The organism is Saccharopolyspora sp. NPDC050389 (genome assembly GCF_040655595.1).
In the GTDB taxonomy this organism is placed as follows: domain Bacteria; phylum Actinomycetota; class Actinomycetes; order Mycobacteriales; family Pseudonocardiaceae; genus Saccharopolyspora.
Map to the genome: position 1 here is coordinate 1 of NZ_JBFAKG010000069.1, position 56,315 is coordinate 56,315.

Consider the following 56,315-nt stretch of genomic DNA (forward strand, 5'->3'; position numbering starts at 1 on the left):
GGAGGGGTGGGCACCGTGAACCCGCGGCGGTGCCGGTTGCGTAGGTGGGCTAAGCGGCTGCCCCGCTTCAAATACAAAACGCCCGCGTTACCACATCCAAAACAGCCTCCATAGCAGCACGAAGTACGCACGGGCTCCTCCACCACGTCGACCGGCAGTTCGATTCCGCTCGACTTTCGAGGTGCCATCGGACGTGCTGGACTGGATCCGACGGGTGACGCGCAGCGGTGGCAGCTCCGGCCGGATGAGGAGGCGCTTTCCGTCATGGCCTCGATCTTCCTCTTCGTCGCCGGAGCGGTGCTGTTGATAGGCAGCGCCGAGAAGCTCATCGGATACCTCGCCGGTGCCGCCGGCCGCCTCAGCATCTCGGTGTTCTTCCTCGCCGTCGTCTTCACCGGCATCGAGTTCGACGACATCGTTCTCGGCGTCGCGCTGAACCTCGAAGACCTCGAAGACGTTTCGCTCGGCCTCGTGCTCGGGACCGCGATCTCGTTCACCGGAATCGTGCTCGCGCTAGCCGCGATCATCACTCCCGCCGAAGTCCACGTCCCGCGCGACTACCTCGCCATCTTCGCGGCCGCGCCGCTCGTGATGGCAGCGTTCGCGCTGACCGCTCCGCTCACCGCCGTCCACGGGGTGCTGCTGCTCGCGCTTTTCGCGCTGTTCCTCGGCTACATCCTCGTGCAGGAACTCCGGCGGGAAACACCGACATTCCGGAACGCGGAGGTTTGCGGCGAAATAGCGGAAGCGGGTGCCCGGCCGGGCGGAACGAACGGGCAATCCTTCTCCGCCGAAATCCCGTTCGCCGCAGCGCGCAGGCGGCCCGGGTGGGCCAACCTCGGGCTGGCGGTGCTCGCGCTCGCCGGGCTCGTCGTCGGCGCCGCGACGATGAGCACCGGCACCAAGGACATCCTCCAGAACTACGGAATCGCGGGCACCGTGTTCGGCGCGACCATCGTCACCGTCGTGCTGACCATCGAAGACGTTTTCCTCACCGTGGAGCCGATTCGCAAGGGCGTGCCGGCGATCGGGATCGGGAACGTCATCGGAAGCCTCGTCTTCTCCGTCACGGCGAAGCTCGGTGTCATCGTGCTCTCGGGCGGCAGCATCACGATCGGCCCGGACGTGCTCAGGTGGCATCTGCCGGTGCTCGTCGCCATGACCGTGCTCGCCGCGTACTTCCTGCACACCGGCCGGTTGAAGCGATGGCACGGTTTCGCGCTGCTCGGTTGCTACGTCGCCTACTGGTGCGTCAGCTTCGTCGTGTTCGGTGGTGTTCCGGTCGAGGCGTGACCGTCAGTCCGGGTAGGCGTGGTCGATGGCATCGAGGATGCTCCAGAGCACATCGCATTTGAACGAAAGCGCCGCCACGGCGCGCGCCTGCGCGTCGGCCGACCGGCAGCGGTCGGCCACCACCTGCAGGGCGTGTTCGGCGTCGCGGGGAGCCTGGGTCAGGCGGTTGCGGAAGTAGCCGAGGCCGTTGCGGTCGATCCAGGGATAGAAGCGCTCGAACGCGGCGAGGCGCTCGGACATCAGATCCGGCGCGAAGAGTTCGGTCAGCGAGGACGCCACCGCCTCGATCCACGGCCGCGTGCGGGCGAAGGTGACGTAGGCGTCGACGGCGAACCGCACTCCGGGGACGAGGTAGCGCTCGGCGCGCACTTCCTCGCGGGTCAGCCCGACCGCCTCGGCCAGGCGCAGCCACGCCTCGATGCCGCCTTCCTCGCCTGCCGTGCCGTCGTGGTCGAGGATGCGCCGGATCCAGCGGCGACGGACGTCGCGGTCGGGGCAGTTGGCGAGGATGGCCGCGTCCTTGCGGGGGATGTTCTCCTGGTAGTAGAAGCGGTTCGCCACCCAGCCCTGGATCTGCCTGCGCCCCAGCAGGCCCGCGTTCATCCTGATGTGGAACGGGTGCTGGTCGTGGTAGCGCTGCGCCTGGGCGCGCAACGCGGCGACGAAACCGTCGGTATCCGCTGTCACGGCGCTTCCATCCCGGGCGGGCGCCGGATCTCGGTTCCGGCGCCCGGTACCGCTGGTCCGCCGGCCGCGCGACGTACATCGTCGCCTCGGCCGCGCACCCGATCTCCTCGAACTGCGGTGCCTCCCATTCCTGGAACGACTAGTCCTGCGGCAGCGCGAAGGCGAAGAGGGCGTCCCCGTGCGGTGCTCCCAGCATCCCCGGCAGGAATCCCTCGACCCAGGCGCCCCAGCCGACCGGCACCGCGATGTACTGCTTGCCGTCGATGCTGTAGGTCGTCGGGTTGCTGTGGTGGCCGCTGCCCGTCTGGAACTGCCACAGCAGCTCACCGCTGCGCGCGTCGAACGCGTCGAACTCCCCGGTCGGTTCCCCGGCGAACACCAGGTCGCCGCCGGTGGCCAGCACGGAGGCGCACATCGGCACATCGTTGCGCCAGCGCCACACCTCTCCGCCCGTGGCCGGGTCGAAGGCCGACACCGATCCGGCCATGTCGCCGGAGTCGACCGTGACGCTCGCGCCCCAGTAGGGAATGCTCTCCTTGAACTCCCGGCGCCGCCGCGTGACCAGGGCACCGACGTCCTGCACCGGCGCGTAGAACAGCTTCGTCCGCGGGCTGTACGCCGCGTGCGTCCACTCCTTGCCGCCGGCCGGCCCCGGCCAGAAGCGGACCTCCACCCCCTCCGCGTCCGGGAACACCTTCGGGGTCACCTTGCCGTTGGGATCGATCTCCCCCCAGGTGATCCGGTCGACGAACGGGGCCACCCTGACCAGTTCGCCGTTCGTGCGGTCGAGGACGAAGAAGTACCCGTTCTTGTCGAAGTGGGCCAGCAGCTTCTGACCGTCCAGCTCGAACAGGATGTTCTCCATCGTGCTGTCGTAGTCCCACAGGTCGTGCGGGTTGTACTGGTAGTGCCAGCGGATTTCGCCGTTGTCCGGGTTCACCGCGATGACGCTGTCGGTGTAGAGGTTGTCGCCCTCGCGGACGGCGCCGTCGAAGTCGGGCGCCGGGTTGCCGGTCCCCCAGTACATGAGGTTCAGCTCCGGGTCGTAGGTGCCGGTGACCCAGCAGTTCCCGCCGCCCCGCGTCCAGGCCGGGCCGTCCGGCCAGGTCTCGGAGCCCGGCTCGCCCGGCTTCGGCACCGTGTAGGTCCGCCAGACGCGCCGCCCGGTGTCCAGGTCGAAGGCGTCGAGGTGGCCGCGCACGCCGAACTCGCCGCCGGAGCTGCCGACGATGACCAGGTCCTTCACCACCAGCGGAGCGACCGTCGCGCTCTCGCCCGCCCGCACGTCGCCGTAGATCGCGTCCCAGACGCACTTGCCGGTGACCGCGTCGAGCGCGAGCAGGTGGGCGTTCGGGGTAACGAAGAAGACCTTCCCCTTGGCCACCGCGACCCCCCGGTTCACGTTGCCGCAGCACAGCGACGTGTCGTACGGGACCTCGTGCTTGTAGCGCCACACTTCCTGCCCGGTCCGGGCGTCCAGGGCCCAGGCCCAGCCGTCCCAGCCCGAGACGAACATGATGCCGTCCACGACGATCGGGGCGGCCTCGAAGGAGTACGTCGAAGCGCCCGCGTGCATCCCGGCCGAACCGGACTGGAAGACCCAGGCCGGCACGAGGCGCCGGACGTTCTCCGTGTTGATCTGGTCAAGCGGGCTGTACCGCTGGCCGTCGTAGGCACCGTAGTAGGTGAGCCAGTTCTGCGGTTCCGAGCGGGCCTCGAGAATGCGTTCGTACGTGACGTTCTGGATCACCGGCGGCGCATTCCCGGCCAGGCCGCTCAGCGACGCCTGGCTCACGGCATGCCCTGCCTGCACGTATTCAGCCATCACCCGCTCCTTCCTAGGGTCGTGGCTGGGCCGGGCGGTCGAGGCGGGCGTCCTCCGGAACGTCGCCGAGGACGGCGATCACGCCGACCAGGCCGCGGCCTTCGTCATTGCCGATGGGGGACGTGAACCAGTAGTAGCCCGGGCCGTCGAGGTTGAGGCTCGCCGTGCCGCGCGACTGGACCGGCAACCAGATGAACTGCCGGTCTCCGTTGCTCGGCAGGAGCGCGCAGTGCGTGTTCTGGTCGTCGTTGACGAGCTCCAGTTCGAGGTCCCCGCCGTGCGGCAGGACGAGGATCGAGGGATCCCAGACCAGTTCGTCGAGCGGGATCCGAACCGTCGCGTGCATGCGGCCGTCGGCGCCGTCCTCGGCGTGCCCGAGGCCGCCGTGGGCGACCAGCCGCCCCAGCGACGCCTTGTTCTGCTTGTCCAGCCCGAGTTCGCTCACCAGTGCCGACAGCTCCCCTGAGGTGGTCGCCATCGCATTCACCTCCTAGTCCCGAACCCTTCGCCTGCGCACCCGGAGGAAGTGGTGGGCGATCTTCTCGCCCGAGCCCGGTGACTCGTTCACGAACCGGAATGCCGGTGAAAGACCTTCAGCGCAGGATCGACCGCCGTCGAGAAATTCCCGGAAGGCGCGAAGGTGCGCCGCACGAACGGCGTGGCCGGGAAATGCCACCGGGACTCCGACACCGGTTGCCTCACGCAACCGGTGCACGCCGACCTCGCCTGGGCCACCCGACACCTCCCCGCCGCGTGGATCCCATTGCAGGTGAAGGATAACTCCGCCGCAGCGGCTTTAGTAAGCCGAACCGAAGAGAGGAACGCATTGCCACGCAAGGAGAAAAGATCAGCCGCACGGCCGTGACGGATGCGACGGGCGAGGCGAACGCCGGTGCGATCCAGCATTTGCGAAGCTTGTCAAGTGCGCAGATGATGAAAACGCCATTCCGCGGAGCTTCGACGAGCCCTGGGGACGATGCTCGAAGGCCCGGAACCGGTGCGTCAACCGCTGGACGACCCGGGCATCGACGGCCGGCGCCATCGTCCACAATGCACAATCGCGCCGCCGCAAGGAGAACCACGATGACCACCACCGCGATCCCAGGCCTGGATCAAGCGCCGACCACCCACCGGGCCCTCGTGGCGTGGGTGCGGGAAGTGGCCGAACTGACGACTCCGCGGCGAGTGGTGTGGTGCGACGGCGGCGACGAGGAGTGGCGACAGCTGACCACCGAGCTCGTCGCGGCGGGCACCCTGGTGCGGCTGTCGGCGAAGCCGAACTCCTTCTGGGCCGCCTCCGACCCCGGCGACGTCGCGCGCGTGGAGGACCGCACCTTCATCTGCTCCCGGCGCGAGGAGGACGCCGGGCCCACCAACAACTGGATGGCCCCGGCGAAGATGAAGGCCATCATGACCGAGCACTACCGGGGCAGCATGACCGGCCGGACCATGTACGTCATCCCGTTCTGCATGGGCCCGCTGGACGACGAGAACCCCAAGCTGGGCGTGGAGATCACCGACTCCGCCTACGTGGTGCTCTCGATGCGCGTGATGACCCGGATGGGCGCCGGGGCGCTGGAGAAGTTCATCGGCCGCGACGGAGGCGAACGCGAGTTCGTCAAGGCCCTGCACTCCGTCGGATCGCCGCTGGAGCCCGGCCGGGCCGACGTGCCGTGGCCCTGCAACCCGACGAAGTACATCAGCCACTTCCCCGAGGAGCGGACGATCTGGAGCTTCGGTTCCGGCTACGGCGGGAACTCGCTGCTGGGCAAGAAGTGCTACTCGCTGCGCATCGCCTCGGCGATGGCCCGCGACGAGGGCTGGCTGGCCGAGCACATGCTCATCCTCAAGCTGACCTCGCCGCACGGCACCGTCCACTACATCGCCGCGGCGTTCCCGAGCGCGTGCGGCAAGACGAACCTGGCGATGCTGCAACCCACCGTGCCCGGTTGGAAGGCCGAAACGCTCGGCGACGACATCGCCTGGATGCGCTTCGGCGACGACGGGCGCCTCCGTGCGGTCAACCCCGAGTTCGGGTTCTTCGGTGTCGCCCCGGGCACCGGCTACCACACCAATCCGGTGGCCATGCGGACCATCGAGCAGGGCAACACCATCTTCACCAACGTCGCGCTCACCGACGACGGCGACGTCTGGTGGGAAGGCATGACCGAGCGGCCGCCTGAGCACCTGACCGACTGGCGGCGCCGCGACTGGACGCCCGGTGCCGGCGAGCCGGCCGCCCACCCCAACTCCCGGTTCTGCACCCCCATCGAGCAGTGCCCGATCGTCGCCCCGGAGTGGAACGATCCGGAGGGCGTGCCGATCTCGGCGATCCTCTTCGGCGGCCGCCGGGCCACCACGATTCCGCTGGTCACCGAGTCACGCGACTGGAAGCACGGCGTGTTCATGGGCGCCACCCTGTCCTCGGAGACCACCGCCGCGGCCACCGGCGAGGTCGGCGTCGTCCGCCGCGACCCGATGGCGATGCTGCCGTTCATGGGCTACCACGCCGGCGACTACTTCGGGCACTGGCTGAACATCGGCGAGCGCGCCGACGCCGCGAAGCTGCCAAAGATCTTCCACGTCAACTGGTTCCGCCGCGGCGAGGACCGCCGCTTCCTGTGGCCGGGATTCCGGGAGAACTCGCGCGTCCTCAAGTGGATCGTCGGCCGCATCGAAGGCACCGCGAACGCCGCGGAGACCCCGATCGGCCTGGTGCCCGCCGCGACCGACCTCGACCTGACCGACCTCGCCACCGACCGGGCCGACGTCGAGGAGGCGCTCGCGGTCGACGCGGCGGAGTGGCGAGCCGAACTCCCGCTGATCGAAGAATGGCTCGCCACCATCGGCGAAAAGCTCCCCACCGCCGTCCGGAACCAACTGGCCGACCTCCGCGAACGCCTGACCAGGAGCTGAACCGGCGAGGCGCCACCGTCAGTCCACTGAGGACATTCGCGCGGATCTCGCACCGCCGGCGCGGCTCAAGCGGGCGGCGCCCTCCCGAAGCGGATCGCAACGAGTCAGATACGGGCCTTCGGCGTACTTGACAGCCCGGGAACGGGATTGCAGGCTTTCGTTCCAAAGTTGGTTAAGTGGCTTAGCCAATGGAGGCTGCCATGCCGAACGGCACCGATTCCCATCGGACGCACCGCCGACGCGCCGTCATCGCCAGCACGGTCGGCACGACCATCGAGTGGTACGACTTCTTCCTCTACGGCACCGTGGCCGCCCTGGTGTTCCCCAAGATCTTCTTCCCCGGCAGCTCGCCGAGCGCCGGCGTCCTCGAATCCTTCAGCACCTTGTTCGTGGGCTTCGCCGCGCGCCCGGTCGGCGCCGCGATCTTCGGGCACTACGGCGACCGGATCGGCCGCAAGGCCACCCTGGTCACCACGCTGCTGCTCATGGGCATCGCCACGGTGCTCATCGGCGCGCTGCCCGGGTACGCCACGCTGGGCTTCGTCGCGCCCGTCCTGCTGGTCGTGCTGCGCATCGCGCAGGGCATCGGCGTCGGCGGCGAGTGGGGCGGCTCGGTGCTGATGTCCATGGAATGGGGCTCCGCGTCCCGCCGCGGCCTGATGGCGAGCCTGCCGCACCTCGGCGTGCCGCTCGGCCTGCTGCTGTCCACCGCCGCGGTGGGCGTGTCCAGCGCGGTGAGCGGCGACGCGTTCGAGACCTGGGGCTGGCGGGTGCCGTTCCTGCTCAGCGTGGCCCTGATCGCGATCGGCCTGTGGGTGCGGATGCGGGTGCTGGAAAGCCCCGACTTCGCCGAGGTCAAGCGGCAGCAGGCGGTCGAGCGGCAGCCGGTCTGGGCCGCGATCCGCAACTACCCGAGGGAGATCCTCACCTGCGCGTTCGTGCGGCTGGCCGAGCAGGCGCCGTTCTACCTGTTCATCACGTTCGTGCTGACCTACGGCACGAAGCATCTGGACATGCCGCGCAGCGAGCTGCTCAACGCCACGCTGGTCGCCGCCGCGGTCGGCCTGATCAGCGTGCCGCTGTTCGGCCACCTGTCGGACCGCTTCGGCCGCCGGCTCGTCTACGGCATCGGCATCGTGTGCACCGGGCTGTACGCCTTCCCGTACTTCGCCCTGCTGGACACCAGGTCCTCGGGCATGGTGCTGCTGGCCATCGTCGTGTCGCTGATCGTGCACGACGTCATGTACGGCCCGCAGGCGGCGCTGATCGCGGAGAGCTTCGGCACCAACATCCGCTACAGCGGCGCCGGGCTCGGCTACCAGCTCGCGTCGGTCATCGCCGGCGGCCCCGCGCCGCTGATCGCCGCGGCCCTCCTGCAGTCCACCGGCTCCAGCGCGGGAATCAGCTGGTACATCGTGCTCTGCTCGGTCATCTCGCTGATCGCCCTGGTGCTGATGCCCCGCCGCCAGGCGCCTCCCGCCGCGCCCGCGCAGCCCGACTCGCAACGCATGGAGGCATGACCGGCATCCGGATCAGCGTTTCCCCAGGCCCGGTCCCGTGTGTGTTTTGTGTTGCTATAGCAGCACAAAACACACACGGGATCTTGACGTCCATACAGGACTGGTGCATTCGAACGCGCTGTTGTCGCGACTCGACGGAGTTCTCGCCGGAGCTCGCCGACGCACCGGGCGGCTCGGTCGTCTACTGGCACGTCGACGACGTGGCGGCCGCGCTGGAGCGGCTGGTGTCGCGCGGAGCCAAGGTGCTCGAGCCGCGCACCGAGCGCGGCCCGGGATTCGTCACCGCCTCGGTCGTCGACCCGTTCGGCAACGTCCTGGGCATCATGTACAACCAGCACTACCTCGACGTCCTAGCCTCCCGGGCCGGATTCCAGTGACCGGCCGGAGTGCCAGGCGGTGCTCACCGGTGGACCGATCCGCGCGCGCGGTGAGATGGTAGGCGTCATGCCCGTTCACCACCCCATCTTCGCACGGCTGTACCGCCGGCTGAGCCAGGTCATGGAGCGCGGCGGCATGGCCGAGCACCGCCGGGCACTCCTCGAAGGCCTCACTGGAACCGTGATCGACATCGGTGCGGGCAACGGGCTCAACTTCGCGCACTACCCGGCGTCCGTGGGCCGCGTCGTGGCCGTGGAGCCCGAACCGCACCTGCGTCAGGTCGCCCAACAGGCCGCCGATTCGGCTCCGGTACCGGTAGAAGTCGTCGACGGCCTCGCCGAACGGCTGCCCGCCGAGGACGGCAGCGCCGACGCCGCTGTCGTGTCCCTGGTGCTCTGCTCGGTACGCGATCAGGCGGCGGTCCTGCGGGAGATCCAGCGCGTGCTCAAACCAGGCGGGCAGCTGCGCTTCCTCGAACACGTCCGAGCCGACTCCCCCGGCTTGGCGCGCGTCCAGCGCGCTCTCGACGCGACCGTCTGGCCCAGGCTCGCCGGCGGCTGCCACGCCGCACGCGACACCGCCACCGCGATCGAGCACGCCAGCTTCACGACCACCCGGATCGACCGGTTCCTGTTCCCCGGCGGCCGCACACCGCTTTCCTTCTACATCAGCGGAATCGCCGAAAAGAAATCCCACTGACCGGCGAGGTTTACCTCAACAGTCCGAAGAGGACGATCACGCGAGCGGGAAGAAGATCGTGTCCTGCCAGTACCAGTCGCTGCCCTGGGAGTCGGCCCACTCATGGTGCTCGTGCTCCAGGTTCTAGCGCTCCGGCTTCCGCTTCACTTGATCTCGATGCGACGGGAAGTGCTCTCCTCGCTCTTGGGCACCTTCACCGAGAGCACGCCGTCCACGAGGTTCGCTTCGATCTTGTCCGAGTCGACCTCACCGGGCAGGGTGCCGCGGAAGGAGAAGCTCCCGGTGCGTCGCATCTTGCGCCGCAGCACCCCGGTGCGCTCCTTCTCCTTCAGCTCGCCCGTGATCCACAGGTCCTGGCCGCGGACCTCGACGGTGATGTCGTCCCGCGCCACGCCGGGCAGGTCGACCTCGAACAGGTAGGCGTTCTCGGTCTCCTCCACGTCGACCATCGGCTGCCACGCGACGCCGGTCCGCGTCGTGGCCCACCCGGGATCGAAGAGCTGCCCCATGCGATCCCAGATCTCCTCCAGCTCGCGGAACGGCTCCTGCCACATATCCGGCGACCCGGCCCATTCCCGGTGTTCGCCGCGACGGGCGGGCATCCGCTCAGCCATACCGATCCCTCCCCACAACACGTGCGTTCCGACTTGGGCCTACCCGCCACCGCAGCCGCACCAAACCGGCCGCCTACGTCCTCGTCGCAACGCGCCCTCGCCTAACGTGGGCGGGAGTTGTGCGCGTCGCGGTTCGCGCCTGAGGGCAACGGTGCCCCGTCTTCGATCTAGAAGCGAGGAGTGCCTATGTCTTCGAAGCAGGGTGCGGTGTTCCATCCCGCTTAGCCTTCCGCCCGCAACCAGTCCCCACGGGCCGCGTCGTCGCGGCAGTCTTCGCGCCGTGAACGGCGCCCCAAGCAAGTCAGGTTCCTCGTGCCGAATTCCTCATCGCCGTCCTTCGCGCGCCTGCGGCCGTCGTGGCTGTCGCCCCGGGTCGCCCGCACCGAGATCCTCGCCGGGCTGGTCGTCGGGCTGGCGTTGATCCCCGAAACCATCTCCTTCTCCATCATCGCGGGCGTCGACCCGAGCGTCGGCCTGTTCGCCTCCTTCACAATGGCCGTGGTTATCTCGATCGTCGGCGGCCGCCCCGCGATGATCTCCGCCGCCACCGGGGCCATCGCGCTGGTCGTCGCGCCCATCGCCCGCGAGCACGGGCTGAGCTACCTGGTCGCCACCGTCATCCTCGGCGGCCTGTTCCAGATCGTCCTCGGTTGCCTCGGCGTGGCGCGGCTGATGCGGTTCGTGCCGCGCAGCGTCATGGTCGGCTTCGTCAACTCCCTGGCCATTCTCGTCTTCCTGGCACAGGTCCCCGAGCTGATCGACGTGCCGTGGGCCGTCTACCCGCTGTTCGCTGGCGGCCTGGTGCTCACGGTGCTGTTCCCGAAGCTGACCAAGGCCGTCCCGGCGCCGCTGGTGTCCATCGTGGCGCTCACCGCGCTCACCATCGCCGCCGGAATCGCCGTGCCCACCGTCGGCGACAAGGGCGCGCTACCGTCCTCGCTGCCGGTGCCCGGTATCCCGGACGTGCCGCTCACGACGGACACCCTCGCGCTCATCGCCCCCTACGCCCTCGCGCTCGCCCTGGTCGGCCTGATGGAATCGCTGATGACCGCCAAGCTGGTCGACGACATCACCGACACCCGCTCGAACAAGACCCGCGAATCCATCGGCCAGGGCATCGCCAACATCGTCACCGGGTTCTTCGGCGGCATGGGCGGCTGCGCGATGATCGGCCAGACCATGATCAACGTCAAGACCTCCGGCGCCCGCACCCGGCTGTCGACCTTCCTGGCCGGCGCGTTCCTCATGGTCCTGTGCATCGTCTTCGGGCCGCTGGTCTCGCAGATCCCGATGGCCGCGCTCGTCGCGGTGATGGTGCTCGTCTCGGTCGGCACCTTCGACTGGCACAGCATCGCGCCCGCCACGCTCAAGCGGATGCCGGCCGGCGAGATCATCGTGATGCTGGTGACCGTGGCCGTCGTCGTCGCCACCCACAACCTCGCCATCGGCGTGGTCGTCGGCACCATCACCGCCGTGCTGATCTTCGCTCGCCGCGTCGCCCGCCGCGTCGACGTCACCGCGATCACCGATCCCGACGGCACCCAGGTCGTCTACGCCGTCACCGGCGAACTGTTCTTCGCCTCCAGCAACGAACTCGTTCACCGATTCGACTACGCCGGCGACCCGGGCGAGGTCGTCATCGACCTCACCGGCGCCCACGTCTGGGACGCCTCCACCGTCGCCGCCCTCGACGCCATCACCACCAAGTACGAGGCCCGCGGCAAGACCGTCGAGATCGTCGGCCTCGACGGGCACAGCGCCACGATCCACCACCGGCTCACCGGCGAGCTCACCGGCGGCCACTGACGCCGGGCGTCAACGCTGGATCGTCGTGGTTTCCTCGGCATCGGGTTCGGCATCGGGTTCGGCATCGGCGTCCGGCTCGGCGGGCTGCGCGCCGCGGGCGCGCTTGTGCGGCAGAGCGACGTTGCCGACGTCGGAGAGCCGCTCGTGCCAGCCGTGGTGCTTGGGGTTGCGCCAGAGGGCCACGAAGAACACGACGGGCAGCAGCCAGATCAGCCCGAACACCGCGAGGATCACCAGCAGTTCCGGCAGGTGGTCCCCGCTGAGCAGGCTCAGCACCAGCGACGGCACCTCGGACACACCGCCCAGGCCGGCCCCGAGCACGTGGGACGCCCCGGCCAAGGCGGCCAGCGCCGTCATGCCCAGGATCATCGGGATCGGCAGCAGCGGAATGGCCAGCACCGCGGCCCGCAACAGCAGCCGCCACAGCTCGGGCCGTTTCCCGTCCGGGCCGACCAGCTTGAGCAGCAGCACCTTCTTGCCCGGCGTGGCGCCCAGCCACCAGGGCAGCAGCACGAACCAGAGCACCACGGCGAGCACCATGCCGAGCAGCCAGCGGGACGAGCCGAAGACCACCACGCAGAGCAGGGTCGTGAACAGCATCACGAACGGCAGCGCGCACAGGTCGATCAGCAGCGCCAGGAACCGCCTGCCCAGCGGCACCGGACGCCGCTCCAGCGCCGCGGCGTCCAGGTTGTTCAGGGTCGGCAGCCAGCGGGTCAGCGGCCCGGCGATCGCCCAGCCGATCATGGCGCCGCCGGTGTTGGCGATGAGATCGTCCACATCGAACAGCCGGTACGGGCACTCGTAGACGCCCCACAGGCCGGACAGCTGGGTGAACTCGAAGAACAACGATGCGCCCAGGCCGATCGCCGAGGCGGCGACGAAGTTCAGGCGGAAGTGGAAGCGCAGGTAGACGCCCAGCGGCAGCAGCAGGAGCAGGTTCAGCAGGGTTTCCAGCACCGCCGGGTTGTGGATCACCAGCGCGCCCAGGCTGACCCGTCCCTCCGCCTCCTTCCAGATGTCGGCGAAGGTGTTGCCGGGCATCAGCTGCGGATGCGCGAGCCTGGGGTACTTCGCGCACACGTCGACCGACGGGCCGGGCAGCGGCACGATCGTCATGAAGAACGCGGTCAGCGAGTAGAACAGGAAGCTGTAGAAGGACAGCGTTCGCCAACTGGTCATCACGCCGTGCCGGCGGTAGGTCACCACCGCGGCCGGCACGAACAGCACCAGGGCGAGCAACGGGAAGACGATCATTGCTGTTTTGATCGGCAGCAGATAAGCGCTGGGCACGACGCACATCATTTCCGGAAGCCGAATGACGGGTCAAATCGTGAATATTCGGCCCGGAAGTGCCGGTGACCAACGTCACCGGGGCCCGTTGTCAAACCCGGCCAGTTGTCAAACCCGGCCAGTTGTCAAACCGAGGCCAGTTGGCGGACCACGGCCTCTCCGACGGCCTTTGCGCTGCCGGGGTTCTGACCGGTGATCAGCCGGCCGTCCTCGACGACGTAGGTGTCGAACGGTTTGTCGGCGGTGCGGTAATCGGCACCGAGTTTCGCGAGTTCTTCCTGGAGGTTGTACGGCACGGCGTCGGCGCGGTTCGCCAATTCCTCTTCCGGCCACGAGAAACCGGTCACCCGCTTGCCCCTGATCAGCGGTTCGCCGTTGGAGAGCTGGACGTTGAGCAGGCCCGTCGCGCCGTGGCAGACGGTGGAGACCACCTTGCCGGCCTCGTAGAACCGGGCCATCAGGGCTTCCAGGTCGGCGCTCTCCGGGAAGTCGAACATGACGCCGTGCCCGCCGGTCAGGTAAATGGCGTCGTAGTCGTCGAGGTCCACCTCGGAAATCCGCTTCGTGTCCTCCAGGAGATCCATGAACTCCCGGTCGCGGTAATGCTTGTCGGTGCCGAGTTCGGACAGGACTTCGTGCGACAGGCTTTCCGGATCCAGCGGGATCATCCCGCCTGCCGGGCTGGCGATGTCCATCTCGAAACCGGCCCGCTCGGCGACGTCCCAGAAATGCGTCAACTCCCCGAGCCACAAACCGGTCCGCATGCCGACCTTCCGGTACTCCGGAACATTCGTGACGACGATCAGAATCCTGTTCTTCCTGGCCATTTCCGACTCATCCCCCGCATTCTCGACGCGCCCGGCGAAAACCGATCACCGGCAGCCGAGCGAAGACATGCGCCAGGCTAGCCCCGGCGAAGCCCGGTCGCGAACCGCGACAGCACCGCGAATTCCCGTGATTGATTCACGTGACCACACCGGCACTCCGGCTCGCTTCCCGTCGGCGCACCGTGAGTCTTTTGGGTTGCTGGGGCAGCCCAAAAGACTCACGGCCAGCACTAGGCGTCGGTGCTTCGAGCGATGTCCGCCGCGATCAGCTCCGTGATCTGGTCGTCCTCGTAGCCCAGGGAGGCGAGGATTCGGCGGGTGTCGGCGCCCTTCTCGCGCGGTGCGGTGCGGACCTCGCCCGGCGTTCGGCTGAGTTTGATCGGGATTCCGGTGCCCCGGTAGCCGTCCCGCTCGACCACCATGTTCCGGTGCACCACCTGCGGATCGGTCAGCGCTTCGCCCACGTCGTGCACCGGCGTCGCGGGCACGCCGCGGTCCAGCAGCTTCCGGGCGAGGTCGTGGCGACGGTGGGCGCCGATCCGTTCGATGATCAGCGGACGCAGCTCCGCGACGTTGCGGACCCGGTCGGCGTTCGTCGCGAACCGCGCTTCGTCCGCGATTTCCGGAATGCCGAGCAGCTCCACGAAGTGGCGGAACTGCCGGTCGTTGCCGACCCCGATGAAGATCTGGCCGTCCTCGGCCTCGAAGGTGTCGTACGGCGCGATGGACGGGTGCGCCGATCCGGTGCGCTGCGGGAGCTTCCCGGAGACCAGCCAACCCGGGGAATGCGGGTGCAGCAACGAAATCGCCGTGTCGAGCAGCGTGCAGTCCACCAGCTGGCCGCGCCCGGTGGTGTGCCGGTCGTGGAGCGCGAGCAGCACGCCGGAGAACGCGTAGATCCCGGTCACCATGTCCACAATGGGCACGCCCACGCGCAGCGGCGGCCCGGACGGCTCGCCGTTGATGCTCATCAGCCCGCCGTACGCCTGCAGGATCGCGTCGTAGCCGGGCATGCCGCCCATCGGCCCGTCGATGCCGAAACCGGTGATGCGGCAGTGGATCAGGCGGGGGTGGCGTTCCGCGATCGCCTCGTCGGAGAAGCCCCACTTGGCCAGCGTGCCCGCCTTGAAGTTCTCCACCACGACGTCCGCGTCCCGCAGCAGCTCGTCGAGCACCTGCTGCCCGCCGGGTGCGGCGAAGTCCAGGCAGATGTTCGTCTTGTTGCGGTTGATCCCCGTGTGGTAGGCGCTCATGGTCTCGCTGACGAACGGCGGCCCCCAGGTGCGCGTGTCATCACCCGCGGGCGGTTCGACCTTGATCACCTCGGCGCCGTGGTCGGCGAGCATCTGCGTGCACAGCGGCCCGGCGAGGATGCGGGACAGGTCGAGAACGCGAACGCCGCGGAGGCTGCCGTTCGGTGCGGTCATGCCGGAGATCCCCGTTTCGATCGGTGGTTGCGGAACTTCCTGCGCGCAAGGCGGCCCAGGCGCGTTCTCAGTGAGCGTTTTCATCCGGGTCGGCCCGCAGTCGCGGGTCGCAAAGCCGCACGTCGATGGGGTGTCGCATGCGCCGCAGGCGCATAACCCACCTACGACACGTGCACCGCCGCGGGTTCACTGCACCCGTGCCCCTGGGGCACTCCTGGGCGAGGACGGCCCTGACGCCGTGTATTGGACATACATAAGTCAGGGCACCCACAGACCAGGGAGCCTCTGAGGTTCCGCTACCCGCACCGCCACGCAAATTGAGGTTGGAAAAAACTCAGTAGGACTTGGGCAGGCCGAGGACGTGGTTGGAGACGTAGTTCAGGACCATTTCCTGGCTGACCGGGGCGAGCCGGAGGATTCGCGACTCCCGGAAGTACCGCTCCACGTGGTACTCGCGGGCGTAGCCCATGCCGCCGTGGGTCTGGATGGCCTGGTCGGCGGTCTGGAAACCGGCGTCGGCGCACAGCCATTTGGCCATGTTCGCCTCGCGCCCGCAGGACAGGCCCTGGTCGTAGCGCCACGCCGCGTTGCGGGCCATCAGTTCGGCCGCGTCGAGCCTGGTCGCCGCCTCGGCGAGCGGGAACGCGATGCCCTGGTTCTGGCCGATGGGCCGGTCGAAGACGACGCGTTCCTTCGCGTAGCGCACCGCGCGGTCGAGCGCCGCCCGGCCGATGCCCAGCGCCTCGTGGGCCAGCAGGATCCGCTCCGGGTTGAGGCCGTCGAGCAGGTACTTGAAGCCCTGGCCCTCGGCGCCGACGCGGGCACTCTCGGGCACGAACAGGTCGTCGATGACGACCTCGTAGGAGGAGACCGCGTTGCGGCCCAGCTTGGGGATCGGGCTCAGGTGCACGTGTTCGGGGTCGATGTCGATGAGGAACAGCGACATCCCGTCGGTCGGGCGGGAGACCTCGTCGCGCCTGGTGGTGCGGGCGATCAGCACCATCTTCTGCGAGTCGCCCGCCTTGGTGATCCACACCTTGCGGCCGTTGATGACGTAGCCGCCGGGAACCGGCTTGGCGAACGTGGAGATCCGGGTCGTGTCGGTGCCGGCGTCGGGTTCGGTGACGCCGAAGCAGACGTGCAGCGAGCCGTCGGCCGCCGCCGGGAGGACCTCCTGGCGCAGTTCCTCGCTGCCGTGCTTGACGATGGTGTTGAGCCCGAAGATCGTCAGGTGCATGGTGCTGCAGCCGTTCATCCCGGCGCCCGAGGCGGCCACCTCTTCCAGCAGCAGCGCCGCTTCGAGGATGCCGAGCCCGCCGCCGCCGTACTCCTCGGGGATGGCGATGCCGAGCCAGCCGCCCTCGGCGAAGGCGTTGTAGAAGTCCCACGGGAACTCGTTGTTCGCGTCGCGCTCGGCCCAGTACTCGTCGGGGAAGCTGCGCGCCAGTTCGCGCGCGCCCGCCCGCAGGGACTGCTGGTCCGGGGTCAGTTCGAAGTGCATGGAGCTTTCCTTTCCAACCTGCCTGGTGCCCGTACCAGCGGCGACAGGTAGATCGACCGGTTCCGCGAGCCGCGTCCGACGGCGCTGGCGCTGCGGTCGATCTGTTCCTAAATACGAACAAATTGTCCGCCTACGGAACACGATGATCGACCGACACCCCGTCTGTCAACCGTCGCGCCGGAGCTTCGAAGCCCACGAAGATCGACGAAAACTTGCACTAAGCGTGCATCGATCGACTACCCGGCGCGAACCGCTTGACAGTGACCCGGTTCACTTCCTAGATTCGCCGCAGTTCCTATATCCGAACAACCGCACATCGCGAACGCCCACGCATCGACGACCACCCGTCAAGAGGGACCCCAAGCAATGACGCTGCACAATGGCGCGACGGCACGCCCCGAGCCGTCCTCCCGCAAGGCCGTCGGACCCGCCGTAGTGATCGGCTCCGCCCTCGAGTGGTTCGACTTCTACCTCTACGCCTCGATGGCCGCCCTCGTCTTCGGGCGCCTGTTCTTCCCGGCGAGCGACCCCACCACCGCCACCCTGGCGGCGATGGCGACGTTCGCGGTCGGCTTCCTCGCCCGCCCGTTCGGCGGCATCATCTTCGGGATGCTCGGCGACAAGTACGGGCGCAAGAGCGTGCTGTCGGCGACGTTCCTGCTGATGGGCATCTCGTCCGGGCTGATCGGCCTGCTGCCGACCTACTCCTCGGCGGGCATCATCGCGCCGATCCTGCTGGTGGTCCTGCGCCTGCTGCAGGGCCTCGGCGCGGGCGCGGAGCTGGGCAGCGCGATCGCGGTGGCCTACGAGCACGCCGACAAGAAGTCGCGCGGCCGGCTGGGCGCGTGGCCGGCGCTGGGCGTCAACATCGGGCTGTTCGTCTCGTCGCTCACCGTGACGGCGCTGACCAGCTTCAGCAACGAGTTCCTCTACAACTGGGGCTGGCGCATCCCGTTCGTGGCCAGCTTCCTGCTCGTCGCGCTCGGCTTCTGGGTGCGCCGCCAGATGCCCGAGACGCCCGAGTTCGAAAAGATCGCGCGCGACGCCTCTGCGCGGAAGAAGGCGAAGCCGCTGCGTTCGCTGATCAAGTCGGACTGGCGTGGCCTGGCCGTGGTCATGGCGATCACCGTCGGCTACAACGGCGTCAGCTACATCTTCAAGACCTTCTCGCTGTCCTACCTCAGCGAGTTCCGCGACGTCGCGGCCAACGTCGGCGCGTTCGGCATCTCGCTGGCCAGCGCGTGCGCGATCCTCACCGTCCCCGTCGCGGGCCGGATCTGCGACTCGGTGGGCGCGAAGAAGGTGATCGTCACCGGCGCGATCGCCACCGCGGCGCTGGCGTTCCCGTTCTTCTGGCTGCTCGACTCGGGGCAGAGCATCTACATCTGGATCGCGCTGATCCTGGCCACCGGTGTGGTGGTGCCCGCGATGCTGGCGGCGCAGGGCGCGTTCCTCTCCCAGCAGTTCCCGACCAAGGTGCGGGTCTCCGGGCTCGGCACCGGCCGCGAGGTCGGCGGCGCCTTCTCCGGCGGGCTCGCACCGCTCGGGGCGCTGGCCTTGGTGACCGCGTCGCCCACGCACGCCACCTGGGGCGTCTCGCTGCTGTTCGTCGCCGGGGCCCTGTTCATCGGCGTGGGTGCGCTGTTCGACCAGTCGAAGAGGACCGAGGCGGCCGAACCCGCCCCCGTCGAGGAAGCCGTCCGATCCTGACCAGCCTGGGACTGCGGACCGGATCCGCAGTCCCAGGCTTCGAAACGCCGCCCGGCACCTCGCCCGGGCGGCGTTTTCGCTCGAAAACGCCACTTCTCACGCGTGCCAGGGGCGTTTTCGCGTGATAACAGCACCGAAGCAATCCGCCACAGCGGGCACCTGAACGGCAGCAGATCGCGAACATTCAGCGACCAAAGTTTCCGATCACGCATTTTTGCGCGATGCGCAAAATTCCAGTAGTGTGGTCGTCATGGGTGCCGAAGATAGCGAGCGGTCAGGCTTGCGGGAGCGCAAGAAGCAGGAGACCAGCCTCGCCCTGAGCTGGGCGGCCATCCGCCTCACCGTGGAGCGGGGACTCGACAACGTGCGCGTCGAGGACATCGCCGCCGAGGTCGGCGTGTCCCCGCGCACGTTCAACAACTACTTCGCCGGCAAGGGCGAGGCCATCGCCGCGCGGCACCTGGAACGAGCCCGCCAGATCTCGGTGGAACTGCGCGCGCGACCGGAATCCGAGCCGTTGTGGGAAGCCATCACCAACGCCGCGATGGCGCGCTTCGCGCTGGAGCAGGGCACCGGCGAAAAACAACCGGACCGCCAGTGGATCGACGGCGTTCGCCTGATGGTTTCCGAACCGGCGCTGCAAGGCGAGTTCATCAAGGCCAACGCCGCGGCCGAGTCCGAACTCGCCGCCGCCATCGCCGAGCGCACCGGCACCGACCCGACGCGTGACCTGTACCCGCGGCTGGTGGCCGCCACGGTCGGAGCCGCGATCGCCGCGGCCATCGGGCACTGGCTGACCGCCGAAGAACCCACCCCGATGGCACCGGTGCTGCGCGACGCCCTCGAGCAACTCGCCGACGGGATGCCCGTCCGCTGACCTCGTCAACCAACAACCCGGCGCCGCCGGGTCGATCGACCATGCCTTTTTCCGCCACAGCAAGGAGAAGAACCTTGATCGCCGATGTCGTGATCGCGGGTGCCGGCCCGAACGGGCTGATGCTGGCCTGCGAGCTGAGCCTGGCCGGAATCAAACCGCTGGTGCTCGAGCGCCTCCCGGAACGCGCGGCCGAGCAGCGGGCCAACGGCCTGGTCGGGCAGGTGGTGCGGATGCTCGACCGCCGGGGCCTGCACCAGCGCTTCAGCGGGAGCTCCGAGCCGCCGCGACCCGCTCCGGCCTTCGTGTTCGCTGCGATGCCGCTGGACCTGAGCGCCATCGAGGACAACCCGATCTACCTGATGCAGATGCCGCAGCGCCGCATCGAGCAAGTCCTGGAAGAACGCGCCGTCGAGCTCGGCGTGGAGATCCGGCAGGGACACGAACTCGTCGGGCTGACCCAGGACGACGATGCGGTCGCCATCGACGTCGCCGGGCCGGACGGCCACTACCGGCTGCACGCCCGCTACCTGGTCGGCGCAGACGGTGGGCACAGCCCGACCCGCAAGCTCTCCGGCATCGGTTTCCCCGGTGTCACCAAGGAGAACGTCGTTTCGCGCCTGGCGCACGTCACCATCGCGAGCTCGCTGGTCGATCCGGCGACGGGCGGGCTGGACGTCCCCGGCTACGGCGTCATCCCGCCGTTCATGCACCACCGCACCGAGCGAGGTGTGTTGGCGTACGCCCCCTTCCTCGACGGCAGAACGGTCGTGTCCACAATGGAGTGGAACTCGGGTGGAGCGAACGGAAGCGCGCTGACGCTGGACGAGCTGCGCGCGAGCATGCGCCGGGTGCTGGGCGTGGATCTGCCGCTCGACCCGCCCGAAGGCGACGGCCCGCACTTCATGCGCCGGCTGACCGGCGGCAACACCCGGCTGGCGGACCGGTTCCGGGACCGGCGGGTGCTGCTGGTCGGCGACGCGGCCCACGTGCATTCGGCGATCGGCGGGCCCGGGCTGAACCTGGGCATGCAGGACACCGTGAACCTGGGCTGGAAGCTCGCCGCCGAGCTGCAAGGCTGGGCGCCGCCCGGGTTGCTGGACAGCTACGAGGCCGAGCGACGTCCGGTGGCGCGGCGAGTGGTCATGCACACCCAGGCCCAGTCGGCGCTGCTCGGCCCGGGTGGCGAGACGACCGCGCTCCGGGAGCTGTTCGGCGAACTCCTCCGCGAGCCGCGGAACATCCAGCACATCGCGGACACGATGTCGGGTGCGGACATCCGCTACGAGATGGGAACCGCCGCCACGCACCCGCTGATCGGCCGTTGGGCGCCCGACCTGCTGCTCGACACCGGAACCGGCACGGTCCGGCTCGCGGAGCTGACCGCGAACGCCCGCCCGCTCCTGCTGGACCTGACCGAAGGCGCCGAGCTGTCCGAAAATCTCTCCGGCTGGAGCCACCGGGTGGAGGTGGTCAGCGGCCGCGCCGAGGCTTCGGCGACCGCGATACTGCTTCGTCCGGACGGCTACGTCGCCTGGGCGTCGAGCTCAACTCACCCGGACGCCCAGGAGCGACGCACCCTCCGCGAAGCCCTGACCACCTGGTTCGGCCCCGGTGCACCGCAGGTCAGCGACGGATCTTGATGTTCTCGATCTCCACCGGCAGGGCCGGTTCGCCGTCCTGGTCGCCGCCTTCGCCAGGGATGATGCCGCCCGCGACGATCTCGTCGAGCACGTCCATGCCTTCCACGACCCGGCCCAGCACCGTGTACCCGGGCTTGATGTTGGCGTGCGAGTGCACGATGAAGAACTGGCTGCCGTTGGTGTCCGGCCCCTGGTTGCCCATCGCGATGGTGCCGCGCGGGTAGGTCTCGGCACCGGTGACCTCGTCGGCGAACCGGTAGCCCGGGCCGCCCTTCTCCACCGAGTAGATGTCGCCGCACTGCAGCACGCCGAGCCGCGCCGAGTTGGTCAGCCGCCAGCAGCGGGAGTCGTCGTAGAAGTCCTTGCGGGCCAGGTGCACGAGGTTGTGCACCGCGCACGGCGCGTTCGCGCGGTCGAGTTCGACGACCACATCGCCGTGGTTGGTCCGGATCGTGGCCCAGGCCGTGCCCTCGTTCTTCGCCGCGGGATGCGGCGGCCGGACCGGCCGCGCGGCCGGGTTCTCCGGTGTCGGGATGTACTCGCACATCGTGCGCGGACTCGACCACTGCTGCTGCGGCTGCGCATCCGCAACGCCCGTCGTGACCGCGGTGAGCATGATACCGAGCATCCCGGCGAACCAACGCATTTTCATGCGAAGAACCTAGCCAGCCGCGCGGCCGGTAGATACCGACGAAAGCAGCAGTCAGGGCGCGACGTCGGCGTAGGAGGTGCCGACCTTGAGCGCATCGATCTCGTTCACCACGTCGTCGCCCTCGGCCCCGTAGACGCCCCACTTCGGATGGTTCTCGCTGTCGAAGGTGCGGCACGCCCAGCGCTTCGAGCCGTCGCTGAACGTCTGCTGCTCGCCGTTGAACCAGAACTCGACCCAGCCGCCGGTGGTCTCGTCGGACAGGTGCAGCCCGAGGACGACGCTGTGCCACTCCCCCGCCGCGATCGGGTGCTCCCAGATGATGCGCGTCTCGTCCGGCTGCCGTTGCAGCAGCGAGAGCTTGTTGTCGATCACCTTGAGGACGACCGGATAGTTCTGGATGTGGCTGCCGTAGGACTTCCACTGGAAGGTGGCGTTGTTGTCGACGGTGCTGGACAGCTTGCTGCGCCAGCCCAGGTAGTAGGTGGAGCCGTTCTCGAACTCGTACTCCTTGCCGTCGATGGCGATGCCGCGGCTTTCGCACCGCCTGCTCTCGGCGGGCTTGTCGTAGCGCCACACCGCGCCCTGCTCCGGGTCGTCGACGGCCGTGACGCTGCCCGGTGCGGCGCATTCCGATCCGATGTGCGCGAACACGCCCTTGCCGTGCGCGGCGTCGCCGTCCCAGATGGCCGCGGCTGCTGCTGGGGGCGCGGAAGCCACGATGAGCGCCGCCGCCAACAGGGCCACGGCGGGAAATCTCCCGACCATGATCGTTCCCTTCCGGCGGCGGAAGGCCAGATCTACCGGATGCTCGTGGCCGGCGTCCAGAGGCGTCACCCGAATCGCCGGACGCCCCGACCGCGCCCACGTAACCCACATGAGTGAATGCAAGTTCAATCATCACGAACTGTAATCAACCGGCCGTCCGCGATATACCAGCGCGAATGCCAGATCATCGGGATCTTGTCCGGCTTCCCGTAGCAACGGGGCCAGATTTCAGGGGTTGGCTCACCGAGACCGACTACGTAGCGTGTCCGCCTGTCGGGTCCCCGAACCGACGCGGAAGCTCGCAGCGCCGAACCCTGCCCCGCGCGGCTTCCCACCCCCGAACGAACAACTGGGCAGGGGCGAGCTCCCCGAGCCGGGTTCCGGCGGCATCCCCGCACGCCCACCCGGCGGCACGAACGTGCCCGCTCGCAGGCGCAGCAGGAGATCGCCCATGACGCGTACCCCGAAGCGCACCGCCACCCGCGTCGCCGTGCGAGTGGCGCTCGCCGGCTTGATCGCCGCCACTCCCCTCGCCACGGCCATCCCGGCCAGCGCCGCCTCGTCGTCCACTTGGGACGCCGTCGCGAAGTGCGAGAGCTCCGGAAACTGGAAGGCCAACACCGGCAACGGCTACCACGGTGGCCTGCAGTTCAGCCCGTCCACGTGGGCCGCTTACGGCGGTAAGGCCTACGCCCCCAAGGCATCGCAGGCGACGCGCGAGCAGCAGATCGCGGTCGCCGAGAAGGTCCTCAAGGCCCAGGGCCCCAAGGCCTGGCCGGTGTGCTCGAAGAAGGCCGGACTCACCCGCTGACCGGTTCAGCTTGATTCCAGGCTCGTTTTGCGTAGCGGTGCGGATAGCCGAACCTCAGAGGTCTTCTCGCTGCGGGATCCCCGACACACGTGACCAATACGTCGTGGCGGGCTGTCCTCGCGAGAAGGCCTCTGAAAACCCGCGGCGGCGCGAGTTTCGCAATTGGGCTAAGCGGCTACGCCGCTTCAAAGACAACGACCCGCCCTACCGCACCCCAACACCTCCCGAGCAGCTTCGATAGCAACACAACGCACTCACGAGCGGGGACGTGACGGTCCCCACTGCGCGGCGACCGCGGAATAACCGGGGCGGCTGTTCCGTTATCTCTGCTGCGCGGGGCAGCGGCCTCGCGCCTGTCGCACGCGATGAAAGGCTGATGCCGCCGTGGCCGTTGCCCTCTCCATTCTCGATCTGGCACACATCGGCCCGGGAGAGACGGCCGCCGACAGCTTCGCCGCCAGCGTCGACCTGGCACAACGCGCCGAATCGCTGGGCTACCGGCGGATCTGGTACGCCGAGCACCACAACATGTCGTCGATCGCGTCGTCGGCCACCAGCGTGCTGATCGGGCACGTTGCCGCGCACACCAAGACCATCCGGCTCGGCGCCGGCGGCGTGATGCTGCCCAACCACGCGCCGCTGACCATCGCCGAGCAGTTCGGCACCCTCGAAACGCTCTTCCCGGGGCGGATCGACCTCGGCCTCGGCCGAGCCCCCGGCAGCGACCAGAAGACGATGCGGGCACTGCGCCGCGACCCGTCCTCGGCCGAAACGTTCCCGCAGGACGTGCTGGAACTGCAGGGCTACCTGGCGGGCGACTCCCGGATTCCCGGGGTCAACGCGACGCCGGGCGCAGGCACCAACGTTCCGCTGTACATCCTCGGCTCCTCCCTGTTCGGCGCCAGGCTCGCGGCGCTGCTCGGCCTGCCCTACTCGTTCGCTTCGCACTTCGCGCCCGATGCGCTGGAGGCCGCCGTTTCGCTTTACCGGCAGGAATTCCAGCCGTCCGCGCAGCTCGCCGAGCCGTACGTGATCGCCGGGGTCAACGTGATCGCGGCGGACACCACCGACGAGGCCGAGGAGCACTTCCAGGCGGCGAAGCGCTACCGGGTGGCCCGAATGCTCGGCCAGGGCAGGGAATTCACCCCGGAGGAGGCGGACGCCATCCTCGCTTCCCCTGCCGGGCAACAGGTTCTGCAGATGACCAAGTACACCGCGGTCGGCACCCCGGCCGAGGCGGACGACTACCTGGACGGGTTCGTCAAGCGGACGCAGGCCGACGAGCTGATCGTCGTGTCCGCCGCGCCGGACCGCGCCGCCTGGCGCCGCTCGCTCGAACTCCTCGCCGACGTCCGCGGCCTGGTCCCGGCCTGATCAGCGGGTCGGTTCGCGCCGGAACGCCGCCCGCGCCCACAGGTAGCCGGCGAGCGCGATCGCGACCGACCAGGCGACGGCGAGCACCGCGTTCGCGCCGACCGGGGTGCCCATCAGCAGTCCGCGGACCGTCTCGATGATCGGGGTGAAGGGCTGGTTCTCGGCGAACCAGCGCAACCCGGCCGGCATCGAGTCGGTGGGCACGAACGCGCTGCCTAGGAACGGCAGGAACTGCAGCGGCAGGCCGACGTTGCTCGCCGTCTCGGCGCTCCTGGCGACCAGGCCCATCGCGACCGACACCCAGGTGAGCGCCAGCGCCAGCAGCGCGAGCAGGCCGAGGGCGCCGAGCCACGCCAGCGGTCCGCCGGTGGGCCGGAAACCCAGCAGCAGCGCGACGAGCACGACCAGCACGACGCTGATCATCGTCTGGATCACGCTGCCGACCACGTGCCCGGTCAGCACCGAAGACCGGGAGATCGCCATGGTGCGGAACCGGTTGATGATGCCCTCGGTCATGTCCACGCAGACCGACACCGACGCCGCCACGGACCCGGACGTCGCGGCCATCAGGATGATCCCGGGCGCGACGTAGTCGATGTACCCGGCGCCCCCTGCCGCGACCCCGAGCCCGGCGCCCAGCACGCCGCCGAGGACGTAGACGAACAGCAGCATCATCACGATCGGCATGCCGATCACCGACAACGACATGCCCGGATAGCGCAGCGCGTGCAGCAGGTTCCGGCGCAGCATCGTCACCGAATCACCGCCGGCGTGGGAAAGGGTGCTCATCGAAGCGGCTCCTTCTCGGTGTCGGGGCGGCCGGTGAGGGCGAGGAAGACGTCGTCGAGGTCGGGGGTGTGCACGGACAGCGCGTCGGGCTTGATCGACTCGGCGTCGAGCCGGTCCAGCAGCCCGCGCAGCGCCGGAATGCTGCCATCGCTGGGAATCTGCAGGGTGAGCGCTTCGTCGTCGCGGGCGACGTCGCCGAAGCTCCGGGCCGCCGAGGCGAGCTCCTCGGCTCCGGCGAACCGCAGGTGGATGTGGCCGCCCGGGATTCGGCTCTTGAGTTCGGCGGCGGTGCCTTCGGCCACCAGCCGCCCGTGGTCGAGCACAGCGATCCGGTCGGCGAGCTGATCCGCCTCCTCCAGGTACTGCGTGGTCAAGAAGATCGTGACGCCGCCGGCCACCAGGTCGCGGATGATCTCCCACATGGTGCGGCGGCTGCGCGGGTCCAGCCCGGTGGTCGGCTCGTCGAGGAAGATGACGCGCGGATCGCCGACCAGCGTCATCGCGAGGTCGAGCCGCCGCCGCATGCCGCCGGAGTAGGTCGCGGCCTGCTTCCGGCCCGCCTCGACGAGGTCGAACCGCTCCAGCAGCTCCGCGGCCCGCCGCCGGCCGACGGTGCGGCGCAGGTGGTGCAGGTCGGCCATCAGGAGCAGGTTCTCCTCGGCGGTGAGCAGGTTGTCCACCGCCGAGAACTGGCCGGTGACGCCTATCGCGGCACGCACCGCGTCGGGATCACCGGCCAGGTCGTGCCCGGCGACGCGGATGTCCCCGGCGTCGGCGCGGATGAGCGTGGACAGGATCTGCACGGTGGTGGTCTTGCCCGCGCCGTTGGGCCCCAGCAGCGAGAAGATGGTGCCCTGCGGGATGTCCAGGTCTATGCCGTCGAGCACGACCTTGTCCCCGAAGGACTTCCGCAGCCCGCGGACCGCGATGGCGGATCGCCCAGCCATGCCCCCTCCTTTCGTCGTAGCAACGCGTTGATCTCGATCACCGGGTCGACCACGGACTCCGCGGCCCCACCCCACTAGATCGATGGCGTCACTATGGCACCGGCCTGGCACCCACACAAGCCATTTTGGCTCGCATGGATGCCGCGAACACGCAAAGACGACACATAAGGCCAGGTGAACGAGCCGTTCGACACGATTGCAAAAGGAGTTCCGCGGGTTCCGAACTTGCCTAAAATCGGGCGCTGGCGCGCCATGGACGCCCGCAGTGAGATCGCCGACCACCGAGCATCGACCGAAGGGCGCGGCCGGAACCACCGCTACCGCTCCCACACGGCAGCACGGTGGCACAGCGGCGCAGCCGAGCCGCCGATGAGTACCTCGGCGCGCTTCCCGGAGAACCCGGCCCGGGATATGACCACAGTGGACGGTGATCAGCGCATGGGTGCGCTCCAGCGCACGCTGGTTCCGCCCGACGGCAGCCGCTCCACGGCGCACTTCCCGTCCAGCTGGGCCGCGCGCTCCACGAGGTTGCGCAGGCCGCTGGGCGTGACGTCGTCCGGGATGCCGATGCCGTTATCCGTCACCTCGATCGACAGGGTTTCGTCCAGGGCGATCGCGACCGACAGCTCCGATGCCCGCGCATGCCGGACCGTGTTGCTCACCGCCTCCAGGACGACCGCTTCGGCGTTCTCGGCCAGCTTCGGCGGCAGGACGTCGAGCGGGCCCGCCATCCGCACGGTGATCCGGATCGGGCTGTCGCCGACCACGTCGGTGATGACGCGCTGCACCCGCACCCGGAACCGCACCGCGCTCTCACCGGTGGCCTGCAGGTCGAAGATGCTGGCCCGGAGGTCCTGGATCACCTCGTGCAGCTGGTCGATGTGCTCGGTCAGCCGGGCGGCCACGACCGGCACCTTCGCGCGGCGCTGCGTGCCCTGCATCGCCATGCCGACGGCGAACAACCGCTGGATGACGTGGTCGTGCAGGTCGCGCGCGATGCGGTCGCGGTCGGCCAGCACGTCGAGCTCCCGGCGGGCGGCCTGCGCTTCGGCGCGCTGCAGGGCCAGCGCTGCCTGGTCGGCGAACGAGGACACCACCTGCAGCTGGTTCTCGTCGAACTCCGCCGCGCCGGCCGCGCGCGCGGTGAGCAGCACGCCGGAGGTGGCCTCGTCGGCCCGCATCGGAACCGCGAGCGCGGGCCCGAACTGCAAGGCGTTGCCCTCGGTGATGTCGAACTCGAGGTTCGAGACGTTGCGCGGCAGCCGCTCCCGGAACACCTGCCCGGTGGTGGAGCCGCTGACCGGGATCGTCCGGTGCGCCAGGTCCTCGACGTCCAGCCCCACCGACACGGTGATGACGAGATCGGTCACCTCCGCCGCGTCCTCACCGGCCGTCGGCACCGCGATCAGGGCGTAGTCGGCGGCGGTGAGCTCCGCGGCGCGCTCGGCGATCACCTGCAACGCGTCGATCGGATCGGTACCCGCCAGCAGTTCCGCAGTGATCTCGCCGGTGGCGTCCAGCCAGCGCTCCCGGCGGCGGACCTCCTCGAACAGCCGGGCGTTGTCCACCGCGATGCCCGCCGCGCCGGCCAAGGCCTGCATGACGACCTCGTCATCCTCGGTGAACTCCCCGCCGCCGCGCTTCTCCGTGAGGTACAGCCGCCCGAACGTCTCCTGCCGAGCACGGATCGGCACGCCGAGGAAGCCGCGCATCGGCGGGTGGTGCGGGGGAAAGCCCACCGAGGCCGGGTGGGCGGAGATGTCGTCCAGCCGCAGCGGCTTGCCCTCTTCGATGACCACGCCGAGGACGCCGTGCCCGGTCGGCAGCGAGCCGATGCGCTCCCGCATCGGCTCGTCGATGCCCTCGTACACGAACTGGCTGAGCTCGCCGCCGGGCCCCAGCACTCCGATGGCGCCGTAGCGGGCGTCGACCAGCTCCATGGCCGTGTGCACGATGCGCCGCAGCGCCGCGTCGAGTTCGAGTTCCGACGAGATCGCGAGCACCGCCGACAGCAGGCCGTCCATCCGGTCGCGCAGCCCGATGATCTCCTCGATGCGCACCTGGACCTGGTTCAGCAGCTCTCTCAGTCGCAACCGGGAGAACGTATCCGCGACCGACCTCGACGGGTCCTGCGGCTCGCCTGGATTTGGCGCGTCCGCCCTGCTCACGCGTCTACTGTGACACGCCCGACCGGTTCGCACCGGGGCGAGTGGTGACGATCGACTCTGGTTCGCCGCGCCCGCCACCGGCACGCTGGCAGCAACGACGACCGGAGGGAGACCCGATGAACACGCCGATCGGCGCAGTGGCGTGCCTGACGGCCGACCAGGTCCGGGATGTGCTGCTCAAGGCCACTTCCGCGCCGTCTCTGCACAACAGCCAACCCTGGCGGTTCCACTGCACACCGGAGGCCATCGCGCTGCACGCGGACCGGTCCCGCGCCGTGCCGGCGGCCGATCCGGAGCACCGGGAGCTCATGCTCGCCTGCGGCGCGGCGCTGCTGAACCTGCGGCTGGCGATCCGGGCGCTCGAGGTGCAGCCGGACGTGAACGTGCTGCCGCACCGCTGCGCACCGGATCTGCTCGCGATCGTCCGCCCCGCCAGGCGGCGCCCGGCGACCCCCACCGACGTCGAGCTCGCGGCGGCGATCCCGCGACGCCGTACCAATCGCAAGCCGTTCCTGCCCACGGCGGTCCCGGTGTCGCTGCACAGCCAACTGCGGCAGGCCGCCGAGGCGGAGCGGGCATGGCTCGCGATCCCGGAGCACGAACAGCTGCCGAAGCTGCAGGCGCTGGCTCAGCAAGCGCACGACGCACAGCTCGCGGATGCGGAGTTCGCGGCGGAGCTGCGGCATTGGACGGGCCGCGGCTCGGGCTCGCCCGACGGGGTGCCCGCGAGCAGCAGCGGCCCGCTGCCGGAGCCGCAGGACGAATGGGTGCTGCGCGACTTCAGCAGCGGGGAGGGAAATGCCCGGGTGGCGGGCAAGGACTTCGAGCCGGAGCCGTTGATCTGCGTGCTCGGTTCGTTCCAGGACGGTGTGTCCGCGCAGCTGCACGCCGGGATGGCGATGCAACGCGTGCTGCTGGCCGCCACCGCCGCCGGGCTGTCGAGCTCGTTCCTCTCCCAGATCGTCGAGGTCTCCACCACCCGAAAGGAGCTGCGCGAACTCATCGGCGGCGGCCTGTGGCCGCAGGCCGTGCTGCGCATCGGCTACGGATCACCGGTGCCGGCGACGCCGCGACGCTCGCTGGACGACGTGGTCACCGACGAGCCCGCCCGCAGCTGACGGGCTTCAGGCCTGCTTCGGTCGGTGGTGCAGCTGGGTGGCGAGCACCGCCGCCTGCGTCCGGCGTTGCAGGCCCAGCTTGGACAGCAGGCGGGACACGTAGTTCTTGACCGTCTTCTCCGCCAGGTACATCCGGTCGGCGATCTGCCGGTTGGTCAGGCCCTGGCGGATGAGGTCGAGCAGGACGCGCTCCTGGGGAGTCAGCTCGGGCAGCGCCGCGGAGCTGTCCAGCTTGGCGCGCAGCTTGTTCACCAGCTCCGCGGTGCCCTGCTCGCCGAGCAGCGACCGGCCCGATCCGACCGTGCGCACCGCGGACGCCAGCTCCATGCCCTTGATGTTCTTGATCACGTATCCGGCGGCGCCGGCCAGCATCGCGTCGAGCATGGCCTGCTCGTCCGAGAACGAGGTCAGCATCAGGCAGCTCAGCTCGGGAAGCCGGGATCGCAGCTCCCGGCACAGCTCGATGCCGTTGCCGTCCGGGAGCCGCACGTCGAGCACCGCGACGTCCGGCCGCAGGGCGGGGATGCGGGCCTCCGCCTCGCGGGCCGTGGCGGCCTGGCCGACTACTTCGAGGTCGGGCTCGGCGGCGAGCACGTCGGCCAGCCCGACCCGCACCACCTCGTGGTCGTCGACCAGGAACACCGTCGTCTTACCGGACCGGGTGTCGTCCACGACTCCAGGCTACGAGCGCATTCGAGTCGGCGCCCGATGCGTTTCACCGGCCTCAGGAGCCACTGCGGAAGGTGAAGCGGACCTTGCCGACCCAGATCTCGTCGCCGTCGGCCAGCTCGGCGGAGTCCACCGGCATCCGGTTGAGATAGGTGCCGTTCAGCGAGCCCCCGTCGACCAGCACGTACCGGCCGTCCTCCCGGCGCAGCTCGGCGTGCTCACGCGAGACGGTGACGTCGTCGACCACGATGTCGCAGCCGCGTCCGCGCCCGATGGTGGTGCGCGTGATGCCGATCGCGAATCCGGTGCCCGCGTCGGGCCCCCGGTTGATCACGAGCCGGGCGCGGCCGTGGTGCTCTTCGGGCGCGCGTGGCGCCGGAACCTGCTGCGCCGCGGCGGCGGGCACCGACCAAGACCGGGTCGGCTCGTCCATCTCGATCCCGCTCGGTGCGGACGTGTCGATCCGCGTCTCGTTCATCATCAATCTCCTTGCGAACAGACGAAAACGCCGCTGCGAGCTGCGCGATCCATTGCGGCGGCCAACCCCAGCATGCCCAAGCCCGGCCACCGCTGGCCAGGACCTTCGTCCCAACTTTTCGAAGTCCTGCGCCCGGGCCTTCCAAGCTCGGTAAATGGTTCGCGGCAAGATCACCCGATGCCGTACCGTACGCCGGTCGCCTGCGGCGGCACCACGACGAGGCCGAGGACGGGAACGGTGGAGCACAACGGTTGGGCCGACGAGCACTTCGGAGCCATCGCCGACGCGTTTTCGCGGAACTTCACCGAGTTTCCCGAACTCGGCGCGGCGGTCACGGTGTTCGTCGACGGGCGCAAGGTCGCGGAACTGTGGGGCGGCGTCGCGGACGAGCGCACCGGTCGGCCGTGGGAGCAGGACACCGTCGTACCGGTTTTCTCCTGCGCCAAAGGCATTGTGAGCATGTGCGCGCACCTCCTCGCGCAGGAGGGGCGCCTCGATCTCGACGCCCCGGTTGCGCGGTACTGGCCGGAGTTCGAGCGGCACGGCAAGGAGGCCATCACCTGCCGCATGGCCCTCGGGCACCGGGCGGGCCTCCCCGCGTTGGACCGGAAGCTCGCCTTCGACGAGATCGCGGCCTGGACACCGGTGATCCACGCCATCGAGGACCAGCGGCCGCTGTGGGAGCCGGGAACGGCGTACGAGTACCACGGCCACGTGTTCGGCTTCCTCATCGGCGAGGTCATCCGGCGCATCACCGGCCTCACCCCGGGCGCGTACTTCCGCCAGGCGGTGGGCGACCCACTGGGCCTGCGGGCCTGGATCGGCCTGCCGGCCGACGAGCTCGACGGCCGCGCACGGCTCGTGGAAGTTGAAGGGCGCCCCGAGATGCCGGGCCCCGAACACCTGCTCACCCGCATCGTGACGATGAACGGCGCGCTGGTCTTCCCCGGTCTCGACGAACCGCACGGCTGGAACGACCCGGCGCTGCTCGGCATGGAGCTACCCGGTGCGGGCGCGACTGCGTCGGCGAGCGGCCTCGCCGGGCTGTACGCGGCGGCGGTGACCGGCATCGACGGCGGCCGGCGGCTACTCGCACCGGGCACCGTGACGGACGCGGTCCGCGAGGTGTCGTCCGGCCAGGGCTGGCTGGGCTTCGACGCCGGAACGCGCTGGGGCTCGGGCTTCCTGCTCGACTCGCAGGCCTTCCGGCCGATGCTGGGAGAGCACAGCTTCGGCAATGACGGAGCGGGCGGCCAGTTCGCCTTCGGCGACGACGAGCACGGAGTGGGCTTCGCCTACGTGGCGAACAGGATGATCGGCCACGGAGACGCCCGAGCCAACCACCTCATCGAAGCAGTGCGGAAGTCCCTCTGACGCCCCGCAAAGAGAACTCCCCCTGCCGCGAGGGGGTTGCGCGGCAGGGGGAGGAAGACGCAGACGTCGCAAGTCCGCAACGAGTACACCGGAATCCACAACCAAAGTTGCGATCACCGACAATTTCCGGCCGGTCGATGTATCGATAATCAACCGTTCCGAAAGCGCGCCAAGAACGGCCGAGAACCGAAACCGCAAGCAGGGCACTCAGGGGCGCCCGTATTGCCCCCAGCACTTCTCGTCCACGTTTGCCGCGCCCTTTTCAACGCTTGCTGCGACAGCCTCCGACGGCAGGGCGAGCGAGCTGCCGGCGAACCCAACAGCCAACAACGCGGCGCAACACAGAGAAAGAATCACCCGTCGGGGGTAGCTCATTTAGCAGATCTCCTCGAATTTCGTGAGGGTTCGACACACGTTGAGTGACTCACGATCACTCGTTCGGGACATTATGAGCATCGACTCCAAGACCCGAAAGGCGGGGGACGTGACGGCCGTGGCCACGGTAATCCGCTAACCTTGCCCGGTTTGCCGCGCAACCGGCTGCTTCGCGCGAAAGGTCAGCGGTGGCCTAGCTCCGCAAGGCGTTCCCGGATGGCGATCCAGCCGTCATTGCCGCAGCTGCGGTACAAATCGCTGGCCCGCTTCCAACCTTCGACGCTCGCGTCCCGGCGTCCGGCCGAGAAGAGCGCGGCGGCCAGCAGTTCCAGCGCTCGGGCCTCGGTTTCGACATCGTTCGTCCGCCAACAAATCCGGACGCTCTCCCTCGCGTACTCGACGGCCTCGGCGACTTGCCCCCTCCGGAAGTGCGCCGTGCCGAGGACGCAGATCGCCACCGCGAGGGAAACCAGGTCACTGCTGCGCCGGTGGCAGACCAGCGCCTGCTCACCGAAATCGATCGCTACCTGCAGATCACCACGATCCAGGTGGAGCTGGCTGAGCTGCCCGAGGACTTCGCCCGCGCCATGAGCATTCCCCACTTTTCGATGCAGCGCAAGGGATTCGTGGTATAGGACGCTTGCTTCCACATAGTCGGCCTGCTTGTGCCGCAACTCTCCGAACCGACGCAGCGTTCCGGCGCGGGCGAACTCAAATCCGTGCAGGAGCTGGACCTCGAGCGCATCCGTGAACAGGCGCTCGGACGCGTCCCAGTCATTGATCCGAAACCGCTGACAAGCCATGTTGTGCAATGCCACCGAAGCCCCGAGCACGATCCCGAGAGACCGGCATATGCGATAGGACTCCGAGAAGTGGTCGTAGGCCCGGTTGAACTCGCGGATACTCAGGCAGATGTATCCAATATTGTTCAAACAAATGCATTCCCCTTCTCGCTCTCCGAGCGCACGCGTGGCGGCGAGAGCCAGGCCCAGGGAATCGAGGGCTTCCTGATACCGACCGAGGCGCTTCAGCGGCTCGTTTATGGTGTTCGCCAATCGCCAGGTGTACTGGTCCTGGCCGTGATCCGCGGCAACCCGAACCATGGCCAGCAAGGCACGTCGTTCCTGCAAGAACCACCGCATCGCGTCCTGGTCGTCTTCGAACTCCTTCGGCGTGACCTGGTCGTCGATGGGAAGCATCGGCACACCCGGGCGGTACGGGAAGAGCTTCGCCTCCGCATTTCCTGCCGCGTGGAGGTACCAGTCCAGCATTCGGACCAGCGCTTCCGCGCGGTCGACGGGATCCTCGTCCTCCTCGGCCCGCTCGGCCGCGAACTCGTGAATCAGGTCGTGCAGCTCGTAGTGCTCGGCCTTCTGCTCGATCAAGTGCGAGTTCACCAAGACGTCCAAGTCTTCGCGAGCCTGTTGCGGTGTCGAGCCGGTCAATGCAGCCGCGGTCTCCAAACCTGTCTGCGCAACGGGATGCAGGCCGAGCAAGCGGAACATCCGCCTCGCGAGCCCGGGAAGCGTCCGGTAGGACAGCGCAAAGCTTGCTCGCACACTCGTGTGGTCACCGTTGGGGCTGTCCCCGACCTTGAGGATCCGGTGCTCTTCACGAAGAAATCCGGCGATGTCCGAGAGGGAGACCTCGCGGCGTTCCCGGGCGTAGTGACCGACGATGCGCAGCGCCAGGGGAATTCCGGAACAGAGTCCGACCAGCTCTTGGACCGCATCGGGTTCCCGGTCGCAGCGAACACCAATGGTTTCGCGCAACCAACGCGTTCCCGTCGCCTCGTCCAACAGCGGAACATGGATCTCCTGAGCACCGTGGTGCAGCAGCAACCGATCTAGGTGATGCCTGCTCGTGACGAGGATGACGGCCTCGTGAGCAACATCCAGCAACGGCTCGATCTGGCCCACATCAGCGACGTTGTCGAGCAACAACAGCATGTGGCGGTCACTCATGAACGTGGACAACTGCGCCCACTGGTCGCGAATGTCGCCCAAGAGGTCTGCGGACACGCCGAACGAGGACAGCAACGCGCGCACCAGATCCGCGCTGCTCAACGGGGGATGGAGCGAAAAGCCGTTCATGTCAAGGTAGAAGTCGCCCCCTGCGAACTGCTGACGGGCGTGGTGCGCCCAATGCACGCTCAGCGCGGTCTTGCCGATCCCGGCAGTACCCACCAGCACGAGCAGCCCTGCACAGGTGCCATTCTCGGTGTACTCGTCTAGCACATCGACGAGATCTGCCCGTCCACCGAAATCACGTAGATCCCGAGGCAGCTTCCTAGGCGGGCCGCTGGACTGCCGCGCGATGTCCTCGCCCCCTCGCCGGGGCGACGGGATCGGCAACCGCATCTGCTCGAAGAAGGTGCGGAGTTCGTCGGCTTCTTCGAGCAGATCGTGCGATTGCAGAAGCCTCCGCTGGTGGAAGAAGTACTCGGTCGCCTCGTAGTCGCGATCCGCTGCCCGCAAGGCCTGAATCCGCTTCTTGGCGAGGGTGACGTTGAGCTCGTGCTCCGGTTGCAGTTCTTCCGTCGTCGCCAGCACTTGCTCCGGGTTGCCGAGCGCCAACTGGCTTTCCATCAACGTGTAGTGGGCGGGCATGACCAGCGTCGCCAACGCCTGCCGCCGAAAGGCGTCGGCCAGATCTGTGTCGAGATCGACGAGCGGCGGTTCCGCCGAAAGTTCGAGAGCTTCTGGAAGCAGCTCGCAGACCAACTCGTGATCGCCGTGGCGAGCCGCGCGCTGGGCATCCACGAGGAGGTCGCGCACGTAGTGGTAGTCAACGCGTTCGCGGTCGATGTTCAACCGGTAGCCCGCGTTCACGTTCTTCACGGTTGCGGACGACTCCATCGTGTTCAAGACCCCGCGGAGCCGGGTCACGTACGTTTGAAGCGTCTTGGCGTGCCGGGCCGGGTCCGCTTCCCTGCCCCACAACCAGTCGACCACGAGGCTGATCGGGATCGTCTTCCCCGGCCTGGTCAGAAGAACTCCCAGCAGACCGCGGATCTTCGTCGCCTGCCAGTCGTCCTGCCACGTTCCGGCCAACCGCAGCCGCACTTGGCCGAAGATCTTGAAGTCCACCAGCGCCCCTTTCGCTGGTCGCCCTCCCCCTGTGCATCGAGTGTGCGTGATCTCGTACTCGGCCACAGCATCCGATCGCCGTAAGTACCTACTCCATTACGGTTCCTCGCCGCGGTCGGCCATCGCCAGCACAAGCGTTCTGCAAGCGAACTGGCAACGGCCCGAGATCGCGCGGAACATTCCAATGCCGGCGCGAAGTCATCGCATGCCCGACGGAACGGGCGACGGCCTGCCCAGCTGCCGATTCGACCGGATCGGCCAGTTCACCGAAACCGGATCGTCAAGTCCGCCCCGCCAATGTTGGGTTCGTCGGCCACGTTCCCAGCCGACGAGCGACAAGCGGAGGAATCATGGTCAACAAGATCGTAGTCGCCGGGGTCGCCAGTCTCGCGATCAACGTCGGCGTGCAGGATCCGACGCGCATCACGAGGGAAGGGCCTTGGTACCCGCGCTGGCTGGAGTCCGGTGTCGGCGGCGCGGGCGGGCACATCGCGACGATCCTCTCCGGGCTCGGCGACGACGTCTCGCTGTGCACCGTGGTGGGCGGAGACCGGACCGGAGCGCTGATCCGCCGAGAGCTGGACGACAGGAACCTCAACGGACCGGAGGTCGTCGAGGGCGCTTCGTCCGCGCTGGCGGTGGTGTTGGTCGCTCCCAGCGGCGACCGGGTCGTCTACTCCCACATGACGAGCATCGCTGCGGTCCAGTACCCCGTCGAGACGTTCCAGGACGCCGTGCGGGGTGCCGACCTCGCGGTCCTGACCAGTACCGACTTCACCCGACCCCTGCTTCCTGCCGCGGTGCTGCAAGGTGTGCCGATCGCCGTCGACGTCAACGTGATCGCCGACATCGACGATGACCGCTACGGGCCGTGGCTCGAAGTGGCCGACATCGTGTTCTGCAGCCACGAGCGGTTGCCGTGCCCGGCCGAGGAATGGATAGCGCAGGTGTTCCGACGCTACCCGGGTTGCCTGCTGACAGCGGTGAGCAGAGGTGGCCGCGGCTGTCTGCTCGGGTTACGAGATGGGCGCCTGGTCCAAGCCGACGCGGTGGCTCCGCTCGGGGTGTGCAACACCTCGAGCGCCGGGGATTCGCTCTTCGCTTCGTTCCTGCACAGCTGGTTGGCGACCGGCAATCCGGTCGAGGCATTGTCCGACGCCGTCGTCTACGCCGGCTGGCGCATCGGGCACCGGTTCCCGTCCGGGGTGCTCCTCGGCGAAGCCGACCTGGCGAACTTGCGGTCGCGGAATCCGGTGCGGGTCAAGCTCTCCCGGTGGGACCGGACTCAGCCTGCGCCCGCCAGTCCGTGAGGCGTCGGCGCAGCACATCGGCGGCGGCATCGCCTTGGTGGTCGAAGTGACGGATTGCCGCCGCCAAGTGCTCCTCTGCCGCTGCGGCATCGCCTCCGGACCAGTGGAAGTCGGCCCACACCTGATGGGCGAACGCCTTCCCCTCGACGGAGCCGATGGTTTGCATCGCCGTTTCCCCGGCCGCCAGCCAGGTTTCAGCCTCAGCGGTGTCACCGGCCCGGACCAGCGCTTCGCCTAGGACGAGCTCCGCGCGAGCGGCGTTGTACGGGTCGGATTCACGAGATGTCGCGAGTTCGCGCTGCGCCTCGCGTAACAGCGCGATCCCCTCACCGGTAGCAGCTGAAGCGACCTTAGCCTGGCCGACGACGAGCAACGACAGGATCGCCTTGCGTTCCCTGCCCAACGCGGCGAAGCCCGCGTGAGCCTGCTCGGCGAAGCTCACGGCCCGCTGGTGATCTCCAGCGGCGAGTGCGATCACCGACTGAGCATCCCTCGTGTTCGCCACCCCGTACTCGTCACCGAGCTCGCTGAACACCTCGAAGCATCGATGAAGCAGTTCATCGGCCTCCGCGCGCTGCCCTCTCAAGTTGTGCAGCAACGCGAGCCTCCGTGTCGCCCGGCCCTCCCACTTCAAGTCGCCCAGCTCCTTCGCCGACCGCACGGCGAGCTCATCGACGACCAATCGCTCCTGGTGGTGGCCCGCATAGCGGAAGAGCGGCCACATGACGTATGCCAGGTACCACGCCGCAGCCCACCACCGGCGGTCGACAGCCGTCCGGATGCAGCTGATCATGTTGGCGCACTCGGCCTCCAACCAGGCCAGCGCGGCGGCACGTTCCTCGAACACCTTCCCAGCGACTTCCGGATGGGTGAAGGAGTATTCGGCTCCTCGCAGGTGCGGGGTGAGGAGCCGGCATGCGCCTTCCGCGCTGCGGATGTAGCTCTCGATGATGCGAAGCAGCGCAGTCGACCTGTCCTCGGAGGAGTCCTCCTCACGGGCGCGTTCTCCAGCGTGCAACCGGAGCAGGTCGTGCAGGCGGTAACGGCCCACGTTCACCTCTTCGAGCAGGTGGGCCTCCAGCAGAGCATCGAGGTGCTCGTCGAGCACCGCCGGCGGAAGATCCGTCGCCGCGAGCACCGTCTCGATGCTCATCTCCCGACCAGGATGCATGCCCAAGGTCCGGTATGTGCGACGTGCTTCCGCGGGCAATCCGTTGTAGGACAAGTCGAACACCGAGCTCACCGAGACCTCCTCTTCCCGCGAGAGAATCCGCAACCGACCGCGTTCGTGCTGCAGCTCGGCCACTGCCTGCGCCACGCCGTAACGTGGCCGGGAAGCCATTCGCGCCCCCATGACGGAGAGCGCGATCGGCAGACCGCCGCACAGATCGACCAGCCGGCCGGCCTCGGTCTCAGCGGACCGCACCCTGTCGTCGCCGATGGTCCTGTCCAGCAGCCGAACCCCGTCCCCGGTGCTGAGCGGGGGCACGAACACCAGCTGCGCGCCGTCCATCCGCAGGGAAGCCAACTGCCGACGAGCCGTGACCAGCACCATGCTTCGCGGTGACGCGGGCAGCACGGTGCGAACCTGCGCAGCGGTCCATGCGTTGTCCAGCAGAATTCCTATCGCTTTGTCCGCGACCAAGGATCGCCACCAGGCCGCCCGCTGTTCGAGGTCGGCCGGCACGGCCTCCGCCGGGACGCCGAGCGCCCGAAGCCAACCACCCAGTACCGCTCCCGGCGCAGCGGGCTCCCCGCCGTCCCCGGCGGCCAGATCCGCGTAGAACTGACCATCGGCGAAGCGTTCCTGAGCCGAGTACATCCACCGGAGGGCCACCGCGGTCTTGCCCACCCCGCCCAGCCCGGACAGCACGGCGAGACCGCCGCGATCACGGCTCGACGTGTACGTCTGCTCCAATGCCGTGAGCTCGCTGTCCCGGTTGGTGAAGTACGCGGGCGGCGTCGGCAACTGGCGTGGAATCACAGGTTCGGCGGAGGCGAACTGGTGGAAGTGAATCCCGCCGCTCACGCTGCCCGCCTGGACCACGGGACCTGCGACGCTCCCGGTCAGCAGGTTCTCCGCGGCCGAGATCGCATCGCGACGGGCCCGCCTCTTCTCCCACGACGACACGTGCACCCCACCTCCACATGCACCCGCACGAAGCTAGGAAGCCCAACCTTCCCACCATCCGCCGGAGATCTGCCATGACAAGTGACGTGATCGCCTTCGCTTTCTTCCCACTCAACCCTGTCGGGTGTGTTTGACGAGGCAATTCCGCAAGATGTGCGGTGCCCCAGCGTCGACGGCCACTGCAACGAACCGGAGCCCGGAACTCACTTCCCTGGGAAGTAATTCCGGACTCCGGAATGGCCGGCAATCCGACGCCGCCCCGCAAAGAGAACTCCCCCTGCCGCGAGGGGGTTGCGCGGCAGGGGGAGGGATCTGGGGTGCTTACTTCACTGCGCCCATGGACAGGCCTCGGACCAGGTGGTTCTGGGCTATCCAGCCGATGATCATCACCGGTAGCGACGCCAGCAGGGCCGCCGCCGACAGCTGCGCCCAGTACAGGCCCTCGCTGGTGATGAAGCCGACCAGGAACACCGGCACCGTGCCCGCCTGCGCCGCCGTCAGGTTCACCGCGTAGAAGAACTCCGTCCAGGAGAAGATCACGCAGATCAGCGCCGTGGCCGCGATGCCAGGTGCGACCACCGGCAGGATCACCTTGAACAGCAGTGTCGGCAGCTTCGCGCCGTCCACCCGGCCCGCCTCCACCATCTCCTTCGGCACTTCCAGGAAGAACGAGCGCATCATCCAGATCGCCAGCGGCAGGTTCATCGCCGTGTAGAGGATGACCAGCGCCCAGACGTTGTCCAGCAGCTTCAGGTTCTGCGAGATCACGTACATCGGGATGATCGCCGCGACGACCGGCAGCATCTTGGTGGACAGGAAGAACCCGAGCGCGTCCCGGGTGCCCGGTACTGCGGCGATCGACAGCGCGTAGGCCGCCGGGACCGCCATCAGGAGCACCAGCAGCGTCGACATGACCGTGACGAACGCGGAGTTGCCCAGGTACGGCAGGAAACCGCGTTCCAGGACACCGGCGAACTGGTCCAGCGTCGGGGTGAACACCAGCCGCGGCGGGTCGGTGTAGGCGTCGGCCTCCTGCTTGAACGCCGTGAGCACCATCCACAGCAGCGGGAAGACGAACAGGATGGCGACCAGCCAGGTGAACGCGGTCAGCGCCCACCGGCCGGCCGGATTTCCGGCACGCATCATCGCACCTCGCTCACGCCGAAGGTCCGGAACATCAAGCGCAGCGCGAACGTCGCCACGATCAGTGTCAGCACGACGACGATGACGCCCATCGCCGAGGACTGCCCGATGTCGAAGCCTTCGAAGGCGCGCTGGTAGATGTAGTAGGGCAGGTTCGTGCTGGCGGTGCCCGGGCCGCCCTGCGTCATCAGGAAGATCGCGTCGAAGCTGTTCACGATGTAGATCGCGCCGAGCAGGATCGCCAGCTGCAGGTAGCGGGTCAGCTGCGGCAGGGTGATCGACGCGAAGATGCGCCACCGGCCCGCGCCGTCGACCGCCGCGGCTTCGAGCACTTCCTTGGACTGCCCCTGCAGGCCCGCGAGGATCAGCAGCATCATGAACGGCGTCCACTGCCAGACGATCTGCGCCATGACCGAGGTCAGCGGGAACTCCGACAGCCAGTCGGTGTCGCCGCCGAAGACGAAGTTCAGCAGGCCGTAGCTCGGGTCGAACATCGTCGTCTTCCACAGCAGCGCACCGGCCGCCGGGAGGATCAGGAACGGCGTGATGAGCAGCGTGCGGACCACGCCGCGACCGACGAACTGCCGGTCCAGCAGCAACGCCAGCCCGAGTCCGAGCAGCATCGCCACCAGCACGCAGACCACGGTCAGCAGCACGGTGTTCAGCATCGCGCCGCGGAACTGGCTGTCGGCGAACACGTCGACGTAGTTGCGCAGCCCGACGAAGTGCCGGGAGCCCGGCCGCACCAGGTTCCAGGACTGGAACGAGTAGAACACGGTCAGCACGAACGGGATCTGCGTGACCAGGATCGTGAACAGCAGCGCGGGCAGCAGCGGGGCCCGGCGCAGCCATGCGGTGCCGGACCACTTGCCGACCGGCTTGCGCACCTGGTCGGGAATCGTGACGGGTGTCGTGGCGGTCTGGGTCATCGGGTCTCCCGGTATGCCGCGCCGACCGACTCGGCGTACTCCTGCGACTGCTGGAGCGCCTCGTCGACCGTGATCTGCCCCGCGATGGCGGCGGAGAGCTGCTGGCTGACGCGCGTGCCGAGGTCCTGGAACTCCGGGATGCCGACGAACTGGATTCCCGGGTACGGCACCGGCCGCAGCATGGCGTTGCTCTGCTGGGCGCGGTCGATTCCGTCCAAAGTGGCCGGTGCGTAGGCCTGGGCGGCCTGCTGGTACTCGGGGATCTGGTACGTCGACAGGCGGCAGCCGGGCGGAACCCGGTTCCAGCCGAAGGTGTTGCCGACGTTGCGCACGAACTCCTTGTCGGTCATCCAGCGCATGAACCGCCAGGCGGCGTCCTTGTCCTCGGCGACCTTCGGCATGGCCAGCGACCAGGTGTAGAGCCAGCCGCTGCTGCCGGTGCGCTCGACCGGGGCCGCGACGTAGCCGGACTTGCCGACGACCTCGCTGCTCTCCGGGTCCTCGTTGGTGCCGGCCATGACCGTGGCGTCGTACCACATCGCCGCCTGCCCCTGCCCGTAGCGCGTGCCGCATTCGGAGAAGCCCGCGCTGGACGCGCCGACCTCGCCGTGCTGCCGCACCAGGTTCACGTAGAACTCGGCGGCGGACCGGAACTCCGGCGAGGTCAGCTGCGCGTTCCAGTTCTCGTCGAACCAGCGGGCACCGAAGGTGTTCGCGACGGTGCTGAACGGCGCCAGGCTCTCGCCCCAGCCCGGCTTGCCGCGCAGGCAGATGCCGGACACGCCCGCGGCCTTGTTGTCGAGCTTCGCCGCGAAGTCGGCGATCTGCTGCCAGGTCGGGCGTTCCGGCATGGTCAGCCCGGCCTGCTCGAACAGGTCCTTTCGGTAGGCGAGGAAGGACGACTCGCCGTAGAACGGCACCGCGTACATCGATCCCTGGTGGGACAGCGAGTCCCGGATGCTCGGGATGAAGTCGTCCGGGTCGTAGCCCTCGCTGTTCTCGATGTAGGGCTGCAGGTTCTCCAGCCAGCCGTTGGCCGCCCACTGCGGGGTCTCGTAGTTGCTGATCATCACCACGTCGAACTCGCCGCCCTCGGTGGCGGTGGACGCGGTGATCTTGGCGCGCGCCTGGTTCTCGGGCAGCTGCACGAACTTCAGCTTGATGCCGGGGTTGTCCCGCTCGAACTGGTCCGACAGCGCGATCGCGTCTTCCATCTGCGGGTTCGACACGATCGCGACGACCAGCGTCCGCCCGCCGGAGCCCAGCGCGCCGGCTCCGGCGCAGCCGGTGAGCGTGAGCAGCGCGGCGCACGCGAGCAGCGCGAGCTTCTTTATTCGGCTATGCATCAACGCCTCCCGGCAGCACCTGGACCTTCAGCCCGGCACCGCTGCGCATCAGGTCGAGCGCCGCGGGGAATTCCTCCAGCGGCAGGGTGTCGGTGAGCAGCGCCGCGGTGTCGATCGCGCCGGAGGCCACCAGGTTCAGCGCGGCGCCGAAGCTGTTCAGCACCGCCATGGAGCCGACGATCTTGATCTCGTCGTTGTAGATCCGGAACGGCGAAAGCGACACGCGAGCTTCTTCCGGGGCGACGCCGAACACCAGCAACCGGCCGCCGCGGCGCAGCGAGTCGAAGGCCGCCTCGATCGCGGGAGCGGCGCCGGTGCAGTCGACCGCGGCGTCGAACCGCTCGTCGAGCTCGGCGACATCGGTGCTCACCGCGACCGCGCCGAGCTGGGTGGCCCGGCTCAGCCGCGCCTCGTTGCGGTCGACCACCGTGACGTGCGCGCCGCCGCGCTGGAGCAGCTGCTGCATCAGCAGCCCCATCGTGCCCGCGCCCACCACGAGGAACCGCTCGCCTGCTTCGACGCCGATCTGCCGGACGCCGTGCACCGCGCACGACACCGGCTCGACCAGCGCGCCCTGCTGCCAGGTCATCTCGTCCGGCATCCGGTAGCAGGTGGCCGCCGGGACGGCGACGAACTCGGCGAACGCGCCGTCGACGGTGTCGCCGGTGGCGTTCCAGTTCGCGCACAGGTTGCCGTGGCCGGAGCGGCAGGGCGTGCAGTACCCGCAGAACAGCGAGGGATCCACCGCGACCCGGTCGCCGGCCTTCCAGTCCCCCGGCACGTCCGCGCCGATCTCGACGACCTCGCCGGCGAACTCGTGCCCCGGCACGATCGGGTAAGGCGTGGGCGGGAAGTGGCCGTCGGCGATGTGCAGGTCCGTGCCGCAGATCCCGCACGCACCGACCTTGATGACCAGCTGCCCGTCGCCCGGTTTCGGATCCGGCACGTCGCCAACCCTGATCGAACCGGGCTGATCGATGATCGCGGCGCGCATGACACTCCATTCCGGTCTGCTCATATGAGCGCATCTCACTGCGGGCGTCCCGCAATACGCGGAGCATTCAAGGACTTCATGCCGAGTTACGTCAACCTTTCGGCCAGATTTCGAGCTATCGTGCTCATGTGAGCACCAAAAGGGTTCGGACGACCGACACGATCACCGCAGCGTCAATCGCGCACCGGTTCTACGTCCAAGGCCGATCCAAGCTGGAGATCGCCGAGGAGTTCGAGATCAGCCGCTTCAAGGTGGCTCGCATCCTGACCGCAGCGCAGGAAACCGGCCTGATCCGGATCGAGTTCGACCTGCCGGTGCCGGTGGACCTGCCGATGTCGGACGAGGTCCGCGCCGCCTACGGGCTCCGTCGGGTCCTGGTGCTCAATCGAGCGGAGTCGAAGGCCGACCGGCCGGAGCTGCGCCGCCGGATCGGCTCGCTGGCGGCGCAGCTGCTGACCGAGCTCGCGACCCCGGACGACGTGATCGGCCTGGCCTGGGCGCGTTCGGTGAACGCCATGGCCGAGGCCGTCGGATCGCTCCCGAAGTGCCCGATCGTGCAACTGTGCGGAGTGCAGGCGGGCATGGACATGCGCGACCGATCCGTGGAGACGGTGGGCCGGGTCGCGGCGGCCGGCGGCGGCGACGCCTACCCGATCTACGGCCCGCTGGTGCTACCGGATCGGCGGACCACCGACATCCTGCGCAAGCAGCCGGGCATCGCGGAAACCTTCGACCAGTTCCAGCACCTGACCAAGGCGGTGGTGAGCATCGGCGCCTGGCAACCGGGCGAATCGACGGTGTACGACGCGCTGACGCCGAGCGAACGTGACTCGATCGGCCGGCGAGGAGCAACGGCGGAGATCGCGGCCCGCCTGTTCGACGAGAACGGCAACGCCCTGTCGACAGGCCTGGCCCACCACGTCCTGGCGATCACCCATGAACAGCTGCGCAGGGTCCCGGAGGTGATCGCCCTCGGCTACACCGAACCGAAGGCGGAAGCGATCGACGCGGTCCTCCGCTCGGGCATCGTCACCACCCTCATCACCGACGCGGCAGCGGCCGACCGAATCCTGCAACTGGCCGCCCGGCGCCCGCCCGAGTAATCGAGGAGCCGGCTTGCGGGCCGGGGCGAACCGCCCTGTTCCGCAGATATTCGGTTGACGGGCATGCCACCGTCGAACTACGTGAACGAGAACAACATCGCCGCGATCCGAAACCTGGCTGGCTTGGCCACACCGATGGCGCTGCGTGTCGCGGTAACCCTGGGCCTGCCGGACCGACTGCGTGGTAACGGCGCCGCCGTTGAGCAAGTCGCAAACGAGCTCAATGTGTCACCGGTGGCGCTCGAACTGCTGCTGGGCCACCTTGCGAGCCTCGGGATCATCGAGCATTCGGCCACCGGCTACCGGACCACCGACTACGGAGCGACCCTCTGCAGCGACGCTGACAACGGCCTGACCAACTTCCTGCACCTGGGCATGGCCGGCGGCCGCGCCGAGCTGGCGTTCGTCGAACTCCTGCACAGCATCACCACCGGCCGCGCCGCCTACTCACGCCGCTACGGGCAGGATTTCTGGGCCGACCTCACCCAAGATCCTCACCTGCGCGAGTCGTTCGACCAGCAAATGACACATCGATTCCGCGAACAGGTCCCGCAGATCGTCGCAGGCTACGACTGGGCCCGCTTCGCCACCATCGTCGACGTCGGCGGCGGTCACGGCACTCTTCTCGCCGCGATTCTGGCGGCCCATCCGCGGATCCGCGGCCAGCTGGTCGATCTCGAACCCACCGCGACCGAGGCCGGCCGCACCTTCAGCGCACACCATGTCGAGGACCGGACCCGAATGACCGCGCGTAGCTTCTTCGACCCTCTTCCAGAAGGGGCGGATGCCTATCTGTTGTGCGACATCCTGCACGACTGGGATGACGAGCACGCGCACCGGATTCTCGACCGTTGCGTTGAAGCCACCCACCCGGATGGCCGCGTTCTGGTGATCGAACCGGTAGGCGGGCGACGCGCCGAAACCGAGTTCGACCTGGCCATGCTCGTGATCTTCGGCGGCCGCGAACGCCGGATAGACGAGTTCCAAACCCTCGCCTCGGCCCACGGACTGGCCCTCGACACCGTGACCGACCTGACCGATCAGCGCTGCCTCCTGGAGTTCCGCCTCACCACCACCAGCTGATCCCATCGCAGCTGGAGGCTCGTGAGTGCTTTGCGTCGCTATAGAGGCTGTTTCCAAACTCAATCTGCGTGGCGGTGCGGGTGGCGGCCCCCCTGCGGGAGTCACCGCGGTCTTCTCGCTGTGGGATCCCCGACATCGTGAATGCCAATTCACCACGTCGGGGCTGTCCTCGCTGGGAGAACCCCGGAGGGGTGGGCACCGTGAACCCGCGGCGGTGCCGGTTGCGTGGGTGGGCTAAGCGGCTGCGCCGCTTCAAAGACAAAACGCCCGCGCTACCACATCCGCACGTCACCACATCCAAAACAGGCTCTATAGCAGCCCAAAACACGCACGTGCCCTAGCCTTACCGACGTCCTGCACCGAGGAGCGGGATGACGCGCGCACTTCCGGAATGATCCGCTGAAGCACCGTTTCCCGTTGCCTTCTCCAACGGGAAACGGGAAACAGCTCTATTTCCCGACTCGGGAATCCAGATCTCCGCCACAATCCTCGGGCGAGCGGCGCGCAGCCGCGTGCGACCGGATTTCCCTCCAGGCGTCGAGGACTGCGATGAATGCGGCGGAGAGCACCAGCACCAAGGCGAACAGCTCAACACCGGAAAGGGCGATGCCGGCGAGCACGATCGCCGCCCACAGCAGCGCGGCGGTGAACACGAATGCGAGCATCACCCGTCCGAGCGACCTCGCCAGGGACGCATTGCGCTGTTCGGGTATCGATTCTCGGACGAGCTCGTCCTTGATCATCTCTTCTCCTAAGGTCTGCCGTTGGTCCGGCCTCCCAGTCGCCGGACCTGCACGTTTCACCGTGCGCGAAAACCGGTCGGGACCAACAGCCGTTTCCCGTCGCCCGCTGAACCGGGCAACGGGAAACCCGGAGGACGATGTGACTGAACAGCCCACACTGTTCGGGGCAGAGCTTCGAAGACTGCGCACCGCGGCCGGTCTTTCGCTCACTCGAATGGCCGCGCTGCTGCATTACAGCAAGGGCTACGTCAGCAAGATCGAAACCGGCGGGAAACGGCCGACACCGGATTTCGCCCGGCGTTGCGATTCGATCCTCGAAGCCGGTGGAGAACTCGCGGGCCTGGTTCCCGCGCGGTCTTCCGAAGCGCCGCTGCCCGAGGTGAACGGCGACGGTGAGGTGTGGTTGATGAGTCTCGATTCAGGCGGGAAGAGCTGGTTCCGGCCGATGGACCGGCGGCAGGTGCTGGCGGCGGGCGCGGCCTCGGTGCTCGCCTTCGGGATGGGCGGCGGTCACGCGATCGCCGAGGCCGGCACGGTCTCGACGTTCCGCACCATGTTCGACCAGTTCCGCAGGCTGGGGCAAACGGCGAGCCCATCGGTGGTGCTGCCCGCGCTCATCGCGCAAACCCACACCCTCCGCGAACTCGCCACTCGCGCCAAACCCGCAGCGAGTGCGGAACTTCTGGTGCTCGGCGCGCGGTACGCCGAGTTCGCAGGCTGGATGGCTCAGGAGTCGGGTGACAACGCGGCCGCCCTGTGGTGGACCGACCGCGCCGTGGAGCTCGCGGACGCGGGACAGGACCGGTCGCTGGCCGCATACTCCCTGGTCCGCCGGGCACTGGTCACGCTGTACCAAGAAGACGCACGGGAGACGATCGGCCTCGCTCAGCAAGCCCAGCGGACCGCGACGTCGGCCCGAATTCGCGGACTCGCCGCGCAGCGCGAGGCACAGGGCCACGCGCTGGCCGGCGACTACGACGCCTGTATGCGGAGCCTCGACCGAGCTCGCGACCTGCTCAGCGCGGCCCAACCCGAAGCCGGACCGGTACTCGGCACGTCGAACCTGACCGATCCCGTCGCGATGGTCTCGGGGTGGTGTCTTCACGACCTGGGGCGTCCACGGGATGCGGTGCTGATCCTCGACCGGGAAGTCGAACGAGTTCCGCCGCACGCCCTTCGTTCCCAAGCGCGCTACGGCGTCCGCCGCGCCCTCGCGCACGCCACGGCGGGCGACGTCGACCACGCCTGCGCCTTGCTCGGGCAGGTCCTCGGGATGGTCGACACCGTCAGTTCCGCCACCATCGGCACCGATCTCCGGCGCGTGGCCCGCGTGCTCTCGCGGTTCCACACCGCGCCCTCGGTTCGTGAGCTCCAACCCCGGCTGGTCGCCGCGCTGCACAACCAGACCGCCTGAGAATCCGCCATTTCCACAGAAGTGAGGTACTCCTATGCCTGAAATCTTCATCAACTACCGCACCGGGGATTGCGAACATGCCGCGGTCGCGATCGAGCAGTACCTGTCGGGGCGGTTCGGCCGCGAGCGGGTGTTCCGCGCCAGCAAGTCCATCCGCCCCGGCGAGAACTTCCGCACCGAGCTGTCGACGGCGTCCTCCAGCGCACGCGTGCTGCTTGCGCTGATCGGGCCGAAGTGGCTCGATGCTCGTGATCGGGACGGAAATCCCGCACTTGAGAACAAGGACGACTGGACCCGCAAGGAAATCCTGAACGCCAAGCGCAGCGGCGCCCGGATCATTCCGGTCCTATGTGGACGGAAAATGCCTCGGCTGGTGGCCGCCGACCTGCCACGTGCTCTGACATCGCTCGCCGACCTCCAGTCCCTCACCTACGACACCGGAAGCGCCGGGGACGACCTCGATCGGATCGCCGCCGAGCTCCTCGACCTGGTGCCGGATCTCGCGGACCGGTGGGCGAAAGCGCCTTCGAGCAGCGGCGTGCACAACTCCAACAACGGCCAGGTCGGAAACCTCATCCAGGCCGGCAACGTGAGCGGCGGGTCGATCACCAGCACGACGTTCCACGACACACGGGACAGCCAGATCCACACCGGCACTGGCGACCTGCACGTCTCCTTCGGCGACGGGGCCCACCACAAGAATTCCGGCCGAATCCGCCAGAATTTCGGCTCGAAGCGGGACCGAGGTGAAGACCGGTGACCGAAACCAGCAACGAATTCCACGAAACGCAGGACAGCCAGATCCACACTGGTTCCGGCGACCTGAACGTCAACCCCGTCTACTACACGATCCACGAGAGCGTCCAGCAGCAGGCTCGCGGGCCGCGGTTGACGCTGAAGGGCGACCTGCGTTGGCTCAAGAGCCGGTTCGAGCCGCCGCAGAACTTCGGTGCTGCGCGGGACATGTTGCGGAAATCCCGCACCGTCGTGCTCACCGGGCCGCCGGGAAGCGGTCGGCGCACGGCGGCGAAGATGCTCCTGAACGAGCTCGCCGACGACCACACCCCCTTCACCGTGCTCGACGACGAGGCGCGCACGCAGAACCCGGGCCTGGACAAGTTGAAGGTCCAGCCGGGCCACCTGTTCGTACTCGACCTCTCGGAAACCGGCGAGGACGTGTTCCATGCCCGGCAACGAGATCTCCTCTCGTTCCGCACGATCCTCCAACAGTGCAACGGCTATATCGCCGTCGTCGTGCCCGATTCCCGCAAGCACCAACTGGATTCGGACCTGGCGCAGTTCGAGGCCAGGATCGACCGGCCGCGCGGTGCCTCGGTGCTGCGATGGCACCTGGAACAGGAGTCGATCTTCCCCTCCGACCAGCAACTGGCCTCGGAAGAACTCGCACGCAGCCTGTCCGCACCGATGTCGGAGATCGCCAACCTCGCGCACATGGTCACGCTCGCCCGGGACACGAACCGCGGCGGCGACGTCTCGACATGGCTCAGCGAAGCGGTTTCCGCCCGGATCGACCGCAGCAACGAGGTGGCGCAGCAGCTCAGCAAGGTGCACGGCGGGCGGCAACGCACGGTGCTGCTCGCCGCTGCGATGTGCCGTGGAGCGTCGAGCGACGCGGTGTTCTTCGCCTCCCACCGCCTGGTGAGCGCGTTGAGCCTCGACGGGCGCGAGCAGCCCCGGATGGAGCAGGAGGGCTATCGCACCCAGCTCGGCGACCTGAGCATCGACGTCGCGCCGAACAACCGGATCGAGTTCAGCCTGCGCAGCTACGACCGGGCGTTGCGCGAGCACTTCTGGGACAACTACCCGGATCTCCGGGAGCCGTTCTGCCGGTGGGTGGACGACATCATCCGCATCGAGCAGTTCACCAGACGGGACCGCGAGAACCTGGTGGACCGGTTCGTGGAGCAGGCGCTGCGCACCAACTCGCCCGGCCACGTGAAGTGGCTGATCGACCGGTGGGTCTTTCCCAGACAGAACGGAGCGTCGAACCCACTGCGTGACTACGGGGTGCTAGCTCTCCTGACGGGCCTGAGGAACGAGCGCCACGGTTACTTCTTCCGGCGCCTGGTGTACGAGTGGTCGCGGCGCAACGACCTCCCCTATGACGTCGGGCAGATCCTGGTGGACGTGTGTGCCGAGGTGATCGCACCGACCTACCCGGAACAAGCTCTGGTCCGGCTGCACCACCGGGCCCGCCGCGAAGACGGCACTGGCAACCCGACTGCGTACCAGGCGCTCATCGAGCTGACCTCGCGCGATCCGATACTGCTGCGGCTGCTGCTCGACAGGCTCACGACGGGCCTGGCGAAGCAGCAGCCGTGGCCCGCCGATCACTTCCTGTTCCTCGCCATCGCGGATCCGCTGCGGCTGGCCGACTCCAGCATGCGTTCGCAGCCGCTCGCGGCAGATCACACGATCCGCTCCCAGCTGGCGTTCTGCTGGCGTGCGGCCATGCTCGCCCGCCCGGACCTCGTCGTGCAGCGCGTCTGCCACTGGTTCGACGCCGCCGGCCGGACCGCGCCGCACGATCTGCTGCTCGGCATCCTGGTGGATGCGGCGAGCCAGCACCTCCACCTGCTCGGTTCGTTGCACGTCCTCGCGCGCGATTGGAGCCGGACCACGAGTGGACGCGCCGATGTCTTCGTCCGGCTGTCCCAGCTGATAGACATGGCGCAGGGCCTGCACTCGACCGACTACGTGTTCGACCACGTGCCTGAGGAGGCCGTTCGATGAGCAAGGAAAACCGGATCCTGTACGGCGGCCTGACGCTGGCGGCCGGCGTCCCGCTCCTGCTGGGCCTGCTGCTGGGATGGCCGGCCTGGGTCACGGTGCCGCTGTTCGGCGCGATTCTGTACGGGGTCTACCAGAAGCTCATGCACGGGAACAGGACCACCAGCGACCACGTCGGCGTGGTCCTGGACAGGATCGGCCTGTACGGGGACAACCCGGTGCGCGCCCTGACGGCCCACCGCTTCGCCAAGCTGATCGAAGCCGCCGGAAACCCCGGCGTGGCCGAGGAGGTCCGCCAGAAGTTCGACGCACCACGCCCGCTCTAGGCGCGACGTCCAGCGCTGCGGTTGCCGAGGTGAACGGACCGTTCGTCCCGTCTACCGGAACGAACGGTCCGTTCACCTCAGCACGATTTCCGCTCCGCCTCGATAGCCTCTCGGCATGTCTGTGCGTGCATTCGTTCCCGACGACTTCGCAGTACCTCAGGGCCTCTCCGGCGATGGCTTCCGCTTGGAGCCGTTGGGTCCGCAGCACAACGAAGCCGATCACGAGGCGTGGATGTCGAGCATCGAGCACATCCGCGCCACTCCAGGCTTCCGGGAGCGTGGGTGGCCGCCGCCTGGCGGCATGAGCCTTGCGGAGAATCTTCGCGACCTGAAGCGCCATGCCGATGACTTCGCGAAGCGGGCGGGCTTCGCCTACACCGTTCTCGACAACGGCGGCCGGGTGATCGGGTGCGTGTACATCTACCCGTCGCACTCGAACCAGGAGGTCACGGAGGTGCGTTCGTGGGTGCGGGCGGACCGCGGAGAACTGGATGTCCCGCTGCACGATGCCGTGAGCGCTTGGCTGTCGTCGCACTGGCCGTTCGACGAGATCCGGTATCGCTCAGGTACGTCGCCAGATGAGGCCTGACGGCGCCCGAGTAGGTGCATCCACGCTTGCGCCCAGCATCCAGCCAGGTAGCGACCACTGCTGGAAAATGGACTTGAGCCTCCGGCAAGGGGAGGTACGAGGTTGGGTGCATGGACGGCGACATGCTCTACACGATCGGTGATCTGGCCCGGCGGACCGGGCTGACGGTGAAGGCCATCAGGTTCTACTCCGACACCGGGATCGTGCCGCCGACCGACCGCAGTCCTGCTGGCTACCGGCTATACGACCTCAATGCGCTGGCGCGCCTGGATCTGGTGCGGACACTGCGCGAGCTGGGACTCGATCTCGCCACCGTCCGGCAGGTGGTGGATCGGGAGATCTCGGTTCCCGAGGTCGCGGCGGCGCACGCCGACGCCCTGGAGGTGCAGATCCGCACGCTCCGGCTTCGGCGCGCGGTGCTGCGAGCAGTGGCCAAGCTGGGTTCCACCTCCGAAGAAATGGATCTCATGCACAAGCTCGCAAGACTCTCCGACGAGGAGCGGCGACGCCTCATCAACGACTTCATCGACGACACCTTCGGCGGCCTGAACGCCAATCCCGAGTTCGTCGACCTGATGCGCTCGGCCATGCCTGACCTGCCGGACGACCCCGAACCCGATCAGGTTGAGGCCTGGGTGGAGCTCGCCGAACTCACCCAGGACCAGGACTTCCGCGCCGCCGTGCGCCGGATGGCCGAACACCAAGCAGCGGAGCGCGCCCAAGGCGACACCACCGGTTTGCACCACGAGCTCACCGAAACGGTCCGCGACACCGTCGGCAAGGCCCTCAGCACCGGTATCGCCCCGGACTCCGCCGAGGCGGCGCCGATCGTCGACGGCCTGACCGCGTGCTACGCCGAGGTCTTCGGCCGCACCGACGACGCCGACCTGCGCCGCTGGATGTTGGCACGACTGGAGGTCGCCGGCGATCCGCGCACGGAGCACTACTGGCAACTCCTGTCGATCATCAACGGGTGGCCCGTTCCGCCGAGCCTGGCACCAGTGTTCGCGTGGCTCACAGCAGCCCTGCGCGCCGCCATCAACCGGTAAATCGCTGGGAGCATTGTTGGGGTGGCCGGGAGGTGCTTCGGAGGCGAAGCACCTCCCGGCCCGCAGGCTCGACGCCGCATTGGGAGGGACGCACGGCATCGGGGGCGAAGAGCAGGCCGGTCCGGCTTTCGCCGCCGTCACCACGGTCGTTCGGGAAGGTGGCCGGTGAAGGCCGTTCTGAACCACGTCTTCTTGGTCATGTGCTCCAGGTAGCGTTCATCGCTCACCTCTAGATCGAAGGAGGCGTAAGGCCAATCTTCGCCGCTCAGCTCGAAGGACGTGACGACTTCCGAAGTTCGCTGTGCGAATTCGGCGGCTTTGGGTGCGCGTTGGAAGTAACGGATCCCGTTCTCGTAGAACCCTCCGCTCGTCGGGTTCAGCTCGTCGCCGTATAAGTCCCTCGCTTTGACCGGTGGTTCGCGCCTCTCCTTGAGGTCTTCGTCCAGCAAGTAGCCGCGATTGTCGACGGCCACCTTCCTGCCGAAGTAGATCTCGAAGAGCTCTTTGAACTCGGCCTCCGTCTCGGCCGAGACGGGACCGGCGCCGGAGTCGCTGGATCGATACCAGGCGTCCATGATGATCTGGAGCCCGAACTCCGGGTTGCGCGGGAACCGCGTGTGCTCCTCGTTCAGGGCTTCCACGGTGAAGGCAAGCTTCCTGCCCTTTGCTCGGCCGGTGTGCACATCGAAGATGAAAGTCATATCCGCGATCCTAAAAGTCTGCGTCCACTTTGGTCTCGAAGTTCCTCAGCCGGGCAGGTCGAACCGGCCGGTGTGCTTTTCGTGGCCTTCTGGGAGGGATCCCGTGAAGTGGGCCGTCCACTCGTCGATCTGGCTCGGTGAGGGGTTTCCTCCCAGCGCGACCGCCGCGAGCGACGGCAACGTTCCGCCGAGTTCCCAGAACCGCACCCACTGCTCGTAGCGCAGGGCGAGGAACAGCAGCCCTTCCAGCCTCGTGACCGGCTCCATGTCGGTCACGTCGGCACGCGTCAGGTCGAGGCTCTGGAGTCGCGGAAGTGTTGGCAGCAAACCGGTTTCTACCGGGCTCTGCGAGCGGAGCGTCAGGTTGCGCAGCGCCGGGTGACCGGCCAGCGGAGTCGGGTCGATCGAGCCCAGTTCCAGGGTCAGGGTCTCCAGCGGCGCGTCGCGGAGCGGACTCAGGTCGAGGGAACCTTGTCCCAGCAGCACCGCGTCCCGCAAGAGGGGCGCGTGGCGCGCTGGCTCCAGGTCGATCCCGTCGGCTTTCCGGGCCGTGAGGCGTTGGACCTCCGCCGACATCCCGACCAGGGAGCCTCCGTGGTCGTTGGCATCCCATGAGAACGACTCCAGGTACTCCCACTTGTTCGGGGAACCGGCGTTGACGTACAGGCGATCGTCGTCGAGGTCGTAGTCGCCGCGTTCGAGCGCCTCCACCTGGCGGCGCAGCAGCGTCGTCACCGAGTCGGCGATGTAGACGGGAGCGCCGGCGTAGTCGCCGCCGATGATGATCACCTGGCCCAGATGGCCCGCGGGGCCCGGGTCCATGTCGACGGCGAGGAAGTCCCCTTCCTCGTTGACCCCGATCACGATCCACGCGTCGCGGCTCATCGACCGGCGCACCTTCCCCGGCGGCATCGCCTCGAACACCGCACCCGTCAGCGGATCGTCGGTCCAGTCCTGGTCGTCCCGGTGGTGCGGGTGATCGGCCACGAACTCCAGGTCGACCCACGAGTGCGTGTCGAAGATGTTGACGTCCTCGCCGTCGTCGCCGTCGGCCACGCCGTACAGGGCGGCCAGATCGGGTGGCAGCGCGACGTCCAGGTTGTCCATGAACTCTGCGCGCGTCGCTTCGTCCAGCGGAGGAGGCAGTTCCTCTTCCTCCTCCTCGCCGAAGATCTCCGCGCGCAGCCGGAAGTACTCCCGGAACAGCCGGACGACCTCGTCCGGATCACCCGCGAACGTCGGATCCGCCGGCCCTTCCTGCTCGTCCCCCGGCTCCGCGGGCAGGACATCCGGCTTGAGCACGAGAAGGAGACGATCCGGCTGGTACTGCGTCCGGATCAGTGTCTGGCTGGTGATCGCCTCGAACTCGCCCATAGGCTCGACTGCCAGCTCAACGGTCAGGTGATCCGGCCGCGGCTTGGTCGCGAAGAACATCGCTCCCGCTTCCTTGAACAGATCCGCGCCCCCGGAACGGAAGTCACCGTCAGCCAGCTCGTATTGCATGACGCTGCTGCGGGCTCCGCCCTTGTCCCGGTGAACGCTCACCCACGCGCGCCGCCACCCCTCGGGAGCGTGCTCGGCGACGCTGGCGGCCATGCCGCTGAGCAGTTCGGTGGTGCTGGCTTCTCGCCGATGACGTCCCATTGAAAAAAGCCCGTTCAGATCGCTGATCGTTTCCGACGGGTTCTAGCACCTCGCGCCGACAGTCCGCGGCACAGCAGCCTTGGGGCCGGGTAGTTCCAGCCCCAAGGCTTTCGTGTTGACGCGTTCAGGTCGGCGCCGATGCGCGGCACCGCGACGCCCTTCCCGCGATCGACATCGTCACGACCAGAACACCCAACAGCACCGCGAACAGCGTCACCTTGGCGCTGGAGCGCCGCGCGCCCGCGCCTCCGGCGTTCACCGAAGACCCCACCGAGATCCGAAGTTCACTGCGTCTCCAACCGTTGGCCGGCAAGGCGAACGGAGCATGCAATCTCTATAAAACTAGAGGTCAATAAGGCGAGACGGACGTCAGCGCTCGGGCTGGTCGTCGACGTCGAAGTCGAGGTGGGCGATGCGCTCTTCGACGGTGACCGCGTTGCGAACGGCACGACGGGCTCGCCGGGCCAGCTCGGTGAATTCGGCGAGATGGGCTTCGACGGCGGCGCGGTTGGCCGGGGTGTCGCAGGCCGCGTCGAGGGTGACCCGGTGGATCTCGTGCTCGACCTCGACGAGCTGGGAGAGCAGATCCCGCTGCCGCTCCTCGCTGATCAGCAAGCCGTGATCGCGTTCGCCGTCAGGCGGAACCTCGGGGTGCTTGGCGGTCATCGCGAACCAGTCCCTTCGCCCGGAGCTCCCCCGACGCTACCAGCCACGGCCAGAACAGCTTCAGGAGATGCGCGGTTGCCCGCCCGGCACGAGGGCCGGGCGGGCAACCGTCCACTTCGGTCAGTTCAGATCCGCGCCGTACGGTTGGGTGATCGCTTCCAGGTAGTGACCCGACGGGTCACAGAAGTAGACGCCACGGCCGCCGTGGTTCGTGTTGTACTGCTGCGGGAACTTCCTCTGCGGGTCCGCCCAGTGTTCGAGGCCCGCCGCCTGGATCCTGGCGTAGATGCCGTCGAAATCTCCCTCGGCGACCAGGAATGCGTAGTGCTGCGGCGAGAATTCGATGCCCGGCTCCGCGAACTGGAGCGTCACTCCCGCGTCCAGGTGGACCGTGAGGAAGAGGCCGTCCGGCTCCGCCGGTGGGAGGTCGAACATCTCCGTGAAGAAGGAGGCAGATTCCTGCTTGTCGCGCGCGGCGACGATCGTGTGATTGAAAAGAGTGGTCATGAAGACCCTTCGAACCCGCGCCTCCATGCCTGGCACAGCCTGCCACCGACACGCGACGCTGCCGGAATCAGATCACGATGAATCGGGCGCGTCAAGCGCACTTGGCCCCGGTCACAGCAGGTTCGGTGTCGTGAGTAGTTTGGGCTGCTATAGAGCCTGTTTTGGATGCGGTGACGTGCGGATGCGGTAACGCGGGCGTTTTGTCTTTGAAGCGGCGCAGCCGCTTAGCCCACCCACGCAACCCGCACCGCCGCGGGTTCACGG

Annotated in this window: 48 protein-coding genes and 2 pseudogenes; 22 read left to right on the forward strand and 28 right to left on the reverse strand. The window is 68.1% G+C overall.

Annotated features, from left to right (window positions below):
• The first annotated feature begins 264 nt into the window (after positions 1 to 264).
• Positions 265 to 1,293, forward strand: a complete 1,029-nt coding sequence (locus AB0I53_RS34405) for a sodium:proton exchanger (protein ID WP_358612565.1) — start codon at positions 265 to 267, stop codon at positions 1,291 to 1,293.
• Positions 1,294 to 1,296: 3 nt separating this feature from the next.
• On the opposite strand, the gene pqqC is transcribed toward AB0I53_RS34405, so the two are convergent.
• The 4 genes and pseudogenes from pqqC to AB0I53_RS34425 all read right to left on the reverse strand — a co-directional run bounded on the left by pqqC (position 1,297) and on the right by AB0I53_RS34425 (position 4,283).
• Positions 1,297 to 1,980, reverse strand: coding sequence for a pyrroloquinoline-quinone synthase PqqC (pqqC, locus tag AB0I53_RS34410; protein ID WP_358612567.1), 684 nt, complete (start codon positions 1,978 to 1,980; stop codon positions 1,297 to 1,299).
• Between the two features lie 70 nt (positions 1,981 to 2,050).
• A pseudogene (gene pqqA / locus AB0I53_RS34415) lies at positions 2,051 to 2,110 on the reverse strand (pyrroloquinoline quinone precursor peptide PqqA); the annotation flags it as partial.
• 9 nt (positions 2,111 to 2,119) lie between these two features.
• Positions 2,120 to 3,805 carry a PQQ-dependent dehydrogenase, methanol/ethanol family gene (locus AB0I53_RS34420; protein WP_358612569.1) on the reverse strand — a complete coding sequence of 562 codons (1,686 nt, stop codon included), beginning with the start codon at positions 3,803 to 3,805 and terminating at the stop codon, positions 2,120 to 2,122.
• A gap of 13 nt (positions 3,806 to 3,818) precedes the next feature.
• Positions 3,819 to 4,283, reverse strand: coding sequence for an MSMEG_3727 family PQQ-associated protein (locus tag AB0I53_RS34425; RefSeq protein WP_358612571.1), 465 nt, complete (start codon positions 4,281 to 4,283; stop codon positions 3,819 to 3,821).
• Positions 4,284 to 4,888: 605 nt separating this feature from the next.
• On the opposite strand from AB0I53_RS34425, the gene AB0I53_RS34430 reads away from it, so the two are divergent.
• The 4 genes from AB0I53_RS34430 to AB0I53_RS34445 all read left to right on the forward strand — a co-directional run bounded on the left by AB0I53_RS34430 (position 4,889) and on the right by AB0I53_RS34445 (position 9,318).
• Positions 4,889 to 6,721: a phosphoenolpyruvate carboxykinase (GTP) gene (locus AB0I53_RS34430; RefSeq protein ID WP_358612573.1), complete on the forward strand. Its 1,833-nt coding sequence runs from the start codon at positions 4,889 to 4,891 to the stop codon at positions 6,719 to 6,721.
• 200 nt (positions 6,722 to 6,921) lie between these two features.
• Positions 6,922 to 8,241: an MFS transporter gene (locus tag AB0I53_RS34435; protein WP_358612575.1), complete on the forward strand. Its 1,320-nt coding sequence runs from the start codon at positions 6,922 to 6,924 to the stop codon at positions 8,239 to 8,241.
• Between the two features lie 83 nt (positions 8,242 to 8,324).
• Positions 8,325 to 8,618: a VOC family protein gene (locus tag AB0I53_RS34440; RefSeq protein WP_358612577.1), complete on the forward strand. Its 294-nt coding sequence runs from the start codon at positions 8,325 to 8,327 to the stop codon at positions 8,616 to 8,618.
• A gap of 67 nt (positions 8,619 to 8,685) precedes the next feature.
• Positions 8,686 to 9,318, forward strand: coding sequence for a class I SAM-dependent methyltransferase (locus AB0I53_RS34445; RefSeq protein WP_358612579.1), 633 nt, complete (start codon positions 8,686 to 8,688; stop codon positions 9,316 to 9,318).
• Positions 9,319 to 9,461: 143 nt separating this feature from the next.
• Here the strand turns inward: AB0I53_RS34445 and AB0I53_RS34450 are convergent, their stop codons facing one another.
• Entirely contained in the window at positions 9,462 to 9,932 is a 471-nt protein-coding gene (locus AB0I53_RS34450) for an Hsp20/alpha crystallin family protein (RefSeq protein WP_358612580.1), read from the reverse strand.
• A gap of 312 nt (positions 9,933 to 10,244) precedes the next feature.
• Between AB0I53_RS34450 and AB0I53_RS34455 the strand changes: the two genes are divergently transcribed.
• On the forward strand, positions 10,245 to 11,738 hold the full coding sequence (locus AB0I53_RS34455) for a SulP family inorganic anion transporter (protein ID WP_358612582.1): 1,494 nt from the start codon (positions 10,245 to 10,247) through the stop codon (positions 11,736 to 11,738).
• A gap of 9 nt (positions 11,739 to 11,747) precedes the next feature.
• On the opposite strand, the gene AB0I53_RS34460 is transcribed toward AB0I53_RS34455, so the two are convergent.
• The 4 genes from AB0I53_RS34460 to AB0I53_RS34475 all read right to left on the reverse strand — a co-directional run bounded on the left by AB0I53_RS34460 (position 11,748) and on the right by AB0I53_RS34475 (position 16,786).
• Complete coding sequence (locus AB0I53_RS34460) at positions 11,748 to 13,031, reverse strand: VanZ family protein (protein ID WP_358612584.1); 1,284 nt, start codon at positions 13,029 to 13,031, stop codon at positions 11,748 to 11,750.
• A 125-nt stretch (positions 13,032 to 13,156) separates the two neighbouring features.
• Positions 13,157 to 13,858: a type 1 glutamine amidotransferase domain-containing protein gene (locus AB0I53_RS34465; protein ID WP_358612586.1), complete on the reverse strand. Its 702-nt coding sequence runs from the start codon at positions 13,856 to 13,858 to the stop codon at positions 13,157 to 13,159.
• A gap of 230 nt (positions 13,859 to 14,088) precedes the next feature.
• Positions 14,089 to 15,285, reverse strand: a complete 1,197-nt coding sequence (locus AB0I53_RS34470) for a CaiB/BaiF CoA-transferase family protein (protein WP_358612588.1) — start codon at positions 15,283 to 15,285, stop codon at positions 14,089 to 14,091.
• A gap of 334 nt (positions 15,286 to 15,619) precedes the next feature.
• The gene (locus AB0I53_RS34475; protein WP_358612590.1) at positions 15,620 to 16,786 is read right to left on the reverse strand and encodes an acyl-CoA dehydrogenase family protein; all 1,167 of its coding nucleotides are present in this window, start codon (positions 16,784 to 16,786) and stop codon (positions 15,620 to 15,622) included.
• A 366-nt stretch (positions 16,787 to 17,152) separates the two neighbouring features.
• On the opposite strand from AB0I53_RS34475, the gene AB0I53_RS34480 reads away from it, so the two are divergent.
• The 3 genes from AB0I53_RS34480 to AB0I53_RS34490 all read left to right on the forward strand — a co-directional run bounded on the left by AB0I53_RS34480 (position 17,153) and on the right by AB0I53_RS34490 (position 21,013).
• The gene (locus AB0I53_RS34480) at positions 17,153 to 18,496 is read left to right on the forward strand and encodes an MFS transporter (RefSeq protein ID WP_358612592.1); all 1,344 of its coding nucleotides are present in this window, start codon (positions 17,153 to 17,155) and stop codon (positions 18,494 to 18,496) included.
• A gap of 250 nt (positions 18,497 to 18,746) precedes the next feature.
• Entirely contained in the window at positions 18,747 to 19,373 is a 627-nt protein-coding gene (locus tag AB0I53_RS34485; RefSeq protein WP_358612594.1) for a TetR family transcriptional regulator, read from the forward strand.
• 77 nt (positions 19,374 to 19,450) lie between these two features.
• Positions 19,451 to 21,013, forward strand: coding sequence for an FAD-dependent monooxygenase (locus AB0I53_RS34490; protein WP_358612651.1), 1,563 nt, complete (start codon positions 19,451 to 19,453; stop codon positions 21,011 to 21,013).
• Here the strand turns inward: AB0I53_RS34490 and AB0I53_RS34495 are convergent.
• Both AB0I53_RS34495 and AB0I53_RS34500 read right to left on the reverse strand, forming a co-directional pair.
• Positions 20,997 to 21,665, reverse strand: coding sequence for a peptidylprolyl isomerase (locus tag AB0I53_RS34495; RefSeq protein ID WP_358612595.1), 669 nt, complete (start codon positions 21,663 to 21,665; stop codon positions 20,997 to 20,999). The genes AB0I53_RS34490 and AB0I53_RS34495 overlap by 17 nt on opposite strands.
• A 51-nt stretch (positions 21,666 to 21,716) precedes the next feature.
• The gene (locus AB0I53_RS34500; RefSeq protein WP_358612597.1) at positions 21,717 to 22,430 is read right to left on the reverse strand and encodes a heparin lyase I family protein; all 714 of its coding nucleotides are present in this window, start codon (positions 22,428 to 22,430) and stop codon (positions 21,717 to 21,719) included.
• A gap of 451 nt (positions 22,431 to 22,881) precedes the next feature.
• Between AB0I53_RS34500 and AB0I53_RS34505 the strand changes: the two are divergent.
• Both AB0I53_RS34505 and AB0I53_RS34510 read left to right on the forward strand, forming a co-directional pair.
• A pseudogene (locus tag AB0I53_RS34505) lies at positions 22,882 to 23,229 on the forward strand (transglycosylase family protein); the annotation flags it as partial.
• A 396-nt stretch (positions 23,230 to 23,625) separates the two neighbouring features.
• Positions 23,626 to 24,615, forward strand: coding sequence for an LLM class flavin-dependent oxidoreductase (locus AB0I53_RS34510; RefSeq protein ID WP_358612599.1), 990 nt, complete (start codon positions 23,626 to 23,628; stop codon positions 24,613 to 24,615).
• On the opposite strand, the gene AB0I53_RS34515 is transcribed toward AB0I53_RS34510, so the two are convergent.
• The 3 genes from AB0I53_RS34515 to AB0I53_RS34525 form a co-directional block, all read right to left on the reverse strand.
• A complete protein-coding gene (locus AB0I53_RS34515; RefSeq protein WP_358612601.1) occupies positions 24,616 to 25,404 on the reverse strand; it encodes an ABC transporter permease in 789 nt (262 codons plus the stop codon).
• Positions 25,401 to 26,351, reverse strand: coding sequence for an ATP-binding cassette domain-containing protein (locus AB0I53_RS34520; RefSeq protein ID WP_358612603.1), 951 nt, complete (start codon positions 26,349 to 26,351; stop codon positions 25,401 to 25,403). Before AB0I53_RS34520 ends, AB0I53_RS34515 begins: the two co-directional genes overlap by 4 nt.
• Positions 26,352 to 26,782: 431 nt before the next feature.
• Positions 26,783 to 28,438, reverse strand: coding sequence for a GAF domain-containing protein (locus AB0I53_RS34525; protein ID WP_358612653.1), 1,656 nt, complete (start codon positions 28,436 to 28,438; stop codon positions 26,783 to 26,785).
• Positions 28,439 to 28,635: 197 nt separating this feature from the next.
• Here AB0I53_RS34525 and AB0I53_RS34530 point away from each other — a divergent pair, with 197 nt between their 5' ends.
• Positions 28,636 to 29,637: a nitroreductase gene (locus AB0I53_RS34530; RefSeq protein ID WP_358612605.1), complete on the forward strand. Its 1,002-nt coding sequence runs from the start codon at positions 28,636 to 28,638 to the stop codon at positions 29,635 to 29,637.
• 6 nt (positions 29,638 to 29,643) lie between these two features.
• On the opposite strand, the gene AB0I53_RS34535 is transcribed toward AB0I53_RS34530, so the two are convergent.
• Positions 29,644 to 30,309 carry a response regulator transcription factor gene (locus tag AB0I53_RS34535; RefSeq protein ID WP_358612607.1) on the reverse strand — a complete coding sequence of 222 codons (666 nt, stop codon included), beginning with the start codon at positions 30,307 to 30,309 and terminating at the stop codon, positions 29,644 to 29,646.
• Between the two features lie 52 nt (positions 30,310 to 30,361).
• Positions 30,362 to 30,784, reverse strand: a complete 423-nt coding sequence (locus AB0I53_RS34540) for an FHA domain-containing protein (protein WP_358612609.1) — start codon at positions 30,782 to 30,784, stop codon at positions 30,362 to 30,364.
• A gap of 177 nt (positions 30,785 to 30,961) precedes the next feature.
• Here AB0I53_RS34540 and AB0I53_RS34545 point away from each other — a divergent pair, with 177 nt between their 5' ends.
• The gene (locus tag AB0I53_RS34545; RefSeq protein ID WP_358612611.1) at positions 30,962 to 32,158 is read left to right on the forward strand and encodes a serine hydrolase domain-containing protein; all 1,197 of its coding nucleotides are present in this window, start codon (positions 30,962 to 30,964) and stop codon (positions 32,156 to 32,158) included.
• Positions 32,159 to 32,715: 557 nt separating this feature from the next.
• Here AB0I53_RS34545 and AB0I53_RS34550 read toward each other — a convergent pair.
• Positions 32,716 to 35,688: a tetratricopeptide repeat protein gene (locus AB0I53_RS34550; protein ID WP_358612613.1), complete on the reverse strand. Its 2,973-nt coding sequence runs from the start codon at positions 35,686 to 35,688 to the stop codon at positions 32,716 to 32,718.
• A gap of 284 nt (positions 35,689 to 35,972) precedes the next feature.
• Between AB0I53_RS34550 and AB0I53_RS34555 the strand changes: the two genes are divergently transcribed.
• On the forward strand, positions 35,973 to 36,932 hold the full coding sequence (locus AB0I53_RS34555) for a carbohydrate kinase family protein (protein ID WP_358612615.1): 960 nt from the start codon (positions 35,973 to 35,975) through the stop codon (positions 36,930 to 36,932).
• On the opposite strand, the gene AB0I53_RS34560 is transcribed toward AB0I53_RS34555, so the two are convergent.
• The 5 genes from AB0I53_RS34560 to AB0I53_RS34580 form a co-directional block, all read right to left on the reverse strand.
• Positions 36,883 to 39,063 carry an NB-ARC domain-containing protein gene (locus AB0I53_RS34560; protein WP_358612617.1) on the reverse strand — a complete coding sequence of 727 codons (2,181 nt, stop codon included), beginning with the start codon at positions 39,061 to 39,063 and terminating at the stop codon, positions 36,883 to 36,885. The genes AB0I53_RS34555 and AB0I53_RS34560 overlap by 50 nt on opposite strands.
• Before the next feature lie 321 nt (positions 39,064 to 39,384).
• On the reverse strand, positions 39,385 to 40,209 hold the full coding sequence (locus AB0I53_RS34565) for a carbohydrate ABC transporter permease (protein ID WP_358612619.1): 825 nt from the start codon (positions 40,207 to 40,209) through the stop codon (positions 39,385 to 39,387).
• The gene (locus tag AB0I53_RS34570) at positions 40,206 to 41,135 is read right to left on the reverse strand and encodes a sugar ABC transporter permease (RefSeq protein WP_358612621.1); all 930 of its coding nucleotides are present in this window, start codon (positions 41,133 to 41,135) and stop codon (positions 40,206 to 40,208) included. Before AB0I53_RS34570 ends, AB0I53_RS34565 begins: the two co-directional genes overlap by 4 nt.
• Positions 41,132 to 42,481, reverse strand: coding sequence for a sugar ABC transporter substrate-binding protein (locus AB0I53_RS34575; protein ID WP_358612623.1), 1,350 nt, complete (start codon positions 42,479 to 42,481; stop codon positions 41,132 to 41,134). The genes AB0I53_RS34570 and AB0I53_RS34575 overlap by 4 nt, the downstream gene beginning before the upstream one ends.
• Entirely contained in the window at positions 42,474 to 43,475 is a 1,002-nt protein-coding gene (locus AB0I53_RS34580) for a zinc-dependent alcohol dehydrogenase family protein (protein ID WP_358612625.1), read from the reverse strand. The genes AB0I53_RS34575 and AB0I53_RS34580 overlap by 8 nt, the downstream gene beginning before the upstream one ends.
• A 128-nt stretch (positions 43,476 to 43,603) precedes the next feature.
• Between AB0I53_RS34580 and AB0I53_RS34585 the strand changes: the two genes are divergently transcribed.
• Both AB0I53_RS34585 and AB0I53_RS34590 read left to right on the forward strand, forming a co-directional pair.
• A complete protein-coding gene (locus AB0I53_RS34585; RefSeq protein WP_358612627.1) occupies positions 43,604 to 44,578 on the forward strand; it encodes a sugar-binding domain-containing protein in 975 nt (324 codons plus the stop codon).
• Positions 44,579 to 44,641: 63 nt separating this feature from the next.
• Entirely contained in the window at positions 44,642 to 45,661 is a 1,020-nt protein-coding gene (locus AB0I53_RS34590; protein ID WP_358612629.1) for a methyltransferase, read from the forward strand.
• A gap of 449 nt (positions 45,662 to 46,110) precedes the next feature.
• Here the strand turns inward: AB0I53_RS34590 and AB0I53_RS34595 are convergent, their stop codons facing one another.
• Positions 46,111 to 46,404, reverse strand: a complete 294-nt coding sequence (locus AB0I53_RS34595) for a hypothetical protein (protein WP_358612631.1) — start codon at positions 46,402 to 46,404, stop codon at positions 46,111 to 46,113.
• Between the two features lie 214 nt (positions 46,405 to 46,618).
• On the opposite strand from AB0I53_RS34595, the gene AB0I53_RS34600 reads away from it, so the two are divergent.
• From AB0I53_RS34600 to AB0I53_RS34625, 6 genes are all read left to right on the forward strand, one after another.
• The gene (locus AB0I53_RS34600; protein WP_358612632.1) at positions 46,619 to 47,818 is read left to right on the forward strand and encodes a helix-turn-helix domain-containing protein; all 1,200 of its coding nucleotides are present in this window, start codon (positions 46,619 to 46,621) and stop codon (positions 47,816 to 47,818) included.
• 34 nt (positions 47,819 to 47,852) lie between these two features.
• A complete protein-coding gene (locus AB0I53_RS34605) occupies positions 47,853 to 48,578 on the forward strand; it encodes a toll/interleukin-1 receptor domain-containing protein (RefSeq protein WP_358501788.1) in 726 nt (241 codons plus the stop codon).
• The gene (locus AB0I53_RS34610; RefSeq protein WP_358612634.1) at positions 48,575 to 50,572 is read left to right on the forward strand and encodes a hypothetical protein; all 1,998 of its coding nucleotides are present in this window, start codon (positions 48,575 to 48,577) and stop codon (positions 50,570 to 50,572) included. The genes AB0I53_RS34605 and AB0I53_RS34610 overlap by 4 nt, the downstream gene beginning before the upstream one ends.
• Positions 50,569 to 50,895: a hypothetical protein gene (locus AB0I53_RS34615; RefSeq protein ID WP_358612636.1), complete on the forward strand. Its 327-nt coding sequence runs from the start codon at positions 50,569 to 50,571 to the stop codon at positions 50,893 to 50,895. The genes AB0I53_RS34610 and AB0I53_RS34615 overlap by 4 nt, the downstream gene beginning before the upstream one ends.
• Before the next feature lie 115 nt (positions 50,896 to 51,010).
• Positions 51,011 to 51,484, forward strand: a complete 474-nt coding sequence (locus tag AB0I53_RS34620) for an N-acetyltransferase (RefSeq protein WP_358612638.1) — start codon at positions 51,011 to 51,013, stop codon at positions 51,482 to 51,484.
• A gap of 110 nt (positions 51,485 to 51,594) precedes the next feature.
• Complete coding sequence (locus tag AB0I53_RS34625) at positions 51,595 to 52,533, forward strand: MerR family transcriptional regulator (protein WP_358612640.1); 939 nt, start codon at positions 51,595 to 51,597, stop codon at positions 52,531 to 52,533.
• A gap of 137 nt (positions 52,534 to 52,670) precedes the next feature.
• Here the strand turns inward: AB0I53_RS34625 and AB0I53_RS34630 are convergent, their stop codons facing one another.
• The 5 genes from AB0I53_RS34630 to AB0I53_RS34650 all read right to left on the reverse strand — a co-directional run bounded on the left by AB0I53_RS34630 (position 52,671) and on the right by AB0I53_RS34650 (position 56,051).
• Complete coding sequence (locus AB0I53_RS34630) at positions 52,671 to 53,234, reverse strand: hypothetical protein (RefSeq protein WP_358612642.1); 564 nt, start codon at positions 53,232 to 53,234, stop codon at positions 52,671 to 52,673.
• A 45-nt stretch (positions 53,235 to 53,279) separates the two neighbouring features.
• A complete protein-coding gene (locus AB0I53_RS34635) occupies positions 53,280 to 54,878 on the reverse strand; it encodes an SMI1/KNR4 family protein (protein WP_358612644.1) in 1,599 nt (532 codons plus the stop codon).
• 124 nt (positions 54,879 to 55,002) lie between these two features.
• Positions 55,003 to 55,137, reverse strand: a complete 135-nt coding sequence (locus tag AB0I53_RS34640; protein ID WP_358612646.1) for a hypothetical protein — start codon at positions 55,135 to 55,137, stop codon at positions 55,003 to 55,005.
• 110 nt (positions 55,138 to 55,247) lie between these two features.
• A complete protein-coding gene (locus AB0I53_RS34645) occupies positions 55,248 to 55,544 on the reverse strand; it encodes a hypothetical protein (RefSeq protein ID WP_358612648.1) in 297 nt (98 codons plus the stop codon).
• A 120-nt stretch (positions 55,545 to 55,664) separates the two neighbouring features.
• On the reverse strand, positions 55,665 to 56,051 hold the full coding sequence (locus AB0I53_RS34650) for a VOC family protein (RefSeq protein WP_358612650.1): 387 nt from the start codon (positions 56,049 to 56,051) through the stop codon (positions 55,665 to 55,667).
• Positions 56,052 to 56,315 lie beyond the last annotated feature (264 nt).

Excerpts from the sequence above, each read along its gene's own strand:
- AB0I53_RS34405 (WP_358612565.1), top strand. The coding sequence starts at position 265 with ATGGCCTCGATCTTCCTCTTCGTCGCCGGAGCGGTGCTGTTGATAGGC.
- AB0I53_RS34420 (WP_358612569.1), bottom strand. The coding sequence starts at position 3,805 with ATGGCTGAATACGTGCAGGCAGGGCATGCCGTGAGCCAGGCGTCGCTG.
- AB0I53_RS34425 (WP_358612571.1), bottom strand. The coding sequence starts at position 4,283 with ATGGCGACCACCTCAGGGGAGCTGTCGGCACTGGTGAGCGAACTCGGG.
- AB0I53_RS34430 (WP_358612573.1), top strand. The coding sequence starts at position 4,889 with ATGACCACCACCGCGATCCCAGGCCTGGATCAAGCGCCGACCACCCAC.
- AB0I53_RS34435 (WP_358612575.1), top strand. The coding sequence starts at position 6,922 with ATGCCGAACGGCACCGATTCCCATCGGACGCACCGCCGACGCGCCGTC.
- AB0I53_RS34445 (WP_358612579.1), top strand. The coding sequence starts at position 8,686 with ATGCCCGTTCACCACCCCATCTTCGCACGGCTGTACCGCCGGCTGAGC.
- AB0I53_RS34450 (WP_358612580.1), bottom strand. The coding sequence starts at position 9,932 with ATGGCTGAGCGGATGCCCGCCCGTCGCGGCGAACACCGGGAATGGGCC.
- AB0I53_RS34465 (WP_358612586.1), bottom strand. The coding sequence starts at position 13,858 with ATGGCCAGGAAGAACAGGATTCTGATCGTCGTCACGAATGTTCCGGAG.
- AB0I53_RS34470 (WP_358612588.1), bottom strand. The coding sequence starts at position 15,285 with ATGACCGCACCGAACGGCAGCCTCCGCGGCGTTCGCGTTCTCGACCTG.
- AB0I53_RS34475 (WP_358612590.1), bottom strand. The coding sequence starts at position 16,786 with ATGCACTTCGAACTGACCCCGGACCAGCAGTCCCTGCGGGCGGGCGCG.
- AB0I53_RS34480 (WP_358612592.1), top strand. The coding sequence starts at position 17,153 with ATGACGCTGCACAATGGCGCGACGGCACGCCCCGAGCCGTCCTCCCGC.
- AB0I53_RS34485 (WP_358612594.1), top strand. The coding sequence starts at position 18,747 with ATGGGTGCCGAAGATAGCGAGCGGTCAGGCTTGCGGGAGCGCAAGAAG.
- AB0I53_RS34495 (WP_358612595.1), bottom strand. The coding sequence starts at position 21,665 with ATGAAAATGCGTTGGTTCGCCGGGATGCTCGGTATCATGCTCACCGCG.
- AB0I53_RS34500 (WP_358612597.1), bottom strand. The coding sequence starts at position 22,430 with ATGGTCGGGAGATTTCCCGCCGTGGCCCTGTTGGCGGCGGCGCTCATC.
- AB0I53_RS34515 (WP_358612601.1), bottom strand. The coding sequence starts at position 25,404 with ATGAGCACCCTTTCCCACGCCGGCGGTGATTCGGTGACGATGCTGCGC.
- AB0I53_RS34520 (WP_358612603.1), bottom strand. The coding sequence starts at position 26,351 with ATGGCTGGGCGATCCGCCATCGCGGTCCGCGGGCTGCGGAAGTCCTTC.
- AB0I53_RS34530 (WP_358612605.1), top strand. The coding sequence starts at position 28,636 with ATGAACACGCCGATCGGCGCAGTGGCGTGCCTGACGGCCGACCAGGTC.
- AB0I53_RS34540 (WP_358612609.1), bottom strand. The coding sequence starts at position 30,784 with ATGAACGAGACGCGGATCGACACGTCCGCACCGAGCGGGATCGAGATG.
- AB0I53_RS34545 (WP_358612611.1), top strand. The coding sequence starts at position 30,962 with ATGCCGTACCGTACGCCGGTCGCCTGCGGCGGCACCACGACGAGGCCG.
- AB0I53_RS34555 (WP_358612615.1), top strand. The coding sequence starts at position 35,973 with ATGGTCAACAAGATCGTAGTCGCCGGGGTCGCCAGTCTCGCGATCAAC.
- AB0I53_RS34565 (WP_358612619.1), bottom strand. The coding sequence starts at position 40,209 with ATGATGCGTGCCGGAAATCCGGCCGGCCGGTGGGCGCTGACCGCGTTC.
- AB0I53_RS34570 (WP_358612621.1), bottom strand. The coding sequence starts at position 41,135 with ATGACCCAGACCGCCACGACACCCGTCACGATTCCCGACCAGGTGCGC.
- AB0I53_RS34575 (WP_358612623.1), bottom strand. The coding sequence starts at position 42,481 with ATGCATAGCCGAATAAAGAAGCTCGCGCTGCTCGCGTGCGCCGCGCTG.
- AB0I53_RS34580 (WP_358612625.1), bottom strand. The coding sequence starts at position 43,475 with ATGCGCGCCGCGATCATCGATCAGCCCGGTTCGATCAGGGTTGGCGAC.
- AB0I53_RS34590 (WP_358612629.1), top strand. The coding sequence starts at position 44,642 with ATGCCACCGTCGAACTACGTGAACGAGAACAACATCGCCGCGATCCGA.
- AB0I53_RS34595 (WP_358612631.1), bottom strand. The coding sequence starts at position 46,404 with ATGATCAAGGACGAGCTCGTCCGAGAATCGATACCCGAACAGCGCAAT.
- AB0I53_RS34600 (WP_358612632.1), top strand. The coding sequence starts at position 46,619 with ATGGCCGCGCTGCTGCATTACAGCAAGGGCTACGTCAGCAAGATCGAA.
- AB0I53_RS34605 (WP_358501788.1), top strand. The coding sequence starts at position 47,853 with ATGCCTGAAATCTTCATCAACTACCGCACCGGGGATTGCGAACATGCC.
- AB0I53_RS34615 (WP_358612636.1), top strand. The coding sequence starts at position 50,569 with ATGAGCAAGGAAAACCGGATCCTGTACGGCGGCCTGACGCTGGCGGCC.
- AB0I53_RS34620 (WP_358612638.1), top strand. The coding sequence starts at position 51,011 with ATGTCTGTGCGTGCATTCGTTCCCGACGACTTCGCAGTACCTCAGGGC.
- AB0I53_RS34625 (WP_358612640.1), top strand. The coding sequence starts at position 51,595 with ATGGACGGCGACATGCTCTACACGATCGGTGATCTGGCCCGGCGGACC.
- AB0I53_RS34630 (WP_358612642.1), bottom strand. The coding sequence starts at position 53,234 with ATGACTTTCATCTTCGATGTGCACACCGGCCGAGCAAAGGGCAGGAAG.
- AB0I53_RS34635 (WP_358612644.1), bottom strand. The coding sequence starts at position 54,878 with ATGGGACGTCATCGGCGAGAAGCCAGCACCACCGAACTGCTCAGCGGC.
- AB0I53_RS34645 (WP_358612648.1), bottom strand. The coding sequence starts at position 55,544 with ATGACCGCCAAGCACCCCGAGGTTCCGCCTGACGGCGAACGCGATCAC.
- AB0I53_RS34650 (WP_358612650.1), bottom strand. The coding sequence starts at position 56,051 with ATGACCACTCTTTTCAATCACACGATCGTCGCCGCGCGCGACAAGCAG.